Raw genomic sequence first — 43,427 nt, 5'->3', positions numbered from 1 at the left:
AGCCAGGCGAAGAAGTGCTCGAGGCTGGCGATGAAGGTCAGCCGCTCCACCATTCGCGCCTCGGCGGCCGCGGTGTTGCCGTCGCGGGGCCCGAGGGTGTTGCGGAAGACGAATTCCATCTGCCGCACATACGGCGCGGTGTCGATGCCGTGCGCGGCCAGCACACCGGCCAGCACCTTCTGGTGGGTCTCGGCGTGCATCGCCTCCTGGCCGATGAAGCCGAGCATGTCCTCGCGCAGCTTCGTGTCTTCGACGTACGACAGCGCCTCGCTGTAGGCCGCGCAGAACATCCGTTCCCCTTCGGGGAGCAGCAGATTCAGCGAATTGACGACATGGGAGGCCACCGGCTCGTCCGGCATCCACCGCAGCGCGGTGTCGGTCCAGTCGAACTGCGCATTGCGCGCGTGCAGCGCGACGTGGGCGGGCTGGGACCGGTGGCGGCGACGTACCTTCATCGGGACCCTCCGGCCGGTGTAATGACAGCGGCGGCACCGGCGCGCAGGAAACTGCCGGTGCCCCATGCGGTGCCGAGTCCGTCGGCGAACGCGCCGCGCTCGAACACCCGCTTGCCGCCGACGACGGTGGCGACGACGGCGTCGTCGTTGCGGTTGACCATCCGGTCGAGCCCGAACTCCGGCAGCGGCGCCTCGTGCAGTTCGTGCACCCTGGCGTCGAGCCCGGCCGGATCGAGGACGAGCAGGTCGGCGCGGTCGCCTTCGCGCAGATGGCCGGCGTCGATCTGGAACCAGTCGGCGAGCTCACCGGTGAGACGGTGGACGGCGCGTTCGACGCTCAGGAAGGGCTTGCCCGCCTCCTGGGCTCGCAGGACACGTTCCAGCAGGCGCAGGGGGTAGTTGTAGAAGGACATGTTGCGCAGGTGCGCGCCCGCGTCGCCGAAGCCCATCTGCACGCCGCTGCTGGCGGCGAGCTTGTTCAGGTAGTCGGGCCGGTCGTTGGCGATGGTGGTGCGCCAGCGCAGCGCGGCACCGTGCTCGACGACCAGATCGAGGTAGGCGTCGACCGGATGCAGACCCCGGTCCTTGCCGACCTGACCGATCGTCCTGCCGACCACCGCCGCGTCGGGGCAGGCCACGATCTCGGCGTCGAAGAAGTCACGGTGCCAGATGCGCGGGGTGAACTTGTTGTCGTACTGCTTGCGGAACCAGCGCCGGTAGGACTCGTCGCGCAGCAGTTCGTTGCGCTCGACTTGATCCTTCAGATGCAGTGCGGCCGCACCGGCGCCGAACTCTTCGAAGACGACCAGATCGATGCCGTCGGCGTACACCGTGAACGGCACCGGCAGGTGCTGCCAGCGGAAGTCGGTGCGCGCGAAGCGGTTCAGCAGGGGCGCCACCGTCAGCATGAACCACACCAGCGGCGGGTAGGCCTTGGAATCGGCGGCCGAGAGCAGCGAGGTGCGCAGCGGGCGGCGGCCGACCCCGGCGCTGGCCAGGAAGAACTTGGCGATGTTCGGGCGCAGGCTCACCGTCGGCGCGCTCTGCAGGACGCGGCGGTGGCGGCGCAGTACCCGGTTCAGCGCCCGCACCTCCTTGCCGCGCGCGTAGGTCGAGGGCAGCGAGCGCGAGCGGTACTCCTCGCCGTCGATCTTGTCGAGCGGGTTCGACATCGACGACAGGCCGAGAAAGCCCGCGGTGATCGCTTCGCCGAGCAGCTCCTGCATCCGCTCGATCTCGGCGGCGGTCGGCTTGGTGTCACGGGTGACCGCGCGTCCGAGGCCGAGCACATGGGTGCGCAGATCCGAATGACCGAGGAACGCCGCGATATTCGGGCCCAGCGGCAGCTCGTCGATCGCTTTCGCGTATTCGGCCGGACCCGACCAGGTGCGGGTGCGGTCGAGCGTCTCGTACACCGCATCGCGAGGCACGGCTTCGACCCGGCTGAAGATGTCGGCGCAATCGGTATTGGACGCCAGGACCGTCGACAGCGAGCAGTTGCCGATGACGACGGTGGTGACACCGTGGCGCAACGACTCCGACAGTTCCGGCTTGATCAGCACTTCGGCGTCGTAGTGGGTGTGCACGTCGACGAAGCCGGGCACGACCCACTTGCCGTCGGCGTCGATCACTTCGGTGTCCGGTCCGACGGGCAGTGGTTCGGCCGAAACACGGTGCACGACACCGTCGATGATGCCGAGATGACGCCGGGCGGCAGGCGCGCCGGTGCCGTCGAACCAGGTGCCGCCGGTGATGACGAGATCGAAATCGGTCATGAGGGAACTACTTTCCGCCGGCGGTCGGGTGTGCTGCGATGAACTTCTCCGCGTATCCGGCGATCGCGCCCGGGTCGGAGAAGGGCAGCCAGTGGCCGCGCGGCAGGTCGTGGCGGATCAGATCGTCTGCCCACTGTCCGTAGTCGTCGTAGCCGGCTGGGCGCACGGCGATGTCGCGGGTGCTGACGATCAACTGCACGGGCACCGCGGTGCGCCGGTCCCGCGGGCCGAGCATGCGGGGAAGGATGTTGGCCTTGTAGAAGCGCAGGCCGGAGATCATGTCGCGGCGCAGGGTGTCGGCGACGGTGACCTGGTCGGGCCGGATGCCCTCGACCAGGCGCAGGAACAGCCGCCACATCCGGGCCGAACCGGCCACCCGGAAGAACAGGCCGGGCAGCACCGGCAGCATGAAGAACCCGGTGTAGGCCGAGGACAGGCTCTGGGCGAGGGTGTTCCAGATCGCGCGCGGGGTCGGCCTGCGCAGCGGCGCCCGCAGGAACTTGCCGAGGTGATCGAGGTTGGGGCCCGAGATCGAGGTGAAGGACGCGACGAATTCCTCGGCGCCCTGCTCGCAGACCGCCTCCCAGACCTGGACCGATCCCCAGTCGTGCGCGACGACGTGCACCGGCTGCTCCGGGCTGAGCTGGTCGACGACGGCGAAGAAGTCGGTGGCCAGGCGATCGAGGCGGTACGCGGACACCGCGCGCGGAGCGCTGGACTCGCCGTACCCGCGGGTGTCGTAGGCCAGGACCCGGTACTTGTCCGACAGCAGCGCGATCACGCCGTCCCACAGGTGGTGGGTATCGGGCCAGCCGTGCACCAGTACCACGGGTACTCCATCGGGCTGCCCGTACTCGAAGACAGCGAGCTCGATCTCACCGTTGCCGACCCGGTGTTGTTGCCTCGGCACTGGCCGGACGCTGGGCTGATTGTCGAGGTGAACCGCCATGGAAATTCCTTCTGGACGCGTGCGCCACTGCACGTTGTACTCCGGGTTCGTTCTATAGTACCGCCGGTACCGGTTGTCGAGTTTCCCGGTACGCCGCCGCCCCTGTCAAGGGTCGACGCGTCCGCAGTCCGGGGATTCGGCGTCGGAACTGCCGGTATGCTGCCGAGACGGCTACGGCGACGCGGAAGAACAGGGAAATGTCGATGACATCGGGGCGTTCGGCCGCGCGGATCCTCTCGCGCGACGATGTCGTCCGGGGTGCGATCCGCGCCATCGGGCGCGACGGCGCGCAGGTGACGATGGGTGCGATCGCGGCCGAGGTCGGCGTCGCGAAACCACGGCTGTACCGCATGTTCGCGGACAAGTCCGATCTGGATCGGGCCGTCGCCGACTGGCTGGTCGACCAGATCTACCGCTCGGTGGCGCCGGATCTGTCGTTGATGATGCAGACCCGCCGTGCCACCGTTCACCAGTTCCTGACCGCGGCCACCGAGGTAGTGCTGACGTACCCGAACGTATTCCGGTACGTCGCGATCACCCAGAGCGTGCCGACCGGTGACAGCTCGGCGCGCCCCCTCGACGTGGGCAGGCGCCTGTCGGGTGATCTCGCCGAGCGGACGAGAACACTGTTCGCCGCGGTCGGCCTCGACACCGACGGTGTGGACCACCTCGCCCGCGGCATCGTCGGTTTCCTCGTCGCGGTCACCGATCTCTGGCTCGATGTGCCGGGCAAACCGGAACCCGCCGCGACCGAGGAATTCGTCGAGCGCAGTACCGATTCCGTCTGCCAACTGCTCGACGGTTTCCTTCGTGGGAAGGGTGTCGTCGTCGACCCGGACCAGCCGGTCGTCGAAACACTGGCCGCGATCTCCCAGGGGATCACCCCACCCTGACCACCGTCACCGTGGGGAGGCGAGGCGCGGAACGGCCGCCGATGTGGCGGCGCCACGTACGTGCGGGTTCCGCGGCCTCCCGGTGCTGAACGGCGATCGACTAGGCGATCCTGACCTGCGGAATCGTTTCCATCAGTCGCGCCCACTCGGGGTACACGGTGAGCTTGTGCTCGTGCAGTGCCTGCAGTTTCGCGGCCAGTTCGGGGTCCGGGTCGTCGGACGCGTCCGGTCCGATGACGAGCGTGTCGAGGTGGGGGATGATCTGCGGGTCGCCCGCGAGGTGAACCGGGTCGTGCATGTACCGCTCCACCGCGTCGAGGTCCGCGAGACCGACGCAGTACGCGTGCGTCAGGCCTTCGGCCGGATCACCCAGATGCCGGCCGACCATCGAGAAGGACACCGATTCCACCGACGCCGTGCGCCGCATGAGTGCCAGCACGGTCTCCCTGTGCTCCTCGGTGGCGTCCTCGCGGAACTTGAACCGTAGCTGGTGAACGATCATCTCTACCTCCTGATGACTACTAAATTGCACTGACGGGTGCAATTTAGTAGTCATGGAAGTGCGTTGGCAAGGGTTAGCCCGGAGGTATGAACACGTAGACGAGCGAATAGCATCGGCCCATGACGGCAGCAGCGACCGGGCGAGGTCGGATCGACAAGCGGCGCGCCATTCTCGATTCGGCGTTGACAGTGTTCGCGCACCGCGGCTACGCGCAGGCTTGCGTGCAGGAGATCGCCGATGCGGCCGGTGTTGCCAAACACACCGTCTACAACCACCTCAACGACAAGGAGACGCTGCTACGTCACGCGGTGGAAGCGGCAGCGGACACGGTCGGCGCCGAATGCCTGGACGCCATCGCGGGCTTGCGCGACACCGATCTCAATCCTGAAGCTGCACTACGCGATTGCGCGTTCCGCATGCTGAAGGTCTGTAACAGCGCCCGTGCTCGCGCCTTGCGCACTCTCACCTTCGCCCAGGTGGGAACCTTCCCGGACCTGGCCGACATCGTCCAGGACCGAACCTCCCGCATGCTCGCCGAGACACTGGCCGACCGCATGGCCCGGCTCACGCTGGCCGGCGACCTGCACACCCGCGAGCCGGCGATCGCCGCCGAGCAGTTCCTCGCCCTGCTCACCGGTCCGCTGGAAGCGCGGAGCCGCCTGGGTACCCGCACAACGTCGAACGCCGAACTGAAGGCCATCGCCGACGCGGCGGTGGATACGTTCCTCGCGGCATACGCTCCCCGCTAGCTCACCCGTACGCTCCAGCGAGAACCTCCTGGCATCCGGAGCCGCACGATGCTCTCGTACGGTGGACGACATGGGCGAACGCATGGTGGTCATCGGTGGGGATGCGACGGGGATGGCCGCGGCGTCGCAGGCGCGCAGGCTGCGCGGCGCCGACGAGCTCGAGATCGTGGTGTTCGAGAAGGGCAACCACGCCTCGTATTCGGCGTGCGGGATTCCGTACTGGGTGAGCGGGGACGTCGGCGACGCCGACGACCTGATCGCGCGCTCGCCCGCCGAGCACCGCGCTCGCGACATCGATCTGCGCCTGCGGACCGAGGTGATCGAGATCGATCCGGCAAAGCGGCAGGTGCTCTCGCGCGAGCTCGGCACCGGCGCGCAATCGTGGACGAGCTACGACAAGCTCGTCCTGGCTACCGGCGCGACGCCGGTCCGTCCGCCGCTGCCGGGTATCGATGCCGAGGGCGTGTACGGCGTGCAAACCCTCGACGACGGGCAGGCCGTCATCGACGGGCTCGCGGCGGCGACCGGGCGGGACGCGGTCGTCGTGGGCGCCGGGTACATCGGTGTCGAGATGGCCGAGGCGCTGGTGCGCCGCGGATTCCGGGTCACCATGGTCACCCGGGGCACCGAACCCATGTCCACGCTCGATCCCGATATGGGCGCGCTCGTCCGGGAAGCCATGGTGGGAATGGGAATCCGGGTCGTGACGGACGCCGAAGTCACCGGCATGCGGATCGGCTCGGGCGGACGCGTCCAGGCGGTGACGACCGCTGACGAAGAGTATCCGGCGGATGTGGTGATCCTCGGGATCGGCGTGCGCCCGGCCACCGACCTCGCGCGCCGCGCCGGGCTGCCACTGGGTGAGGAAGGCGGTCTGCTCACCGATCTCGCCCAGCGGGTGCGTGGATACGACGACATCTGGGCAGGCGGTGACTGTGTGGAGGTGCTGGACCTGGTGTCCGGCACGCTGCGCCACGTTGCGCTCGGTACCCACGCCAACAAGCACGGCCAAGTCATCGGATCGGGCGTCGGCGGCGGATACGCCACCTTCCCCGGTGTGGTCGGCACCGCGATCAGCAAAGTGTGTGATCTCGAGGTGGCCCGCACCGGCCTGGGGGAGGAGGACGCCCGGCGCGCCGGACTGCAGTTCCACTCCGTCACCATCGAATCCACCGGCCGGGCAGGCTATTTCCCCGGCGCCGAGCCCATGACGGTGAAGATGCTCGCCGAACGCCGCACCGGCCGGCTACTCGGCGTACAGATCGTCGGCCGCGACGGCGCCGCCAAACGCATCGACACCGCCGCGGTCGCCCTCACCGCGAGAATGACAGTGGAGCAGGTGATCTCGCTCGACCTCGGCTACGCGCCCCCGTTCTCGCCGGTCTGGGATCCGGTACTGGTCGCTGCCCGCGCAGCGGCCCGCGCGGTAGCCCGCGGCCACTGATTCAGTGGCGCCCGCTATGGAGCCGAGGCGGGCATCGAGAGCGGCCGAAGCACGCGCTGCACGGCCGCCGCTCAGATCAAGGCTGCGGCGAGCCGGTCGGTCGCGGATACCAGCCAGGCCGGATCACCGTTGGCTCGGCCCCACAGCGCTTCCTTGACCGCGCCCGCCTGAGTCCAGCGGCGGGCGCGGATCGGATCGATCTGCGCCGCCTCGCAATAGATGTCGAGGAGCCGCAGGATCGTCGTTTTCGGGTTCGCCGAGCGGAGCAGGTCGTCGAATCGGGGGCTGCGGATGACATTCAGCGCGTCAGATGCGGGGTCGCCGATGTAGCACTTGGGGTCGATCGCGAGCCACGGTTCTCGATCGGACGACAGGACATTGGCGTCGTGGAGGTCGCCATGGACGAGGGTGTTCGGCTGGTCGCGGCCGAGCTCGCGGAGGGTGTCGAGCGCCGCGTCGAGGACTCGGCGCGGCAACGGTTGGCCGAATTCGGCTGCCGTGGTGCGGATCTCGTGCTCCCAGTCGTCCATGTGATCGGCGAGCCGGGGGAGTCCGGCGGGGGCTTCCACGGCCAGCCTGCGCGTGAGGCCGCCCTGGATCGCGACGGCTCGTTCCGGGTCGGTCACGGTGGCCAGGGTGTTGTCGGCGCGTTCGAGCAGCATCGCGTAGCGGGCGTCGTCGCGTGCGTAGATGCGCACGGCGCCGCGGCCGTTCATCGAAGCTATCGCGAATTATCGCGGGCCCGATTCACGTCGTGGCTCCCGCGGTTGCGCAAATGTTCAGCTATGTTACTTTTCCTTCGGCGAGATCGCTGGGCAGCAGGCGGTCGCGTATGGGTCGGCTGCTGGGTCTAGGGAGTGTCGGATGGTGTCGAGTGGCCTGGCCGGGGCTCGTTCCGTCGTGGACCAGCGCAGGCCGTTCTCTGATCCACGATTCGATCGCTTCATGGCGCTGATCGATGGCCTGTCCGTCGAGTCGCACGAGATTCTGACCGGGTTCGCCGAGCGGCTGCGTGCCGTTGAGCGAATGCCTGGCGACTCGCTGGTCGACTAGTCGATTCTTTCGGGAGCTTGCTCTCTTCTGTCCATGTATCTGGGACGTATGCCTCACTAAATCTGTGCTGGTCAGCGCACCGAAAGCGGCCGCGCTCCCGTCCGTGTGTCCGAAATCGGTCCATGCCGAGGTATTGACCTGGACTCGGTGTCCAACCTAAATTGCAGGGACACCGTGTCCCACATAAACGGGACGCGCGGCACACAGGAGTGCGTACATGACACAGAAGGTGTTCGTCGTCGGCGTCGGGATGACGAAGTTCGAGAAGCCGGGCGAACTGGAATGGGACTACCCCGACATGGCCAGGGAGGCGGGCACCAAGGCGCTCGCGGACGCGGGCATCGACTACGACCGCGTCGAACAGGCCTACGTCGGCTATGTGTACGGCGAGTCCACCTCGGGTCAGCGCGCGGTCTACGAGCTCGGGCTGACCGGCATTCCGGTGGTGAACGTCAACAACAACTGCTCCACCGGATCGACCGCGCTCTACCTCGCGGCGCAGGCGATCCGCGGCGGCCTGGCCGAATGCACGCTGGCGCTGGGTTTCGAGAAGATGCAGAAGGGTTCGCTCGGTTCGACATTCGACGACCGTGAGCAGCCGATGATGCGCCACCTGCTCGCGCTGGCCGAACTGCAGGAATTCGCGATGCCGCCCGCGCCGTACATGTTCGGCGCCGCGGGCAAAGAGCACATGGAGCGCTACGGCACCACCGCCGAGCAGTTCGCCAAGATCGGCGTGAAGAACCACAGGCACTCGGTGAACAACCCGTACGCGCAGTTCCAGAAGGAATACAGCCTCGAGGAAGTGCTCGCCGCCAAGCAGATCTACGGCCCGCTCACCAAGCTGCAGTGCTCACCGACCTCCGACGGCTCCGGTGCGGTCATCCTCGCCGGTGAGGACTTCGTCGATCGGCACAACCTGGCCGATCGCGCGGTCGAGATGGTCGGGCAGGCGATGGTCACCGACCTCGAGTCCACCTTCTCGACCCAGAGCGCGATCAACCTCGTCGGCGCCGACATGTCGCGCACCGCGGCGCTGAAGGTCTACGAGCAGGCGGGCATCGCACCCGAGGACGTCGACGTCATCGAGCTGCACGACTGCTTCTCCACCAACGAACTGCTGACCTACGAGGCGCTCGGCCTGTGCGCACCCGGGGAGGGCGGTCGGCTCGTCGACGACAACGCCACCACCTACGGCGGCAAGTGGGTCGTCAACCCGTCCGGCGGCCTGATCTCCAAGGGGCACCCCCTCGGCGCCACCGGCCTGGCCCAGTGCAGCGAACTCACCTGGCAGCTGCGCGGCGATGCCGACGCCCGCCAGGTCGACAACGCGCGAATCGCCCTGCAGCACAACATCGGTCTGGGCGGCGCGGTCGTGGTGACCGCCTACCGCCCGGCCAACCGCTGACTTCCCCCACGAAACCCGAGGAGTAACCCCATGGCATCTGTGTCCGTTTCCACCGATCTTCCCGTCACCCCCGAGCAGGCGTGGGCCCGCCTGAGCGACCTCGCGAACTGGGAGGACTGGCTGACCATCCACCAGGGCTGGCGCAGCGAGCTCCCCACCGAGCTGACCGCGGGCTCGCGCTTCATCGAGGTGGTGTCGGTGATGAACATGGCCAACAAGATCGAGTGGACCGTGGCCGAGGTCGACCCGAACAGGTACCTGCGCATCACCGGCACCGGAATGGCAGGTGTCACTGTGGAATTCGCGCTCAAAGTAGAGCCGACCGAGTCCGGCTCCAGTGCCGCGTTCGACGCGAGCTTCAAGGGCACCATGATCGTCGGCCCGATCGGCAAGGCCGTCGCCAAGCACGCCGAAGCCGACCTGAAGGCCTCGATGGCCAAGTTCACCGAGCTCGTCGGATCGGCCGCATGACCACTTCGGAATCGGCCGGGGTCGTCTTCGACGGCTCCGGCCTGGGGGAGTGGACCGACGAGGAGCGGTTCTCGGTCACCGCGGAACGGATCGCGGAATACGCCGCGGCGACCAATGATCCGATCGACGCTCACCGCAGCGGCGAGATCGCTCCGCCGGTGTTCGCGGTCGTCCCGGTGTTCACCTCGATGGCACCGGCCGCCCTGTCGGTCGCGCCGGTGGAACTGCTGATGAAGCTCGTGCACGGTGAGCAGGACTTCCTGTTCCACCGGCCGATCCGGGCAGGCGACGAACTGGTGGTGCGCGCCAAGCCGATCGGCTACCTGGGCAAGCCGAACGGTTCGACCGTGGTCGTCTACGCCGAAACCCGGGACGCCGCAGGCGAACTCGTCAATGAGCAGTGGATGACGGCGTTCTTCCGCAAGGTCGACGCCGGTCCAGGCGTCGGGGAGCAGGCGCCCGGGCACCGGATCACCGACGCCGACCGGGCGAGCGAACCGGTCGCGCAGGTCACCGCGCACATCGACAGCGACCAGACCTTCCGCTACTCGCCCGCCTCCGGCGATCCGATGCCGATCCACCTCGACGACGAAATCGCCAGGATGGCAGGCCTTCCCGGCATCATCAACCACGGGCTGTGCACCATGGCGTTCACGTCGTGGGCCGCGCTGACCGAACTCGCCGGCGGTGACACCGCTCGCCTGCGCCGCCTCGCCGTGCGTTTCGCCAAGCCGGTGCTGCCGGGCCAGGACATCACCACGACCCTGTGGCGCACCGCCGCCGCACCGGGCGTCGCCGCCTACGCCTTCGAGACCGAAGCCGCGGGTCAGATCGCGATCACCGACGGCCGCGTCGAAATCAACGAGGAGAACTGAACTCATGGGAAAGCTTGACGGTCGCGTCGCAGTCGTCACCGGCGCCGGGCGCGGTATCGGCCGCGAACACGCGCTGCTGTTCGCCCGCGAGGGCGCGAAGGTCGTTGTCAACGATCTCGGCGGCGCCAACGACGGCTCCGGCAGCGATGCCGGACCCGCGCAGCAAGTGGTCGACGAGATCGTCGCCGCCGGTGGCCAGGCGGTCGCCAACACCGATAACATCGCCACCTGGGATGGCGCGAAAGCCCTTGTCGACCAGGCGATCAACGAGTACGGCACGCTCGATGTGCTGGTGAACAACGCGGGCATCCTGCGCGACGCGTTCATCGCGGGCATGGAGGAATCCCAGTGGGATGCCGTCATCGCCGTGCACCTCAAAGGCCACGCCGCGACCCTGCACCACGCCGCGGCGTACTGGAAGGCACAGACCAAGGCGGGTGTGCCCGTCAACGCGGCGGTGATCAACACCGCCTCGGCCTCGGGCACCTTCATGCCCAACGCGGGACAGGGCAACTACGGCGCCGCCAAGGCGGGCATCGCCGCACTGACCCTCGTCGCCGCCGACGAGCTCGAGCGCTACGGCGTGCGGGTCAACGCGATCGCCCCGATCGCGCGCACCCGCCTGACCCTGGCCACCCCCGGCATGGGCGCGCTGTTCGCCGCCGAGGTGCCCGAGGGCGAGTTCGACGCGTTCGCCCCGGCCAACATCTCGCCGCTGGTCGCGCACCTGGCCGAGGCCGACTGCCCGCTCACCGGCAAGGTGTTCGCCGTGCAGGGCGGCGCGATCGTCGAACTGGCCGGCTGGCACGACGTGCGCACGGTCGAGACCGACGGCCCGTGGACCATCGACGAGGTCGCCGCCAAGCTGAAGGAGACCAGCTAGCCATGGCCCGCAACAGCTATGAGCTCGGCGTCGGCGTCAGCGAGGACCACCTGGCCCTCGCCGACGCGGTGCACGGGTTCGTCGAACGCACCATCACCGCCGAGATCGTCCGCGCGGCAGTCGAAGCCGGCGAGCCGGGCAAGCAGCTGCCCTACTGGGACGCGCTGGTGGCGCAGGATCTGCTGAGCCTGCACGTCGCCGAGGACCTGGGCGGGCAGGGTGCGGGTCTGCTGACCATGGCCGTCGCGCTCGAGCCGCTCGGTCGTGGCCTGCACACCGGTCCGTTCGTGCCGACGGCACTGGCGAGCGCGGTGCTCGCCCAGGACGGTGGGGCATGGGCGCAGGCACAACTGCCCGGTCTGGCAGACGGGTCGCGCACCGGTGCGGTCGCGCTGTCGTCGAACCTGACCGGCGTGCTGCGTGACGGCGCGCTGGTCGTGGACGGCACCGCCGACGGCGTGGTCGGTGCGGTGTCGGCGGATGTGATCATCGCGCCGGTCACCGTCGTCGGCGAGCAGCGGTGGGTCGCGTTCGAGAACGCCGATCTGACCGTCGCCGCGCAGGACAATGTCGACGTGCTGCGCGCAGCGGCTCGGCTGCACGCGGATTCGGTCGAGGTGTCGGCGGCACGGGTGCTCACGGTCGCCTCGGCGCGGGTGCGCTCGGTCGCGGCGGTCGTGCTGGGCGCCGAGGCGGTGGGCGTGATGTCGTGGTGTGTCTCGACCGCGGCCGAATACGCCAAGACCCGCGTGCAGTTCGGCAGGCCGATCGGGCAGTTCCAGGGCGTCAAGCACAAGTGCGCGCACATGGGCATCGCGCTGGAGAAGGCGCGGGCGGTGCTGTGGGACGCGGCCTATGCCCTCGATCGTGACGACGAGACCGCCGACTACGCGGCCGCCGTCGCCGCGCTGATCATTCCCGACGCCGCGGTACAGGTCGCCCAGGATTGCATCCAGGTCCACGGCGGCATCGGCTTCACCTGGGAACACGACGCGCACCTGTACTACCGCCGCGCGCTCGCGCTGCGCGGTCAGCTGGGTGCGCGCGACGAACGCGCCGAGGCGGTCGCCGGCTACGCGCTGTCGGGGCTGACGCTGTCCAGTGAACTGGAGTTGCCCGCCGAGGCCGAGCGGATCCGGGCCGGTATCCGGGCAGAACTCGCCGCGATCGCGACGATCGACGACGAGGACGACCAGCTCGTCGCCCTCGGCGACGGCGGCTGGAACCTGCCGCATCTGCCCCGTCCGTACGGCCGCTCGGCCTCGCCGCTCGAGCAGGTGGTGATCTCGCAGGAGATCAAGGCTTCCGGTATCCCGATGCCGCAGCTGCTGATGGGTACCTGGGCGGTCGGCGCGATCGTCCCGCACGGCGACGAGCGGCAGAAACGGGAGCTGGTCGTGCCGACGCTGCGCGGCGAGGTCGTGTGGTGCCAGCTGTTCAGCGAACCGGGCGCGGGCTCGGACCTGGCGAGCCTGACCACCAAGGCGACCAAGGTCGACGGTGGCTGGCGGGTCACCGGGCAGAAGATCTGGACCACGGTCGCGCAGTTCGCGGAATGGGCGATGCTGATCGCGCGCACCAGCCCGGACAAACCCAAGCACGAGGGCATCACCTACTTCGTGCTCGACATGTCCAGCCCCGGCATCACGGTGCGGCCGCTGCGGGAGATGACCGGATCGGCGCTGTTCAACGAGGTGTTCCTCGACGACGTGTTCATCCCCGACGAGAACGTGGTCGGCGCGGTCGACGACGGCTGGCACGTGGCGCGCACGACACTGGCCGGTGAACGGGTGGCGCTGAGCCAGAAGATGGAGGCCTACGCCACCGACGCCGACCTGCTGCGGTTCGCGGTCGGGCGGGACCTGTCACCGGTGGCGCGCTACCACGTCGGCGAGCTCATGGCCGAGAGCCGGGCGGTGGACGTGATCGGTTCCCGGGTGGTGCTCAAGCAGCTGTCCGGCATCGATGTCTCGACCACTTCCAGTGTCGGCAAGCTGCTGGGTATGGCACTGGGACAGGCGATTTCGGAGTTCGTCGTCGCCGAACTCGGCATCGCCGGCGTCGTCTCGGTGCCGGGGGAGCGCAGTGATCACGCGATGGAACAGCTGATCGCCGGGCGCGCCACCACCATCTACGGTGGCACGACCGAGGTGCAGCTCAATGTCATCGGTGAACGCATGCTGGGGCTGCCCCGCGACGCGTCGGTGACCGCCTGAGGGTGCTCACGGCCGCCCGCCGACGGCGTCCCGGCGCGGCGACAGACAGGTGGTCGCGGCACGCACCCGCGACCACCTGCACACCGGCAGTTGATTCAGGGCACGCTGTGGGCGAAGACCAGAATCCCGCCGACCAGCAGGGCGACGACCTTCCCCACCTCGAGGGCGATGTAGGCGTGATGACTGTGCGACCGTGGCGCGTCGATGCCCGCGAGCACGGCATCGCTGCGGCGGGTCAATCGCGGGCGCACGGCGACGACCTGGACAGCGAAGGCCACCATGGCCACGGTGAGCGCCCGCGTGGCGGCGGTGCCGGGGGAGTCGACGAGGATCGCGACGAGAATCGTTGCGGCGAGGACGAGTTCGGCGATGTTGAGTGCGCGGAAGACCAACCGGCCGATGCCGAGCCCGATCGGCACGGTCACTCCGGGTGCCCGGAACTTCAGTGGCGCCTCCAGGAACGAGATGGCCAGCACCATGCCGAGCCAGCAGAACGTCGCCGCGGCGATCACAGCCCACGCGGTGGTCATGTCGATCAGGTCCTCTCCGTCGGTGTCGGTACCCGACCCGAACAGGATCGCCGATGGATCGTGATCTGTCCCGAGTCCGTGTCGGCAGGGCGCCGGACCCGGCTGGGATACTGTCCCCGCCGGATCGCGCCGATCCGGCGCCCGATGGGAGGAATGTGACCGCACAGCGCGCCGATGGCAGGGCCAGCCGATGGGACCGGCATCGCGCCGAGCGCCGGGACCGGATTCTCGCCGCTGCGCTCGAGGCTGTGCAGGCGCAGGGCGCCTCGGTGGGCGTGCAGGAGATCGCCGATCTCGCGGAGGTACCGAGGTCGGTGCTGTACCGGTTGTTCAAGGATCGCCAGGACCTCGACGAACAGTTGCGTGCCCGCATCGTCGACGACCTGATGGCGGTGCTCGCGCCGACCCTGAATCCCGAAGGCACCGTGGCCGAGGCCATCGCGCGGTCGGTCGATACCTATGTGGGGTGGATCGCCGCCAATCCCCGGCTGCACTACTTCCTCGGCGCCGGGTCCGAGGGCAAGCAGCGGCACAATTCACCGATCGTCTCCGGCACCAAGATCGCGATCGCCGGCACCGTGCGCGAGGTGTTCGAGAACGCGTTGCGCGCCCAGTCGGCCCCGGTGACGATCGCCGAGCCGATGGCCTTCGGCCTGGTCGGGTTCGTCGACGGCAGCGTGAACCGGTGGCTGAGCCGCTCGATGCAGCCGATGGACGCGGCCGAGCTGTCGTCCTACCTGCAGGGGGCGATCTGGGCGATCGTGGACAGCAGCCTGCGCAAGGTCGGGGTCATGCTCAATCCGCTGACGCCGATGGCCGATCTCGTGGCGCCGCCGAGCGATACCCTTGAGCAAGGGAGTCTTGATGGAAGGAGCTGACGTGGGGCAACCAGTCCGCATCGCGTGTAGCCGCCGCGTGATCGCCCGAGGCTGATCTCGAGCGACCGATGTCCGAGCAGCCGATCGACCTGGTCGATTCAGCCGAACGAACCCGCACCGCGCTCGCCAGTGCCGTGGCGCTGCTCTCGCAGGCTTGGGCGTCCGGTTCACCACCCGATCTTGCGGTCTTCCTGCCCGGGGAACCGGCGGCGCGGCGCACGATCCTGATCGAACTGATCAAGATCGACCTCGAATACCGCTGGCTTCGGTATCACTGTCCCAAACGACTGGCCGAATACCGCGCCGAATTCCCCGAGCTGCGCGATGGTCCCCTGCCCGCCGAGCTCGTCTACGAGGAATTCCATGCTGTGCGCCGCGGATCGTGGGCAACCGATGCGGCGGCCACCGCCGGTGCGGCGACCGCGGCGGCGACCGGCCCCGAGCCGACGAGCGACGACTACCAGAGCACGATCATCGCTCGTCCCGGCGCGCAGGCTCTGCTCGACACCATCGATGTCGGCGATCGCGTCGACGACTTCGACCTCCTGATGAGGATCGGCTCCGGCGCCTTCGCCCAGGTCTATCTCGCCCGGCAGCAATCGATGCAGCGACTCGTCGCGGTCAAGATCTCCCACAACCACGGCATCGAGCCGCAGACGCTCGCCCAGCTGGACCACGAGTACATCGTGCGCATCTTCGACCAGCGGCTCATCGCCGACGGCCAGCTGAAGCTGCTCTACATGCAGTACCTACCGGGCGGGACGCTGCTCGACGTGCTGCGGTTGCGGCGCTCGACGCCGCCCGAACGCCACGACGGGCAACTGCTGCTCGACGCCGTCGACGAGGTACTCGCCGAGAAGGGTGAGGTCAGGCCGACCGAATCGGCGATCCGAACCAGGACCGCGGCACTGACCTGGCCGGAGACCGTCGCCTGGCTGGGCCGCCGACTCGCGGACGCGCTGCAGCACGCGTCCGAACGCGGGGTGTTGCATCGCGATATCAAGCCAGCGAACGTGCTGCTCAGCGCCGAGGGCGTGCCGAAGCTGGCCGACTTCAACGTCAGCTTCAGCAAACGGATCAAGGGCACCAGTCCGCTGGCCTACTTCGGCGGATCCTTGGCGTACATGTCGCCCGAACAGCTCGAAGCCTGCCATCCCGAGCTGCCCGCGACCGCCCTCGACCTCGACACCCGCAGCGACATCTTCGCGCTGGCCGTCATGCTGTGGGAATTGCTCACCGGGCGGCGGCCCTTCCCGGACGAGTCGTCGGCGGGTGAGTCCGAGACGTCGCTGGCCCGCATGCTCGAATTGCGGCGCAGACCGGTCGAGTCGACATTCCTGTCGGAGCTTCCGCCGGATTGCCCCATGGCGCTGCGCCGCGTGCTGTTGAAATGTCTGTCGCCCGATCGCGAGGACCGGTATTCGTCCGGCTCGGAATTGGCCCAGCAGTTCGACCTGTGCCTCGAGAAAAGGGCCCGCGACCTCGTGTATCCGCCGCCGGACAGCTGGCGAACGCGGCTGTCGCGGTGGCCAACCCCCGTCCTCTGGTTGTCGTCGATGGTCGGTGTCGGCCTGGCGACGGTGTACTTGGCTGTGCACGCCCAGGAACTGATCAGACAGCGCCTGCCCGACGCCACGAACGCGCAGATCGACAAGGGCATCCTGGTGTGCATTCTCGGTGGCTTGCTGTTGGCCATCGTCATCTACATCTACATCTCGCGCGATCAGCTCGAGGTTCTTCGCGGCTTGCGCAAAGACAGACGCTACGGCGAGGCACGGCTCGCGCGAGTGCGGTCGCGGACACTGGTGTGGGGCGACCTGTGTGCGCTCAACACCCTGCTGTCCGCGCTGATCGCCACCGTGACGGCCGTGCTGCTGCTGCGCTGGTTCACCGACCTCCCGGTGCGGCTGCAGATCCACGCGGCGATGACTGTTCTGGTGGCGGGCACCATCTCGGTCGCCTACACCTTCTTCCTTTCCACGTTCTACCTCGTCCGCTGCGTCTATCCCCGCTACCTGCGCCACGGACGCACGACGGAGCGCGACGCCGCCGACCTGCGCTGGCTGCGCCGGCGAACCACGGTCTACCTCGCGGTGACGGCGTCGGTGCCGGTGGTCGGGGTGCTGGCCGGATTCAGCTTTCTCGAACCAGAGGAGCTGTGGCTCGTGCGCGACTCGGTGCTGGGGCTGTGCGCGGCCGCCGGGCTCGCCTTCGTCGCTGTGTACTGGTTGTTCCGCAAGCTGGACGCCGACCTGCGCGCGCTCAGCCGGGTGGTCTAGCGCTCGACGCGCCGGCCGCCGAATTCCGTGGGCTCCGTAGGGAGGTAATGGGCCTATGCTGAATTCAAGGCCGCCGAGCTCGGCGGTGGTGCCAACCAGCCGATGGAGGTTCCGCCATGGCCATGTCACCCACCGTGCACACGTGCCTACTGGATGCGGGTGTGGAGTATGAGACTGTGCGGCATCCGCACAGCCATAGCAGTACCGAGACCGCCGAAACAGCGTCCATCCCCGGCGACCGGCTCGCCAAGACGGTCCTCCTCGAAGACGACCAGGGCTACGTCGGCGCCGTGCTGCCATCCACTCATCACCTGCGGCTGCCGAAACTGTGGGACCAGACCGGGCGACGACTGTCGTTCGCTCACGAGTCGGACATGCGCGAAGTCTTCAAGGACTGCGAAGTCGGCGCGATCCCTCCCGTGTGCACCGCTTACGGCATGACAACACTGATGGACGAAAGCCTGAGCACTCAACCCGACATCTATTTCGAGGCCGGGGACCACGAGACGCTCATCCACATGCGCACCGAACAGTTCCTGCGCTTGATGGAACACGCGCAGAAGGGACGGTTCTCCTAGCCGGGCTCTTCGACGTGGACCTTCTGACCGAGCAGGAACGTCGTCACCGCTCCCACCACGCCAGTAGCGTCGCCGCGGCGCTGCACGACCGTGGAATCGTCGCGGTTGCCCTGACCTGGGTGGACACCAGCGGCATCACCCGGACCAAAGCCGTCCCGCTCGAACGGCTACCCCACGCCGCGGCGTGGGGCGTGGGAGCCTCCCCCGTATTCGACGCGTTTCTGCTCGACGACTCGATTCTGTCCGGGCATTTCGCCGGCGGGCCGACCGGCGACCTGCGGCTCCACCCCGACCTGGCACGCATCGCACCGCTCGCCGCTCTCCCCGGCTGGGCGATCGCCCCTGCCGACCGGTATAGCCAGGACGGCGCACCGCACCCACGCGACCCCCGGTTGCTGCTGCGCCGCATCGTCGACGAATTCGCCGCCGACGGGTTCGTGGTGCGCGCCGCGATCGAATTCGAATGGGTCGTCTCGCGGACCGACCCCGCCGACCCCGACGCGTTCCACCCGGCTTCCACCGCGCCCGCCTACGGTGCCGCCAAGCTCGTCGAGCTCGGCGGCTACCTGCGCGATCTCCTCACCGCGCTGCGAGACAGCGGCATCGCCGTCGAGCAGATCCATCCGGAATACGCGGTCAGCCAGTTCGAATTGTCCATTGCCGCCGCTGATCCGCTGGCCACCGCCGACACCGCGATCGTGGTCCGCGAGACCATTCGTGCGGCCGGCGCCGCACATGGCCTACGCGCATGCTTCGCACCGATGGTCGACGTCGACGGAGTGGGCAACGGCGGCCACATCCACCTCAGCCTGTGGGCCGACGGGCGCAACATGATGGCAGGTGGCTCTGGGCCGTTCGGTCTCACCGACCCGGGCCACCGCTTCGCCGCAGGCATCCTGAAACACCTGCCCGGGCTTCTCGCGATCGGCTGCCCGTCGATGGCCAGTTACCTGCGACTGCGCCCCAGTCACTGGGCCGGGATCTACGCGTGCTGGGGGCTGGAGAACCGTGAGGCCGCACTGCGTTTCATCACCGGGGCCGATGGCGAACGTGCGGACGCCGCCAACTTCGAGGTCAAGTGCTTCGATCCGGCGGCCAATCCTTATCTGGCGCTCGCCGGCCTGCTGATCGCAGGCCGGGCGGGCCTGGCCACCGACCTCGCGCTGCCGAAACCGGTCGCCGTCGATCCCGCCGGCCTCGATCAACACACCCGCGACGCCGAAGGGATCAGCACGCTGCCGAGAACCCTGCACGATGCGGTCGCCGCCTTCGAAGGAGACCCGGTGCTCTATGGCGCGTTCGGCGCCGAACTGGCCGACACGATCAGCAGCGTCCGCCGCGGCGAGATCGCACTCTTCGCCGACGCCACTCCCGCACAGATCGCCACCGCGACCCGGTGGCGGTTTTGACCTGCTGTGCCATCCAGCGGGATGATCCGGGTGAAATCCCGCGGCGACCGGGCATGCTCGGTGTCACTCTGATCGACAGTCCACCACAGTGGAGGTGCCGAATGGATGAGCCCGAGCCGACCGCTGACCTGATGCGGATCGTCGAGTACTTCGATCGCTTCGCCGAATCCGACGCCAATGCCGATACGGTGGTCCGCGCGGCCGCGGTCCTGGCCGAATGCCCGGCGGGCGCGCGCTGGCCGTCGGGCACCACCATTCGGTATGACGCGGCGGGCCGACTGCTTCCCGCCGCCGCACCACCGCCGGGAGCATTCGGCACGGAGCCCGCGGTGTGGCTGGAGCGGTCCGGCGCCCCGCACCCCCGGGACGGCGTGCTGGTCGGCCGGTTGCGGCACTGTCTGCTGGTGACATCGCGCCGGGGTGCGGCCGGGCCGACCGGGCTGGCCGACCCGGCCCTGCTCGAAGTGGTGCTGTCGGAGGAACAGCGGCGCGCGGATCGGGTCCGCGCGATGCGCCTGCTCGGCGTCGATCCCGGGCGGCCGATGTGCCTGCTGGCGGTATCCGGACCGGGCACGGCGGACGCGGTGCGCATCATCGCCGAGCATGTCCCGGTGGTCCGCTCGACGATCCTCGGCACGACCACCGCGGTGCTGATACAGGACGCAGGCACCTGCCGGGAGTTGTCGGATGTGTTGAATATGGCTGTCGTGCAGTCATTTCCGGCATCACGGCGAGGCGCCGACGGTCCCTGGGTCGGAATGGGCGAACGGCTGCCCGCGTTGGCGGCCGCCACCTCCTGGGAGCAGGCGCGGCGTGCGCTGCGATTCGCGTCGTCGACCTGGCACGGACGCCGGGTGATCGCCTTCGAACGGCTCGGGTCTCTTGCCCTGCTCGGGGAACTGCCGGTTTCCCGGCTCCTCGGCGCGCCGGATGTGGTGCGGCTCAACGACTTCGCCGCGACGGAAGCCGGCGGCCAGGCCGTCGACACACTGGAGGCATTCTGCGTGTTCGGATCACTGCGGCGCACCGCGGACGAACTGCACCTGCACCACAGCACTGTCGCGGCACGGATCGCCCAGGTCGAGACGGTGATGGGCTGGCATGTCGGTGAGGCGCTGGACCGGTTCATGGCTACCTTGGCGCTGACGATGCGCCGGATCGCCCTGTCGTCGGCGGAATTGTCCCCGGACCCGCCGACCGGACCCGACACGCGTCGGGCGGTTCGGAACCATCCACCGACGGATGTCGGGTGATCTGGATCACTGCTGTCGGCGACGATCGACGGGCACCGGGTAGGTGCAACCGGGAAACCCGGTGTACGAGAAGGAGTCTCCACCATGGCGGTCATCGATCCGAACAACACCTGGGCGCCGCTCGAACAGCGCCTGGCCGTCACCACGAACGAACGCCACCGCACGGTGCTCGGCATCGTCATCGAACACATGAAGGCCGAAGCCGCACCCGATCTCGACGGGCTCATGCGGACCCTGGTCCCCGAACCGGCCTACCACTTCTGGAACGAAGGCAATGACGTCGGCCCGAAGGGCCGCGACGTCGTGCACACCTACTACTCCGACTTCGTCGCCAGCCGCAGCAACGTGCTCGAGTACCAGCTGGACCGGCTGGTCGTCGACGACCACTGTGTGGTGACCGAGGGCTTCCTCAAACAGATCTACCCGGGTGCGTACGCCGCGCAGATCGGCATCCCCGTCGACGATCCGGCCGCCGACTACCTGGTCGTGTTCCGTCAGCTGCTGCTGTGGCCGATCGATGCCGAGGGCCGCATCGAAGGTGAGGATTCGTATCACTCCGGCCCCGCGGAGATCCGCAAGCTGACCTTCGACGAATTGCCGCGCGAATACGTCGAACTCGTGCACCCGGGCGCGTGACGATGACGGAACGAACGGACGCGATCCCGGGCGCGCACCGGGCCGATATCGCGAGCATGCTGCTCGACCGGCTCGGTGACCAGCGGCTCGGCCTGCGCACCCGCGACACCGACTGGACCTGGGACGCGGTCGTCCACGAGTCGGCCGCCCGCGCGGAACTGGCCCGCGCCCTGCGCCGCGACGGCCCGTTCCACATCGGCGTGCTGCTGGACAACGTGCCCGACTTCGTCTTCTGGCTCGGCGCGGCGGCGCTGGCGGGCGCGACGGTGGCGGGTCTCAATCCGACCAGGGGCACCACCCAGCTGGCCGCCGATGTGCGGTATGTCGACTGCCAGCTGATCGTCACCGACGCCGCGGGGATGGCTCGTCTGGGGCAGCTGGACCTCGGCCTCAGCGCAGATCGGTTCCTGCTGGTCGACGACCCCGGCTACGCCACCCGCATCGATGCCCACCGCGTGCCGCCCACGGCGGCGGGCGGGCCGGAGCAATTGCTGCTGCTGTTGTTCACCTCGGGTACCACCGGCACGTCGAAGGCGGTGCGGTGCACCCAGCGCCGCCTCGCCGTGGTCGCGCACGCCGCGGCGGCGAAGTTCGGGCACGTACGCGACGACGTGGACTACTGCTGTATGCCGCTGTTTCACGGCAATGCCATCATGGCGCTGTGGGCGCCTGCCCTGTCGGTCGGCGCGACGATCTGCCTGACCCCGAAATTCTCTGCGTCGCAGTTCCTTCCGGATGTGCGGCACTTCGGCGCGACCTACTTCACCTACGTCGGCAAAGCACTGGGATACCTGCTGGCCACGCCCGAAGCCGCGACGGATTCGGACAATACGCTGGTGCGGGGGTTCGGCACCGAGGCGTCGGTGGCCGATCAGGACGAGTTCCGCCGCCGCTTCGGCGCGGAACTGTTCGAGGGGTACGGCTCCAGCGAGGGCCCGAGCTTGGCGGCCTTGGATCCCGCCGCACCGCCCGCCGCCCTCGGCAGGCCGGCGCATCCCGGTGTGGCGGTGGTGAATCCGGACACCCTGCAGGAGTGCGCGCGGGCCGAACTCGACGAGCACGGCCGGGTCCGCAATCCCGACGAGGCCATCGGGGAAATGATCGACAAAGCGGGCGCGCTCGCCTTCGAGGGCTATTACAAGAACGAGGTCGCCGACGCCGACCGCATTCGCAACGGCTGGTACTGGACCGGGGATCTGGGCTACCTCGACACCGACGGATACCTGTACTTCGCCGGTCGCAAGGGTGACTGGATCCGTGTCGACGGCGAGAACACCTCGGCACTCATGATCGAACAGGTCCTGCGCCGTCACCCCGCGGTCATCGCCGCCGCCGTGTTCGGGGTGCCCGACCCCCGCTCGGGCGATCAGGTCATGGCCGCCGTCGAAGTCGCCGATCCGGCCTGCTTCGATGTCGCCGAGTTCACCGAATTCCTCCGCACCCAGGACGACCTCGGCAGCAAAGGTACACCCCGGTTCCTGCGCGTCTCGGCCGACCTCCCGGTGACCGGGTCGAACAAGGTGCTCAAGCGCGAACTCCAGGAGCAGGCCTGGCGCACCGATGAACCTATCCACCGGTGGGCAGGCCGGGGCGCACCGCACTACCGCCGCATGACCGAAGCGGACAAACAGGCGCTGGAGTCGGAATTCGCCGCGTACGGCAGGCAACGCATGCTGTAGCTGTCCGTGCGCCTGGTGGTGTCGCGCACCGTCGAACAGGTAGTCCGCGTCGTTCGGTGCCCGTCGCATCAGTCGGCGGTGCGCGGCAGGGCTCCAGGGCCGCACCGTCGGCAGGCCGTCGGCGTCGCGGTACCAGCTCTGGCAGCCGGTCGGGGCGAACGCGTCGTGCGCATCACAGTGTCCGGTCAGCCCTGTGGCATCGGCAGTGGAATGCTGACGCCCAGCGGCAGCGTGATCTGCGGGCCGGGTGTCGGGTCGGGTTCGGTCGGTGGCCGCTGCGTTCCCGTCGGCTGGTCACCGCACAGGATTCCGCACTCGATGGCGCCGATCACCGGCAGCGACACCAGGATCACCGGCTCGGGCGATGGAGTCGGGGCCGGTGCCATGGGTTCGAGCATCAGTGGGGCTTCGACTGCGGGGGAGGGAGTTTCGGGTGCGGTGTCGTCCAGGGGCAGGATGGGGGCGGACGGCACGGTGGCAAGGTCGACGTGGACCGGGGACCCGCCCGTGCGGTAACGCTCCGACCAGCCGAGTACGTCGGCGGTGTAACTCGCTGAATAGTTGTAGCGGAGCACCGCACGCTGCCGCGCGGCGGGATCGCGCAGATCGGTCCCGTCGGCGCACAGGTAGCGGGCCGCGGCCAGGCTGGCGTCGAAGACATTGTGCGGGTCGGCCGTGCCGTCGCCGTTTCCGTCGGTGGCGTATCGGCTCCAGGTGCTCGGCAGGAATTGCATCGGGCCGACCGCGCGCACGAATCCACCCTCGGCGGCGGGGATCACTTCGTTGCCCGGCAGCGTGCCGTCGAGCGCGGGCCCGAAGATCGGCCGCAGCGTCGTGCCCGCGGCGTCGGTGTTTCCCCGGTCGGCGTGGTCGGACTCGATCTTGCCGATCCCGGCCAGCAGATGCCAGCTCACACCGCAGCCTGGCGCCGAGAGTTGCAGGGACAGTTCGGCATTGCGGTAGGCGGCAAGGACGGTCTCGGGGATCCCGAGCCCGCCCGTGGCAGCGACCGGAGTGACCGCGACGGGCGGCGTCGGATCGATCGGCGGCGCCGCTGTGCGCAGCTTGCGCGGGACGGGCGGAGTGGGCGCCAGCAGACCGACGACCGTCGACTCCGCAGGCATCGACGCGACAGCGACAGGCGGAGTGGGCAATTCGCGCGCCGCCGGTGCGGTGGCACGCGCCGAACCGGAGACGAGCAGACCTGCCGCGAGGATCGTGGTCGCGGCGAGAGGGGTGGGGCGCATGGTGATGCCACCTTCTGTTGTCTTGTCCAGTCGTCTGCCCGGACGTTCCGGCGTGTGCGCGCCGGGGCTGGGTTCCGATACCCCGAGAATTATGTTACTGATGGTTCTGGCGAAATGGCATGCTAATCGGCGATATTCACGCAATACAAGTGATCTGACAATCAAGATAAGTGGATGATAATTCTCATCCAATCCGGTACCGTTCGAAGTGCCCGGCGACGACGTGGGCGGCGTATTTACCCCACGCCACACAGCGATCGCGCGTCGTGCCTCCCTCGCGCGCCCACGCGGCAGCCCGGCGAACTCACTGCCGCGGCGGACGGGCGATCGAGTAGTCGCGGCGTCCGGATTCGATGTGCAGGTCCGGACGCCGCGCACCGGGCACCGGGTGGCGCCTATCGCGACAGCGGCCGACCGAGGATGATGGTCTCGAGAAGTTGAATCACGGTGTCCTGCGGGCAGATTCCGTCGTCGCCGAAGGTGCGTCCCAGATCGACGACCAGGCTGAACGCGGCGTGCACCAGGACTCGCGCCTCGCTGATCGACAGTTCCGGCCTGGCCCCGACCACCAGCCGCGCCCACTCGGTGACGATCAACTGCTGGAGGTGGCGCAGGGTCACCTGATCGGTCTGCTCCACATGGCGGAACTCGGCGTAGTAGACGAAGGTCAGCGCGCGTTCGGCGAACGAGCCGGACACATACAGGCCGATCAGCGTGCCCAGTGCCCCGGCCGGGGTGTTGGCGGCGGCTGTCGCGGGCCTGATCGCCGCGGAGACCCTGTCCGCCGCCCGTCGGAAGGCCGCCACCAGCAGATCGCTCTTGCTGCGGTGGTAGCGGTAGACCGCCGACGCGGAGGACAGCTCGGCGGCCGCGGCGATGTCCTCCACACTGACGTTCGGATACCCGCGCTCGTGGAACAGCTCGACCGCCTTGTGCAGCACCAGTTCGTGCTTGAAGGGCTGAGCCCGCCCTGTGCTCCGGTGGGCCGCCGCACTGGCGTGCCGATCGGTCAGATCGGCGTCGACCAGCGTCCAGCTCGTCGAACGGAGCAGCGCGGCAAGAGCTTTCGCGGGGACGGTCGCATGGTGATCGCCGATGCTGCTGATCACGGCGAAGATCGACACCGCCCGCGCCGCGCGATCGTGGCCGTCCAACTCGGGCCTGACCTCGCCGATGCGTGCCCGCAGGCTCGCGATCGCCGCGGCGAACTGGTCGCTGAACTCCTGATGGTCGTCGGGTTCGAGGTAGCGGCGTTCCCAGCGAGCCAGCGCTGCGGTGGGCCGGTTGGCGATGGTCGCGGCGACGATGGCGCCCAGCACATGGTCCAGGCGCTGCCGCGGAGACCAGCCCGCCGCGTCCTCGGGCAGTTCGACGGCTCGCAGGGCGAGTCCGGACAGGCGCAGCAGTTCGGCGCGGAACAGCGCGTACTTGCTCGGAAAGTGCCGGTACAGCGCGGTCGAACTGATGTCGAGACGCCGGGCGATGTCGTCCATGCTCACGCCGTGATAGCCGTGTGCGCCGAACGCGGCCGCCGATTCCGCGGCGATCTGCGCCCGCCGGTTCTTCGGCCTGCGCCGGACCGCCCGCGCCGCGGAATCCGCGGTCGGTTCGTCGGCGTGCTTGCCCGACGTCCTGGCCTTCGCAGCGCGCGGGGAGCGGCCGGTGTGCCGGGGGGATAGCGCGCCGGGTTCGGTCACTGCGCGGGCGCCGTCGTCAGCGGGGAATTCACTTTCTCGACCAGCCACCGGCCGTCGTCGTTGCGCAGGCTGAGCACCATCGACAACTGGCCGGGCTTGGCCTTGTGCTCGGTGCCGAGGCTCGAGATGGTCGTTCCGATCACCACGATCGCCTCGGCGGAGGTCTCGTCGCCGGTGCGCAGTGCGCACTGGGTGTCGGTGGTCTTGGAGACGACTTCTCCCTGCGTGAGGGCATCGCGCAGTTCGGTGCTGGTCGACTCGAACTGCTTTTTCCAGTCACCGGTCGCCCCATCGAGAACGGCCTTGAAGTAGGTGTCGAGGCTCTTGCTGTCGTAGTCGGCCAGAATCGGGCCATAGTGGCAGGCGGCCTCGCGGGCCCGCTGCTGAGCGGCGAGGAGATCTTTGCTGTCCTTGTTCTCCAGGAACAGCACCAGCGAGGTCGCCACCGATGCGCCGAGCACGACCGCCGCGGCGCCGCGCAGGCCGAGCGTTTTCCGGTCGATCTCCCACCACCTGCCGGGCTCGGTCGTCTTCTGCTCGATCGTGGGCACCGCCGCAGCGGGCTCGTCGACTTCGGATGCCCTTGTGGTCGAGGTGTTTTCGTCGTTGCTCATCGGGACTCCTAACGGGGTGCTGGCACCGCGGGCTGGGACAGTTCGTTGCCGGTCACGCCGGGCGGCGGGCCCGCTCCGTTGTCAGGGCCCGCCGGTCGCGGCGCGTTGGCCGAACCGCGGATCTGCAGGGCGGGATTGTCGGTGACGCAGTAGTTGTAGAGCCGCACCCTGGTGTCGGTAGTGGGGGTGGTCGGCACGGTCGGGACGGTCTCGTAGTCACACGTCGGGCGCGGCCACGGATCGACGAGGGTGTAGTACGCGTTGTGATGGGCGGGGACGCCGACTGCTTCCGCGAAACGGCTCAGCGAGGGGAACAGCACCTCGATGGCGGGCTGGCGTAGCTTGGCCGCCCGGGTGATGGCCACCAAGTTGGTCACCAGATCGGTGATCGGGTTCTGGGTGCGCGAGATGAAACCGCCGAGGGTGGCGAGCTGTCCCGGACCCTGCTCGAGCAGATGGCGCAGTTCGGCGTCGGCGGCGGTGAACTGCTGGAACAGGGCGCTCCCCGCCTGGGTGACGGTGCCGAGGTCCGGTTGCGCGTGCGCGGTCGTGGCGGCGATGACCTCGAGGTTGCGCAGCAGGTGCTCGGTCTGGGGGAGCAGGTCGGTGAGTCCGGCCATCGCCCTGCTGATCCCGGAGATCATGTTGCGCAAGCCGTCGGGCCCGCCTGCCAGCGCCTTGTCGAGTTCGTCGACGATCACGGTGAGCCGTTCGGGATTCATACCGCCGACCAGGCCGCCCAGATTGCCGAGCACCGACTGCATCTGCACCGGCACCGCCGTCGAGGCACGGTCGATCACCGCGCCGTCGCGCAGGAAGGGACCGGATTCGGACACGGGCCGGAAATCCAGGTACTGCTCGCCTGCCGCGGACAACCGGGCGACCGCCACCGTGCCGCCGACCGGAATCCGGACGTCGTCGGAGATCTCGGCGACCGCGGCGATCCCGTCACCGGCGACCCGCACGTCCTCGACCCGGCCGACCCGGACGCCGCGGAAGGTCACATCGCTGCCGACGGTGAGCCCGCCGGAGGTCGCCAGGTGCACGGTGACCGCGAAGTCGGACCTGGTCGGGTCGATCCGCAGCACCGCACCGCCCAGATACAGGCTGCCCAGCACGAGCACCACGATCAGGCCGAGATTGGCGACCGCGACGCGGCGGCGCACCAGCCATTGCCACAACGGTGAATTCATCGGGGTCCCTCCTGCGCCGGGGGTTGTGGCGTGCTGTTGAGCCGGCCGGTGACCTTGGCGATCACCTCGGCGATGCTGCCGAGGAACATCGGCACGTCACCGGTCTCCGGCCAGCGGCTGCCGATCGGATCGCTCAACGCGCCGATGTCGAGGTAGGACAGGGTTCCGCCGACGGCCAGGTTCGGGCCGCGCAGGCTGTCCATCACGTGCGGATACATCTGATGGAATCCCTCGAGCGTGCCGGTGAGATCGTCTCCCATCTGCGAGAACCCCGACATCAGGTTCTGCACGCTCTGGAAAAGGCTCACGAATTGCGCTCCGTTGGAGGTGCTGAAATCGCCGAGCGCGTCGGTGGTCACCGCCAGCTTGTCGATCAGTTCGACGATGGCCTGATTGTTCTCGGCGAACAACCCGATCAACTGCGGGAAGCTGTCGGCGGCGGCGCCGAGTTCGGTTTTGCGCCTGGCCAGTTCGCCGGTCAGCACCGACAGTCCGGACAGGGTGGCGTCCAGATCGCCGGTGCGCGCGTTGAGCGCGGCGATGACCGCGGTCATCTCGCCGATCAGATGCTGCAACTGCGGGGCCTTGCCTGCGAAGATGGAGTTGAGTTCGGCGGTGGCCCTTGCCGCCTGGTTGAGCCCGCCGCCGTTGATGAGCATCGAGATCGACATCATCAGCTGCTCGACCGAGGCCGCCGAGGCAGTGTGCTCGGTGCCGATGGTCGCGCCCTCGCGCAACGGCGGTCCGGCCTGGTCGGCGCTGGGCAGTGTCATGGCGACGAAGATGTCGCCCAGCGGGGTCGCCTGGCGCAGTTCGACGGTGGTGCCCGCGGGCAACTGGATGTCCTCGCGGATCAGCATTTCGACATCGGCCAGGAACGAGGTGGTCGAAATCCCGGTGACCACACCGATATCGGTTCCGCCGATCTTCACATGCGCGCGATCGGGCAGGTTGAGCGCGTCGCGGAAGGTGGCGTGCACGGTGTAGCCTGGCCCGCCGATGCCGGGCTCGGGCATCGGCAGCTCGGCCACGGTCAGGCCGCACGCACTGGTGGAGGCCACGGCGACGGTGCACAGGACCGCCGCGGTGGTGGAGCGCAGGTTCATTTCGTCAGTCCCAGCAGCGCGGCGGTCAATCCGAAGTCGGGGCCCAGGTCGGAGATCTTGCCGGTTCGGCAACCGTCCAGACGCATCTGGACCCGCTCGCAGAACAGCGACAGCGCCTCGCCGTCGAGGATCACCTTGTCGAGCAGACCGTGCAGGCGCAGGGCCTGGTGTTCGCGGCTGATGGCATTGTCGAAGTTCTGGAACATCAGCGGACCGACGTCGATGACCTCCGTGAGATTGCGTGCGTTGGCGCGCATCTGGGCCGCGATCGCGACGAACTTGGTCACCGCGCCCGCCAGCTGGTCCTCGTTCTGACCGACCACCGAGGAGGTGTTGGTGATGAAGTCGTCGAGCTGGGCCAGCACCGCCTGCAGACCGGGGGACTGCTGACCGAACAGGGCGATCAGCTCGGTGAGGCGGCCGCTGAAATCGCGGACGGTCTGATCGTTCTCGGCGATGATCTGGGTGATCTCGCCGAGCTTCACGATGGTGTTGGAGATCTGATCCTTGTTGGCGAAGGTCAGCTCGAAGGCCGCCGAGAGTTCGTCGAGGGTCTGGCGCAGCCGGTCACCGTTGCCGTCGAGCAGCGGGTACAGCACCCGGCTGGCCATCGGCCCGGTCTGGTTGTCGCCCTTCAGCGCCTCGCCCAGCTGATCGAAATTCGCCAGGATCCGATCGAGTTCGACCGGTGTCCTGGTGCGGGTCAGCGGCAGATGCGCGCCGTCGGCGAGTTCGGGACCCGACCCGGTGTAGGCCGGTGCCAGCTCGACGTGCCGATTGGTGATCAACTGCGGTGACACCAGCGCCGCCATCGCGTCCGCGGGAATTCGCACCTCGCGGTCGACCGACATCACCACCTCGACGTAGCTGCCGCGCGGGGTCACCGAATCGACCACGCCGACCGGCACCCCGAGCACGGCTACTTCGTTGCCCGCGTACAGGCCTGCCACGTTCTCGAAGTCGGCGCTGATCCGCTTGCGCTCGCTCAGCACCTGATCGCCGAATCGGGTCACACTGTCGGGCAGCAGCGAGCAGCCCGATACCAGCGCGGCGGCCAGGCACACCGCCGCGAGCTTGTTTCTGCGAGTGAAAGTCATCAGTTGCACCCCTGCACGGCCTGCGCGAAGCACAGCCAGTTGTCCGGAAAGAGCCACGGCGCCCAGATATCGCCATAGGGTCCGTTGCCCAGCACGTTGTTGAACTGGCGCAAGGTCACCGGGGCGATCTCATAGATCCGGTCCAGGTTCTCCTTGTTCTTGGTCAGGCCGTCGGCCATGGTGTTCAGGTTCTGGATCAGCGGGGCGAGCTCACCGTTGTTCTCGATGCCCATCTCCTGCAGCAAGGCCGACATCGCCGCGACGTTGTCGAGCAGTTGGGTGAGCAGGGTCTGCCGTTGCTGCACCGCGGCGCCGATCGCCTCGCCCCTGGTCAGCAGCACGAGCACGCTGTTGCGGTTGTCGGAAACCAGGTGCGAGACCTGATCCATGCTCTTCAACAAGGTGTCGACCTCGTCGCGCCTGCTGTTGATCACCTGGGCCAGCGCGCCGATGCTGTCGAGCGCCTGGACCGCCATGGCGGGGGAGTCGCCCAGCTGCTGGGTGAGGACGTCGAGAGCGGTGCGCAGTTTCTGGGGGTCGATGCGTTCGATCCGCTCGAACGAGGAACTGTACTGCGGGTCCCGGATGACCTTGCTCAAGTTGTAGGGGACCGTGGTGTTCTCGATCCGAATACGGTTGTCCGGCAGTCCCTTTCCATCGCCTGGGTGCAGGTCGACGTGCAATCGGCCGAGAATGGTCGACATCTCGATCGATGCCTGGGCGTTGGGGCCGAGACGGATGTCGTCGCGGATGCGCAGGGCCACGTCGACCTTGTCGTCGACCAGCTTCACCTCCTGAACCTCGCCCACCTCGATCCCGGAGATGTCCACGGTCGCGCCGGGCCGCAGGCCGGCCGCCTGGGCGAATTCGGCGTGAACGGTCTTGTCACCCAGCTGGATCCGGGACAGCACGCTCGACCCGCCCAGCAACAGCACCACGGTGGACGCGGCGATCAGGCCGAGCCGCAGCTGGCGATTGCCACGCGGGAATCCTGGTATACGTGGCCGGATCATCGGCACACCCCCGAATGTGAATTGCCGCCGACCTGCGAGAACAGGCCTTCGGGGAGCAGGACGCCCCACAGGGAGACGTCGAGACCACAGAAGTAGGCGTTGCCGTAGGCGCCATAGCCGGTGAATCGGGCGACACCGTTGAGGAAGTCGGGAAGTTCGACCGCGCCGCGATCGAGGGCGGCGCCGTTGTAGAGCAGCATCATCACCCCGGTGGTCGCGTTGCGCTGGGCCTCGGCCACGCCGGGCTGAACCTGCCCGATGAGCGAGACCAGCGAGTTCGTCGCCCCGGACACCCGTTCGACCGAGCTCTTGAGCGACTCGCCCTCGGCGTAGAAGCCGTCCATCAGGCTGCGGGTCTGGGTGATCAGGGTTTCCAGCTCGTCGCTGCGGTTGGCCAGACCGGCCAGCACACTGCTGAGATTGGTGAGCACGTCGCCGAGGATCTGATCGCGCGCCCCGAAGGTACCGGCCAGCTCGGCGGCCTGGGTGATCAGCGCCGACAGCGACACCTCGTTGCCCTGCAGCGCCTGGATCAGCGTCTCGGACAGCGAATTGATCTGATCGGGCTGCAACACACTGAACAGCGGTTCGAAGCCCGACAGCAGGGCCGAGACGTCGAAGGACGGTTCGGTGTTCGCCAGCGGAATCTGGTAGCCGGCCGGCACCGTCGCGCCCGCTTCGGCGCCGGGCGCCAGCGCGATGTAGCGCTGGCCGATCAGATTCTGATACCGCACCAGCGCTTTGGTGGTGTCGGTGAGGTGCTGGCGTGACTGGATCCGGAAATCGACCCTGGCGGTGTAGTTGTCGTCGAAGTCGATCGCCTCGACCCGGCCCACCCGGACACCGGCCATCCGCACGTCATCGCCGACCCGCAGGCCGAGCACATCGGTGAAGACGGCGGAGTAGTCGTCGGTGTCGCCGGGGACGGTGCGTTGCAGGGTGGACCAGATCGTGTAGGTGAGCACCGTGGCGAGCACGACGAACAAGCTGAAACCGACTGCTGCCTTGGTGTATTTCACTGTTGGACACCACCTTCGGTAGCGGGGACGAGCGGCAGGTTGCCCAGGATCGACCCGAGCAGCAGCAGCTGGGTGAAGTTCGGCGCGCCGCCGACGATCGCGGACACCGCGGCGATCCCGGTGAGTGAGCGCGGCTGCGCCGCGGGCGTGCCTGCGGGGGCCGGATCGACGGCCGCCGCTGGCGCGGTGATGCCCGGAATGGCGGGCAGGCCGGGAATCATGGGAAGCCCGGGCAGCGTCGGCACGGTGACCTCGGGCAGCGTGGGCAGACCCGGGATCGGCAGGGTGGGCACCACCGGGGCGGGCCCGGCCGACTCCAGCCGCCGCGGAATCATGCTGTCCGCGTATTCCTGTGGCGGCGCCACCTCCGGCACCGTCGGACCGCCGCAGCGGGGACCGGTCATCTCGCCGTAGCGCGGGCAGTCCTGCGCGGTGTATTGCTGGAACGGCGTGAACGAGACATTCAGGCGCCAGGCCATCTGCCTGCGCGGACCGAAAGTGAATGTCTGCTGCAGTTTCTGGATCGAGGCATTGAGGTTGGCCGCCGTCGACTGCAGTGCGCCGGGATCCTTGGCGATGCCGCCGAACAGCCCGTCCAGACCAGCGACCAGCTCCTTGCCGGAATCGGGGTTCGCGGCGAAGAGCGCGTTCACCGAGTCGACCGCGGTGTTGCCCTGTACCAGCAGCTCCACCAACTGGGCCCGGTGTTCGTTGAGGGTGCGGGCCGAGGTGACCGAGTCCGCCAGCACGCCGACCAGTTCCGGCGCCGACTGGCTCAATGCCGTGGTGGCGCGGCCGAGGTTGCCCAGCAGGTCGCCGATCTCGGGAATCTGATGCACCGCGGTGAGCCACTGGTCGAGGCGCTCGATAGTGGAACCGGGTACCCGGGAATTCGGGTCGAGTGCCGCCGAGAGGGTGGCCAGTACCCGGCCGAGCTTCTCGGGCTGGATGTTGTCGAGCACATCGCGCAGGGTGTTGAGGGTGGACTGCAGCTGGATCGTCGCCTCGCTGGTGTCCTCCGCGATGGTGGCGCCCGCACGCAGGCCGGTGGCGGTGCCGCCGTTGTCGACGAGCTGGATGGAGGAGACGCCGAAGATGTTGTCGGGGACAACGCGCGCGGTCACCGTGTCCGGGATCGTCTCGGCCAGTCCGGGTTTCAATTCGAGGGTGGCGTGCTGGCGTTCGCCTTTGGCGACCATCTCCACGGAGGCGACGGCGCCGACGACCATGCCGCGGAATTTGACGTCGGCGCGCTGGGGTAGCCCGTCGCCGGTACTGGTGAGGTCGGCACCGACCACCACGGTGTCCTCGAACTCGCCGTTGTAGCGCAGTGCGAGCAGATACAGCGCGACCGCGAACGCGGTGATCACCGCCAGCCCCGCCAGCGTGAGCTGGACGGGTCTGGGGCCGCGCCCACTGGGATCGAGAATCATGCGACCTATCCCGAAATCCGGAATCCGGGGTCGATGCCCCAGATAGCAAGGGTGAGAAACAGATTGGTGAAGACCATCACGACGATGACCATCTTGATGGCCCGGCCGGCCGCGACCCCGACACCTTCGGGGCCGCCGGAGGCGACGAAACCGTAGTAGCACTGGATGAAGGCGGCGAGCAGGACGAACACCACCACCTTGAACAGCGAGAAGAACAGGTCCCCGCCGACCAGGAACTGGAAGAAGTAGTGGTCGTAGGTGCCCGCGGTGGTGCCGCCAAGGACCAGCACCGACAGCTTGGTGGCGAGGTAGGACACCGCCAGGCCCATCGTGTAGAGCGGCACGATGGTGACGGTGGCCGCGATCATCCGGGTGGTCACCAGGTAGGGCAGCGGCCGGATGGCGATCGATTCCAGCGCGTCGATCTCCTCGGAGATCCGCATCGAGCCGAGCTGGGCGGTGAACCGGCACCCGGACTGGATCGCGAAGGCCAGCGTCGCCAGGATCGGCGCGATCTCGCGGGTGGTGGCGAATCCCGAGATCGCGCCGGTGAGCGGACCCATCGTCAGCAGGTTGAGCGCGGAGTAGGACTCCATGCCGACCGTGATGCCGCCGAAGGCACACAGCACGACGACGACACCGACGGTGCCCCCGCCGACGATCACCGAGCCATTGCCCCAGCCGACGTCGGCGACCAGACGCGCGACCTCCTTGCGGTAGTGGCGCAGGGTGAACGGGATGGCGATCAGGGCCTGGAAGAAGACGATGGCCTGGTGGCCGATGCGCTGGTTCGCCTGGACCGGGATCTTGGCGGCCGCGCCGACGGCACGGACCGGACGCAGCGCGGGCGGAATGTATTCGGCAGCCACGTCACACCACCTTCGCGGGGAACAGCGTGTTGTAGAGCTGGGTGATGATGATGTTGGTGGCGAACAACATCAGCGCCGAGGTGACGACCGCCGAGTTGACCGCGTTCGCGACCCCGCCCGGGCCGCCCTTGGTGTGCAACCCGGTGTCGCAGGCGATGATCGCGGTGAGTACACCGAAGATCGCCGCCTTCACCAGCGCGACGAGCAGATCGTTGGCGACGGCGAAGGAGGCGAAGGAGCTGATGAACGAGCCGGGGGTGCCGCGCTGGGCGTAGACGTTGAACATGTACGCGGTCGCGAAACCGACGAACACGATGAACCCGCACAGCAGCATGCTCACCAGGACCGCCGCGGCCAGTCGCGGGGCGACCAGCCTGCGTACCGGATCGACGCCCATCACCTTCATGGCGTCGATCTCCTCCCGGATCGTGCGTGAGCCGAGGTCGGCGCAGATGGCCGAGCCGACCGCGCCGGCGATCATCAGCGAGGTCACCAGCGGCGCGCCCTGGCGGATGATGCCGAGCCCGGCGACGGCACCGATGAAGGTGGTGGCGCCGACTTGGTTGACCAGCGCGCCGACCTGGATGGACACGACGACCGCGACCGGAATCGCGACGAACGCGGTCGGCACGGCCGAGACATTGGCCATGAAGGCGCACTGGCGGACGAACTCCTGGAACGGGAAGCGTCGCTGCACGATCGACAGGAACAGCTGTACGATCGCGGCCCGGCCGAGCAGGACCTGCCTGCCCAGGGTTTCGACGGATTGCTGGGGGTGGCGTTGCCAGAGCCCGGAGACGCTGTCGGCGATCCGGCCGATTTCGGACGGTTCGGTGGCCGGTCCCGGCGGCGCGGTGCCCGCCGGTGGATGCTGGGTGGAGCTCACGCTGCACCGGTCCTTTCTTGCTGCGCGTGGAGTTCGCAGCTGCTCTACAGCGTGCTCAGCCAGCGTTCGAGGAGGATGACGAATCCGGCGACGCCGGCGATGCCGACGGCGACGACGCACAGCAGCGCGACCCACATGCCCACGCGCAGAACGGGATTGACCTGTGTCCGCCCGCCCAGGATCTTGACGACGGTCACCACGATGTCGATGACCCAGACCAGTGCCATCATCAGGTCATCGTCACATTCGCGAAGGTGAGCACCGGCCAGCAGACGATCGATCCGAGGAACGAGATGACCAGATCGACGCCGTGGAGATTGCGCAGGTGCGAGGTGTGGGTAAGCGTCCAGACGACACCGACGAGTCCGTACGGGATGCCGATGATGATCAGGGTGCCGAGGAACTCGGAGACCTTCATCTCGTAGCTCAGTAGCCTGTCGAGCCGTCGCAACATGGTGTACCGGTGTTCCTTTCCGCAGGACCGGTGGCATCGACGGCTGGTGGCCGACGTCGCTGACGGTCCGATGATGTTGCCAAGCATTCTGTCGCTGGCAGGTACCTCTATGGCGGATCCCCCAGTGAACGCACTGTTTATCCGCAGAGTTCACAGTGTTCCGCGTTGATCGCCATCGTTAAGTTACTATGGATTCTGGAAAATGTGAGCAAAATCGCCGGTTATGTTTTCGGGGTTCGGCGACCGCTCGGCCGGTGGCCGCATCGGCGCCGCGGCTGCGTTGCCCGGCGCCGATGCAACCTCCGCATCGCGTCCCCGACCCCAGTCGAACGATGCGGAATGGACAGTAACATGACCCACCGATTGCAATCTACTGCGCATGAAGCAGTCGAAACATCGATAAGAATCGACGGAATCATGATTAACTTATGGCCTTGAGGCCGCCGACGGTCGGCGGTTGCGCAGGAGGATCATGATGTCCGCGGTCATCGTCGATGTTGTCCGAACGCCGTCCGGACGGGGAAAGCCCGGCGGCGGCCTGTCGTCGGTCCACCCGGCGACCCTGCTGGCCGGAGTGCTGGCCGAACTGGTCGACCGGACCGGGATCGACCCCGCCCTGGTCGACGATGTGATCGGCGGGTGTGTCACCCAGAGTGGTGAGCAGTCGAGCAACATCACCCGCACGGCTGTGCTGGCGGCGGACTTCCCGGAGTCCGTGCCTGCCACCACGGTCGACCGGCAGTGCGGCTCCAGCCAGCAGGCCGTGCACTTCGCGGCTCAGGGCGTGCTCGCCGGCGCGTACGACGTGGCGATCGCCTGCGGCGTGGAGTCGATGAGCCGGGCGCCGATGTTCTCCAACGCGCAGGGCAAGGACGCGCTGCGCGGCCCGCTCGCGGTGCGCTACCCGGCCGGTCTGATCGGCCAGGGCATCGCCGCCGAAATCCTGGCCGCCCGATGGAAATTGGATCGCACCACACTCGACGAGTTCGCGGCCCGCTCGCACCGGCTGGCGGCGGCCACCGCCGCGGCGGGCGGTTTCGACGCGGAGCTGACCTCCGCCGGTGTCCTCGACGCCGACGAGACGATCCGGCCCGGCACCACCGTCGAGAGTCTGGCGAACCTGCGTCCGGCGTTCACCGATCCCGCTGCGCTGGAACGATTTCCGGAGATCTCCTGGTCGGTGACCCCGGGCAACTCCTCGCCGCTGACCGATGGCGCGTCGGCGGCGCTCATCATGAGCGAGCGGGCCGCGGCGAAGCTGGGGCTGACCCCGCGCGCGCGGTTCCATTCGTTCGCGGTGGCCGGCGACGACCCGACGCTCATGCTGACCGCGGTCGTCCCGGCGACCCGCAAGGCACTCGAGCGGGTCTCGCTCACGGTCGACGACATCGACTCCTTCGAGGTCAACGAGGCGTTCGCGCCGGTTCCGCTGGTGTGGCAGCACGAGCTCGGCGCCGATCCGGACCGGGTGAATCCTCGCGGCGGTGCGATCGCGCTGGGCCATCCGCTCGGCGGATCGGGCACCCGGCTGCTCGCCACCATGGTCAACCATCTCGAGCAGACCGGCGGTCGCTACGGGTTGCAGACGATGTGCGAGGCGGGCGGCATGGCCAACGCGACGATCATCGAAAGGCTGTGACGGCGATGAACACGGCAGCGAAGTCCGGCGAACCCGACTACGACGACCCGACCAGCGCGATGTACGTGGCCGAGGGTCGGGGCCACGTCCCCAGGCCGGGCACAAGCATTCTGTCCGAGCCGGATCCGGCGACGCACCCGCCGTTGACGCTCGCGCAGGTGCGGATCCCGCTGCCCGACAGCCACCGTTCGCCGCGCAAACGGCCCGCGCAACTGGCGGACGCGCTCGACTTCTGGGCGTTCGCGGGCGCGGCGGCGAATGTCGCGATGCAGTTCGCGCATCGCGGGGTCGCGGCGGGTGTGATGGAGAGCCCCGTCGAGTCGGGGGCGCTGATGGTGCATCCGTGGAAACGGTTGCGTACCACCGCGTCCTATCTGGCGGTCGCGGTGCTCGGCTCCGACGAGGAGAAGCGGGCGATGCGCGAGGCGGTGAACGTCGCCCACCGCCAGGTGCGATCGGGACCGAACTCGAAGGTGAAGTACAACGCCTTCGACCGCAACCTGCAGCTGTATGTGGCGGCGGCGATCTACATCGGCTACGAGGACACCCACCAGCTGCTGTGCGGCAAGATGACCGAGGCGGAGCTCGAGCAGTTCTATCAGGGCGCGGACACTTTCGGCACCACCTTGCAGGTCCATCCGGACATGTGGCCCAAGACCCACGCCGAGTTCGATGCGTATTGGGTCCAGGCGTGTCGAGAGGTGGTGTGCGACGACGATTTCCGGGCCTACATCGATGATCTGCTGCACCTGCGGATGATCCACTGGTCGCTGCGCCTGCTGCTGGGTGGGCTGCTCAGGTTCCTGACGGCGGGATTTTTGCCACCGCACTTCCAGGAGCAGATGGGCGTCGAGTGGAGTGCGTCGGATCAGCGGCGGTTCGAGAATCTGTTCCTCTTTGTCGGATTCGTCAACCGGTTCATCCCGCGGTTCATCCGGTTCTCCGGCACCAACGCGATGATGGCCGACGTGCGGCGCCGGATCCGTCAGCACAAGGCGATCATCTGACTCGCCAGGGGGAGGGGGCCGCCGGCTCGTCGAGCAGGCGGCCCCGGTCGTCGCACGGTCCGGGCACGGGTCACTGACTGGTCAGCCACTCCGGCAACCGCGTCTGCGCGAGGCTCGCGCCCGCGCTGGGCAGCAGCTCGCGGTCCGGCACCGCCCCGAAGTAGCGCGCCCGCGGATCGGTGATCACCTCGCGCGGATCGTGGCGTGCGGCAAGCACCGTACCGATCCATTGGTCGAGGCCGAACACCTCCGGTCCCGCGATCTCGACGGTGCCGTTCAGCGGGGCGCCCACCGCGGTCTTGCCGACGGCAGCGGCCACATCGTCGGCAGCCATCGGCTGCACAGCAGCGCCGGACAGCCGCACAGTGCCCGAGACGGTCGCGGAGTCGGCAATCCTGCCTGCGAATTCGAAGAACTGCGTGGCGCGCACGATCGAGTACGGCAGCCCCGAACCCTTGATCAGCTCCTCCTGCGCCACCTTCGCCCGGAGGTAGCCGGACTCGGGCAATCGCTCGGTACCCACGACCGACAACGCCACGTAGTGCCCGACCCCAGCCGCGCCGGCGGCGTCGAGCAGGTTCGTGGTGGAGGTCCGGAAGAACTCCATGACATCGTCGTCCTCGAACGACGGCGAATTGGAGACATCGACCACCACATTCGCATCCTGAAGCACCTCCTTCACTCCCTGGCCGGTGAGCGTGTTCACTCCCGTGCTCGGCGCGGCCGGAACCGCCTCGTGGCCGTGTTCACCGATCCGAACGACGAGCTTCGAGCCGATCAGCCCGGTGCCGCCGATGACGACGATCTTCATGCTCGTTCCTTCCATTCGAGTGTTCGCTGGTCGATGCGCTCGGATGTTCCAGCGGCGCCGAACCAGTCAGCAGCTGACGGATCACCGGCCCGGCCCAGCGGACGAGTTCGTCGTGGCCGAGGTTCGCCACGGCGGGGTTGGCCAGAACGTACCGCGTCGTGGCCAATCCGATGACGAACGCGCCCATCAATCCGGCCCGCTGTTCGGGGTGATCGGGCGTGACGGCAGCCAGCTTCGGCGCCACCTGCGAGGCGAAAACACGCCGCATGGTGTCGGCGGCCGCCGGACTGGTCATCGCCGCGCGCAACAACGCGACGAAGGTGGTGTCCTCCTCCCAGACCGCGAAGAATCTGGACAGCAATGCCTCTGCCACGTCATCGGATTTGATCTTGGTCAGGTCAGGCAGGTCGAGGGTGAACTCGGCCGCGGCGGCGAAGAGATCCTGTTTGCTGCCGAAGTACCGCACGACCAGGGCTGGGTCGATGCCGACATCGGCGGCGACCGCACGCAGGGTGGTGCGTTCGTAGCCGTCGGACCCGAAGCGCCGTCGAGCCGCCACCAGAATGTCGGCGCGTGTCTGCTGGGCGTTGCGCGCCCGCGGAGATGCCATGCGATGAGCGTAAGTCACCGACTGTTGACATGGCCAGCGTCGCCGCCTATCGTCTAAGTCACCACTTGTTGACATAGCGGCGAGGAGTGGGAGATGAACCACGATGTGCCTGTCCTGATCGTCGGAGCCGGACCGACCGGACTCACCGCCGCCGTGGAGCTGTCGCGGCTCGGTATCGGCGTCCGAATCATCGACCGGGCGCCCGAACGTTCACTGACATCCCGCGCACTCGGCGTCCAGGCCCGCACCATCGAACTGCTTCGCGGCCGCGGTGTCGGCGACGAGATGCTGAGGCTGGGCAACCGCGCGAGTGCAACCACGCTGTACTCCGGCGGCAAGAAGCTGGCTGCCATCGAATTGCACCGGATGCCGAGCGAATTCAATTTCGTGCTGCTGTTGGCGCAGTCGGAGACCGAACGACTGCTGACGCAGCAGCTTCGCCGGCAGGGGGTCGAGGTCGAACGCGGGATCGAGATGGTCTCGATGTCCCGGCGGACCGACTGCGTCGATGTGCAACTGGGCAGCGGCGCGGAGACCACCGATGCGGCCACGGCGTCGTATCTGATCGCCGCCGACGGCTCCCACAGCGCGATCCGCAAGCAGCTCGGATTGCCCTTCAAGGGTAGGTCACTGGCACAGAACTATGTATTGGGTGACCTTCGCCTGGCCGGTGACATCCCGGAGGACCAGCTGTCGGTCTTCTTGGCGCGCAGGGGATTTCTGGCAGTCTTTCCGATGGGCAATGGCCGGTTCCGGTTCATGGCCACCGATCCTGAGGGGGTCACCGGTGATGCCGCCGAGCCCTCGCTGGAGGACATCCAGTCTCTGTACGACCGCACCGTGCCCTTCCCCGCCCGCTTGTGCAACCTGAACTGGAGCTCCCGGTTCAGGATCAACAGCCGCCACATGACAACTCTGCGAGACGGCCGGGTGTTCTTCGGTGGCGACGCTGCCCATGTGCACTCTCCTGCGGGCGGTCAGGGCATGAACGCAGGCATACAGGACATGATCAATCTGTCGTGGAAGCTCGCGATGGTAGTCAAGGGCCAGGCCCGACCGGAGCTGCTCGACACCTACGAGTCCGACCGGCTGCCGGTGATCCACGATCTGGTGCGGATGACGGAACGGGCCACCAGGGTGTTCAACTCCACCAATCCGCTTGTGCACGCAGCCCTGACTCGGTTCGCTCCCGTCCTGCTCGGCAGGGCCCCTGTCCAGAACAAGACCGCGCCGAAACTGGGACAGCTCACCGCGGGATACCGTGGCTGCCCCATTGCCAAGGGCGGCGGACGGATTGGGCAGCTGCAGGCGGGCGACCGGATGCCGGACCTGCGCGTCGACGGGGCGCGCCTGGTCGACATGCTGGACCTGTCCACCCTGACCTTGTTCGTCACGCCGGGCGCAGGACGGATCTCCGACGCCTATCGCCCATGGCGGGACATACTCGCGGTGCGGCCGGTGTCGCTACCCGACGAGATGGCGGACGGGTGGCTGCTGGTGCGGCCGGACGGCTATCTCGCGGCGGCCGGAAGTTCGGGTGACGCGCGGAGGCTCGCCGGCTGGCTTGATAGGTGGCTCATTCGAACAGCTAGCTGAGCGCCGCGCGCGGCCGGATCGGCCTACCCTGCGGCCCCGGTCATCGCACGGTCCGGGCACGGGCCTGCGACACGTAGCGAATTCGCCTGGGCGCGATCGTGAATCCGGTGCGCGCGGTGAGCGCGACGGCGCGCAGTGCGGTGGTATCGGCCGGCGTGGGCCGGATATCGAACAGCGTGCGCGCCCGTGGATGCTGCATCGCCCGGGCGGCACCGGCGGGCAGGTGCCGGACGATCCAGGCATCGGGGCGCAGGACCTGATCGCGGAATTCGAGCGCGGCGGGGCTGATTCGCAGCTGGGTCGCGCAGGCGTCGGTGAAGTACTCGGTGAACTCGGGACGGGTCCGGGGGAGCAGCCGATCGCTGACACCGTAGGTCCGGTACCAGGCACGGGTCTCCCGGTAGAGCTGGTCGCGGTCGTCCGCGGCGAGCGCGGGACCGAACAGGTCGGCGGCGGTCATCAGCGTCTCGACGTAGGTGGCGTGCTGGAACAGGAACACGTCGGGATGGAGGGCGTGGTAGCGGTGTCCGCGGTCGTCGACGCCCTTGACGTGCTCGTGGGCGAAGCGGATCACCGAGTCCGCCGCCCGGCCCGTGTGCGCCAGATAGATCATCTGCGAGACGGTGCGCTTCTTGTGTTCCCACAGTCGATTCGGCGCGTGCTCGCGCAGCGCGGTCGCGATGACGGGGTGCAGTACCTGCAGTCCGACCGCGCGCGGCAGTGTCAACAGGAATCGCCGGTCGCCGAGGTGGCGCCGCAGTAGTGGTCCGGCCTGCTCGGTCATGGATGCCCCTCCGTTGTGATCCGAGCAGTAAGTTACTCTGCGTTCCGGCTATCTGACAGTAGTCCAACTGGGAAAACGCCATCTATGTGACATGCGATTCTCGGATGGCCTTGCGTGAGTGGCCAGGCGAATGAGAGTCTGAATGAGGAAATCTCTCACTCTCCTGGAGGTTGGTCGTGTCACAGCCCCGCGCGGCAGCGCAGCCGCAGCATCCCGTCGACGACAACGCCGAGCGCAGGCATCGCTACCTCACCGGCGCCGGTGCGATCCTCGGCGGACCCGCCAATGTCGTGATGCAGCTGAGCCTGTTTCCGGTCGGGCGGGGCGTGGTGGAGAGCACGGTCGAATCCGGGAGCTACGCGACGAATCCGGGCAAGCGCGCCAAGACGACGCTGACCTATCTCGCGGTGGCGATGCTCGGCACCGACGAGGACCGGGCCGTGTTCCGCGAGGCGGTCGGGACCTCGCATCGGCAGGTGCGCAACCGGCCCGGTGGGCCGGTGAAGTACAACGCCTTCGATCCACGCCTGCAGCTGTGGGTGGCCGCGTGCATCTACCGCGGTACCCGCGACAGTCTCGAGCTGCTGTTCGGCGAGCTGGACGAGACCTTCGCCGACGAGCTGTATCAGGACTCGGCGCGGTTCGGCACGACGCTGCAGATGCCCGCGGAGCTGTGGCCCGCCGACCGGGCGGCGTTCGACCGCTACTGGGACTCGATGCTCGATGAGCTCGCCCTCGATGCCGAGGTCCGCGGCTATCTGCTCGAGCATGTCGTGGATCTCGGGCCGCAGCCCTGGATCATCCGGATCGCCGGGCGGCGGATCAACCGGTTCTTCGTCACCGGATTTCTCCCGCAGCGGTTCCGTGACAGCCTCGGATTGGCCTGGAGTCCGCGTCGGCAGCGTGCGTTCGAGCTGGTCATGCGCGGTTTCGGGCGCGTGTTCACGGTGCTGCCGCCGGGTGCGCGTCATCAGCCGTTCCCGCGCCTGCTCGTCGATATGCGCAAGCGCCGGGCGGCGGGGAAATCGCTCGTCTAGCGAGATGGCAAGGTAGGTGTAACGCAAAGTAGCGCCAACTCTTGTATGGTACTGCCGGTACCACTAAACTGGAGGCAGCATCTACTGAGGAGACATCGATGACGCTGTCCACCGCCGCCAAGCGTCCGGGTGAGCCCGGATACCACGAGATTCTGCGCAGTCTGTCCGAGGGATCCGTGACCAAACACTTCGACCCGTATGTCGACATCGACTGGGATTCGCCGGAGTTCGCCGTGCATTCCGACGATCCGCGCTGGATCATGCCCGCCGAGGACCCGCTGGGCCGCCACCCCTGGTACAAGGCACAGCCGGTCGAGAAGCAGATCGCCATGGGCATGTGGCGCCAGGCCGGGATCGCCAAGGTCGGCCTGGATTTCGAGCAGCTGCTGATCCGTGGGCT

Annotated in this window: 42 protein-coding genes and 1 pseudogene; 21 read left to right on the top strand and 22 right to left on the bottom strand. The window is 68.0% G+C overall.

The genetic code is table 11. The features are described from left to right. From ACFWF2_RS20970 to ACFWF2_RS20960, 3 genes are all read right to left on the bottom strand, one after another. On the bottom strand, positions 1 to 455 hold a 455-nt coding region (locus ACFWF2_RS20970), incomplete at its 3' end, for a metal-dependent hydrolase (RefSeq protein ID WP_379309107.1). Further along, the gene (locus tag ACFWF2_RS20965) at positions 452 to 2,230 is read right to left on the bottom strand and encodes an amidohydrolase family protein (protein WP_379309106.1); all 1,779 of its coding nucleotides are present in this window, start codon (positions 2,228 to 2,230) and stop codon (positions 452 to 454) included. The genes ACFWF2_RS20965 and ACFWF2_RS20970, both read right to left, overlap by 4 nt. A gap of 7 nt (positions 2,231 to 2,237) precedes the next feature. Then, positions 2,238 to 3,179, bottom strand: coding sequence for an alpha/beta fold hydrolase (locus ACFWF2_RS20960; RefSeq protein ID WP_379309105.1), 942 nt, complete (start codon positions 3,177 to 3,179; stop codon positions 2,238 to 2,240). A gap of 203 nt (positions 3,180 to 3,382) precedes the next feature. On the opposite strand from ACFWF2_RS20960, the gene ACFWF2_RS20955 reads away from it, so the two are divergent. Continuing rightward, positions 3,383 to 4,072 (top strand): TetR/AcrR family transcriptional regulator, encoded by a 690-nt coding sequence (locus tag ACFWF2_RS20955; RefSeq protein WP_379309104.1) that lies wholly within the window; start codon positions 3,383 to 3,385, stop codon positions 4,070 to 4,072. Between the two features lie 100 nt (positions 4,073 to 4,172). Here ACFWF2_RS20955 and ACFWF2_RS20950 read toward each other — a convergent pair whose 3' ends face one another. Beyond that, complete coding sequence (locus tag ACFWF2_RS20950) at positions 4,173 to 4,574, bottom strand: Dabb family protein (protein WP_379309103.1); 402 nt, start codon at positions 4,572 to 4,574, stop codon at positions 4,173 to 4,175. A gap of 119 nt (positions 4,575 to 4,693) precedes the next feature. On the opposite strand from ACFWF2_RS20950, the gene ACFWF2_RS20945 reads away from it, so the two are divergent. Next, on the top strand, positions 4,694 to 5,323 hold the full coding sequence (locus ACFWF2_RS20945; protein WP_379309102.1) for a TetR/AcrR family transcriptional regulator C-terminal domain-containing protein: 630 nt from the start codon (positions 4,694 to 4,696) through the stop codon (positions 5,321 to 5,323). 70 nt (positions 5,324 to 5,393) lie between these two features. After that, positions 5,394 to 6,767 (top strand): FAD-dependent oxidoreductase, encoded by a 1,374-nt coding sequence (locus tag ACFWF2_RS20940; RefSeq protein ID WP_379309101.1) that lies wholly within the window; start codon positions 5,394 to 5,396, stop codon positions 6,765 to 6,767. A gap of 71 nt (positions 6,768 to 6,838) precedes the next feature. Here ACFWF2_RS20940 and ACFWF2_RS20935 read toward each other — a convergent pair whose 3' ends face one another. Then, a complete protein-coding gene (locus tag ACFWF2_RS20935; RefSeq protein WP_379309100.1) occupies positions 6,839 to 7,483 on the bottom strand; it encodes an aminoglycoside phosphotransferase family protein in 645 nt (214 codons plus the stop codon). 148 nt (positions 7,484 to 7,631) lie between these two features. Between ACFWF2_RS20935 and ACFWF2_RS20930 the strand changes: the two genes are divergently transcribed. The 6 genes from ACFWF2_RS20930 to ACFWF2_RS20905 all read left to right on the top strand — a co-directional run bounded on the left by ACFWF2_RS20930 (position 7,632) and on the right by ACFWF2_RS20905 (position 13,673). After that, positions 7,632 to 7,820, top strand: coding sequence for a hypothetical protein (locus tag ACFWF2_RS20930; protein ID WP_379309099.1), 189 nt, complete (start codon positions 7,632 to 7,634; stop codon positions 7,818 to 7,820). A 217-nt stretch (positions 7,821 to 8,037) separates the two neighbouring features. After that, positions 8,038 to 9,228, top strand: coding sequence for a lipid-transfer protein (locus tag ACFWF2_RS20925; RefSeq protein WP_379309098.1), 1,191 nt, complete (start codon positions 8,038 to 8,040; stop codon positions 9,226 to 9,228). Between the two features lie 30 nt (positions 9,229 to 9,258). Next, complete coding sequence (locus tag ACFWF2_RS20920; protein ID WP_379309097.1) at positions 9,259 to 9,699, top strand: SRPBCC family protein; 441 nt, start codon at positions 9,259 to 9,261, stop codon at positions 9,697 to 9,699. Further along, positions 9,696 to 10,574: a MaoC/PaaZ C-terminal domain-containing protein gene (locus ACFWF2_RS20915; RefSeq protein ID WP_379309096.1), complete on the top strand. Its 879-nt coding sequence runs from the start codon at positions 9,696 to 9,698 to the stop codon at positions 10,572 to 10,574. Before ACFWF2_RS20920 ends, ACFWF2_RS20915 begins: the two co-directional genes overlap by 4 nt. A gap of 4 nt (positions 10,575 to 10,578) precedes the next feature. Beyond that, a complete protein-coding gene (locus ACFWF2_RS20910) occupies positions 10,579 to 11,457 on the top strand; it encodes an SDR family oxidoreductase (RefSeq protein WP_379309095.1) in 879 nt (292 codons plus the stop codon). A gap of 2 nt (positions 11,458 to 11,459) precedes the next feature. Beyond that, positions 11,460 to 13,673 (top strand): acyl-CoA dehydrogenase, encoded by a 2,214-nt coding sequence (locus ACFWF2_RS20905; protein WP_379309094.1) that lies wholly within the window; start codon positions 11,460 to 11,462, stop codon positions 13,671 to 13,673. A gap of 95 nt (positions 13,674 to 13,768) precedes the next feature. On the opposite strand, the gene ACFWF2_RS20900 is transcribed toward ACFWF2_RS20905, so the two are convergent. After that, complete coding sequence (locus ACFWF2_RS20900; RefSeq protein ID WP_379309093.1) at positions 13,769 to 14,203, bottom strand: hypothetical protein; 435 nt, start codon at positions 14,201 to 14,203, stop codon at positions 13,769 to 13,771. Between the two features lie 155 nt (positions 14,204 to 14,358). Here ACFWF2_RS20900 and ACFWF2_RS20895 point away from each other — a divergent pair, with 155 nt between their 5' ends. The 7 genes from ACFWF2_RS20895 to ACFWF2_RS20865 all read left to right on the top strand — a co-directional run bounded on the left by ACFWF2_RS20895 (position 14,359) and on the right by ACFWF2_RS20865 (position 22,915). Beyond that, positions 14,359 to 15,081: a TetR/AcrR family transcriptional regulator gene (locus ACFWF2_RS20895; protein WP_379309092.1), complete on the top strand. Its 723-nt coding sequence runs from the start codon at positions 14,359 to 14,361 to the stop codon at positions 15,079 to 15,081. 68 nt (positions 15,082 to 15,149) lie between these two features. Continuing rightward, the gene (locus ACFWF2_RS20890) at positions 15,150 to 17,360 is read left to right on the top strand and encodes a serine/threonine-protein kinase (protein ID WP_379309091.1); all 2,211 of its coding nucleotides are present in this window, start codon (positions 15,150 to 15,152) and stop codon (positions 17,358 to 17,360) included. Positions 17,361 to 17,476: 116 nt separating this feature from the next. Next, positions 17,477 to 17,938 (top strand): aminoacyl-tRNA deacylase, encoded by a 462-nt coding sequence (locus ACFWF2_RS20885; RefSeq protein ID WP_379309090.1) that lies wholly within the window; start codon positions 17,477 to 17,479, stop codon positions 17,936 to 17,938. Positions 17,939 to 17,952: 14 nt separating this feature from the next. Continuing rightward, positions 17,953 to 19,347 carry a glutamine synthetase family protein gene (locus tag ACFWF2_RS20880; RefSeq protein WP_379309089.1) on the top strand — a complete coding sequence of 465 codons (1,395 nt, stop codon included), beginning with the start codon at positions 17,953 to 17,955 and terminating at the stop codon, positions 19,345 to 19,347. 101 nt (positions 19,348 to 19,448) lie between these two features. After that, positions 19,449 to 20,600 (top strand): helix-turn-helix domain-containing protein, encoded by a 1,152-nt coding sequence (locus tag ACFWF2_RS20875; protein WP_379309088.1) that lies wholly within the window; start codon positions 19,449 to 19,451, stop codon positions 20,598 to 20,600. Positions 20,601 to 20,684: 84 nt separating this feature from the next. Further along, complete coding sequence (locus tag ACFWF2_RS20870) at positions 20,685 to 21,236, top strand: nuclear transport factor 2 family protein (RefSeq protein ID WP_379309086.1); 552 nt, start codon at positions 20,685 to 20,687, stop codon at positions 21,234 to 21,236. A 2-nt stretch (positions 21,237 to 21,238) separates the two neighbouring features. After that, positions 21,239 to 22,915 carry an AMP-binding protein gene (locus tag ACFWF2_RS20865; protein ID WP_379309085.1) on the top strand — a complete coding sequence of 559 codons (1,677 nt, stop codon included), beginning with the start codon at positions 21,239 to 21,241 and terminating at the stop codon, positions 22,913 to 22,915. Positions 22,916 to 23,100: 185 nt separating this feature from the next. Here ACFWF2_RS20865 and ACFWF2_RS20860 read toward each other — a convergent pair whose 3' ends face one another. The 13 genes from ACFWF2_RS20860 to ACFWF2_RS20800 form a co-directional block, all read right to left on the bottom strand. Further along, complete coding sequence (locus ACFWF2_RS20860) at positions 23,101 to 24,162, bottom strand: lytic murein transglycosylase (protein ID WP_379309083.1); 1,062 nt, start codon at positions 24,160 to 24,162, stop codon at positions 23,101 to 23,103. Between the two features lie 395 nt (positions 24,163 to 24,557). Then, positions 24,558 to 25,859 (bottom strand): TetR/AcrR family transcriptional regulator, encoded by a 1,302-nt coding sequence (locus ACFWF2_RS20855; protein WP_379309082.1) that lies wholly within the window; start codon positions 25,857 to 25,859, stop codon positions 24,558 to 24,560. Beyond that, a complete protein-coding gene (locus ACFWF2_RS20850) occupies positions 25,856 to 26,473 on the bottom strand; it encodes a hypothetical protein (protein ID WP_379309081.1) in 618 nt (205 codons plus the stop codon). Before ACFWF2_RS20850 ends, ACFWF2_RS20855 begins: the two co-directional genes overlap by 4 nt. 8 nt (positions 26,474 to 26,481) lie before the next feature. Further along, a complete protein-coding gene (locus ACFWF2_RS20845) occupies positions 26,482 to 27,666 on the bottom strand; it encodes an MCE family protein (RefSeq protein ID WP_379309080.1) in 1,185 nt (394 codons plus the stop codon). Next, positions 27,663 to 28,772 (bottom strand): MCE family protein, encoded by a 1,110-nt coding sequence (locus ACFWF2_RS20840; protein ID WP_379309079.1) that lies wholly within the window; start codon positions 28,770 to 28,772, stop codon positions 27,663 to 27,665. The genes ACFWF2_RS20845 and ACFWF2_RS20840 overlap by 4 nt, the downstream gene beginning before the upstream one ends. Beyond that, entirely contained in the window at positions 28,769 to 29,869 is a 1,101-nt protein-coding gene (locus ACFWF2_RS20835; protein WP_379309078.1) for an MCE family protein, read from the bottom strand. Before ACFWF2_RS20835 ends, ACFWF2_RS20840 begins: the two co-directional genes overlap by 4 nt. Next, positions 29,869 to 30,882 (bottom strand): MCE family protein, encoded by a 1,014-nt coding sequence (locus tag ACFWF2_RS20830; RefSeq protein WP_379309077.1) that lies wholly within the window; start codon positions 30,880 to 30,882, stop codon positions 29,869 to 29,871. The genes ACFWF2_RS20835 and ACFWF2_RS20830 overlap by 1 nt, the downstream gene beginning before the upstream one ends. Further along, on the bottom strand, positions 30,879 to 31,901 hold the full coding sequence (locus ACFWF2_RS20825; protein ID WP_379309076.1) for an MCE family protein: 1,023 nt from the start codon (positions 31,899 to 31,901) through the stop codon (positions 30,879 to 30,881). Before ACFWF2_RS20825 ends, ACFWF2_RS20830 begins: the two co-directional genes overlap by 4 nt. Next, complete coding sequence (locus tag ACFWF2_RS20820; protein WP_379309075.1) at positions 31,898 to 33,334, bottom strand: MCE family protein; 1,437 nt, start codon at positions 33,332 to 33,334, stop codon at positions 31,898 to 31,900. Before ACFWF2_RS20820 ends, ACFWF2_RS20825 begins: the two co-directional genes overlap by 4 nt. Positions 33,335 to 33,339: 5 nt before the next feature. After that, the gene (locus ACFWF2_RS20815; protein WP_379309074.1) at positions 33,340 to 34,203 is read right to left on the bottom strand and encodes an ABC transporter permease; all 864 of its coding nucleotides are present in this window, start codon (positions 34,201 to 34,203) and stop codon (positions 33,340 to 33,342) included. Position 34,204: 1 nt separating this feature from the next. Beyond that, positions 34,205 to 35,089, bottom strand: a complete 885-nt coding sequence (locus tag ACFWF2_RS20810) for an MlaE family ABC transporter permease (protein WP_379309073.1) — start codon at positions 35,087 to 35,089, stop codon at positions 34,205 to 34,207. A gap of 44 nt (positions 35,090 to 35,133) precedes the next feature. Beyond that, the gene (locus ACFWF2_RS20805; RefSeq protein WP_189033405.1) at positions 35,134 to 35,319 is read right to left on the bottom strand and encodes a hypothetical protein; all 186 of its coding nucleotides are present in this window, start codon (positions 35,317 to 35,319) and stop codon (positions 35,134 to 35,136) included. Then, positions 35,319 to 35,543, bottom strand: coding sequence for a hypothetical protein (locus ACFWF2_RS20800; RefSeq protein WP_379309072.1), 225 nt, complete (start codon positions 35,541 to 35,543; stop codon positions 35,319 to 35,321). The genes ACFWF2_RS20805 and ACFWF2_RS20800 overlap by 1 nt, the downstream gene beginning before the upstream one ends. 472 nt (positions 35,544 to 36,015) lie before the next feature. Between ACFWF2_RS20800 and ACFWF2_RS20795 the strand changes: the two genes are divergently transcribed. Both ACFWF2_RS20795 and ACFWF2_RS20790 read left to right on the top strand, forming a co-directional pair. Further along, a complete protein-coding gene (locus ACFWF2_RS20795; RefSeq protein WP_379309071.1) occupies positions 36,016 to 37,182 on the top strand; it encodes a thiolase family protein in 1,167 nt (388 codons plus the stop codon). A gap of 5 nt (positions 37,183 to 37,187) precedes the next feature. Beyond that, positions 37,188 to 38,189: an oxygenase MpaB family protein gene (locus ACFWF2_RS20790; RefSeq protein ID WP_379309070.1), complete on the top strand. Its 1,002-nt coding sequence runs from the start codon at positions 37,188 to 37,190 to the stop codon at positions 38,187 to 38,189. A 70-nt stretch (positions 38,190 to 38,259) separates the two neighbouring features. Here the strand turns inward: ACFWF2_RS20790 and ACFWF2_RS20785 are convergent, their stop codons facing one another. Together ACFWF2_RS20785 and ACFWF2_RS20780 are read right to left on the bottom strand one after the other, a co-directional pair. Then, complete coding sequence (locus ACFWF2_RS20785; protein ID WP_379309069.1) at positions 38,260 to 39,000, bottom strand: SDR family oxidoreductase; 741 nt, start codon at positions 38,998 to 39,000, stop codon at positions 38,260 to 38,262. A 64-nt stretch (positions 39,001 to 39,064) separates the two neighbouring features. Further along, a pseudogene (locus tag ACFWF2_RS20780) lies at positions 39,065 to 39,610 on the bottom strand (TetR family transcriptional regulator); the annotation flags it as partial. A gap of 93 nt (positions 39,611 to 39,703) precedes the next feature. Here ACFWF2_RS20780 and ACFWF2_RS20775 point away from each other — a divergent pair. Further along, positions 39,704 to 41,206, top strand: a complete 1,503-nt coding sequence (locus tag ACFWF2_RS20775; protein WP_379309068.1) for an FAD-dependent monooxygenase — start codon at positions 39,704 to 39,706, stop codon at positions 41,204 to 41,206. Between the two features lie 40 nt (positions 41,207 to 41,246). Here ACFWF2_RS20775 and ACFWF2_RS20770 read toward each other — a convergent pair whose 3' ends face one another. Next, positions 41,247 to 41,990: an oxygenase MpaB family protein gene (locus tag ACFWF2_RS20770; protein ID WP_379309067.1), complete on the bottom strand. Its 744-nt coding sequence runs from the start codon at positions 41,988 to 41,990 to the stop codon at positions 41,247 to 41,249. A gap of 176 nt (positions 41,991 to 42,166) precedes the next feature. Here ACFWF2_RS20770 and ACFWF2_RS20765 point away from each other — a divergent pair, with 176 nt between their 5' ends. Together ACFWF2_RS20765 and ACFWF2_RS20760 are read left to right on the top strand one after the other, a co-directional pair. Beyond that, positions 42,167 to 43,027, top strand: coding sequence for an oxygenase MpaB family protein (locus ACFWF2_RS20765; RefSeq protein WP_379309066.1), 861 nt, complete (start codon positions 42,167 to 42,169; stop codon positions 43,025 to 43,027). Positions 43,028 to 43,125: 98 nt separating this feature from the next. Continuing rightward, positions 43,126 to 43,427: diiron oxygenase (locus tag ACFWF2_RS20760; protein WP_379309065.1), on the top strand; the 302-nt coding region annotated here is incomplete at its 3' end.

Origin of the sequence: Nocardia sp. NPDC060259, from assembly GCF_042728775.1 — a bacterium.
In the GTDB taxonomy this organism is placed as follows: domain Bacteria; phylum Actinomycetota; class Actinomycetes; order Mycobacteriales; family Mycobacteriaceae; genus Nocardia.
The sequence above is the reverse complement of the archived record's forward strand: the minus strand, read 5'-3'. Positions and strand labels throughout refer to the sequence as shown.

Excerpts from the sequence above, each read along its gene's own strand:
- ACFWF2_RS20910 (WP_379309095.1), top strand. The coding sequence starts at position 10,579 with ATGGGAAAGCTTGACGGTCGCGTCGCAGTCGTCACCGGCGCCGGGCGC.
- ACFWF2_RS20945 (WP_379309102.1), top strand. The coding sequence starts at position 4,694 with ATGACGGCAGCAGCGACCGGGCGAGGTCGGATCGACAAGCGGCGCGCC.
- ACFWF2_RS20865 (WP_379309085.1), top strand. The coding sequence starts at position 21,239 with ATGACGGAACGAACGGACGCGATCCCGGGCGCGCACCGGGCCGATATC.
- ACFWF2_RS20870 (WP_379309086.1), top strand. The coding sequence starts at position 20,685 with ATGGCGGTCATCGATCCGAACAACACCTGGGCGCCGCTCGAACAGCGC.
- ACFWF2_RS20905 (WP_379309094.1), top strand. The coding sequence starts at position 11,460 with ATGGCCCGCAACAGCTATGAGCTCGGCGTCGGCGTCAGCGAGGACCAC.
- ACFWF2_RS20845 (WP_379309080.1), bottom strand. The coding sequence starts at position 27,666 with ATGAATTCACCGTTGTGGCAATGGCTGGTGCGCCGCCGCGTCGCGGTC.
- ACFWF2_RS20885 (WP_379309090.1), top strand. The coding sequence starts at position 17,477 with ATGGCCATGTCACCCACCGTGCACACGTGCCTACTGGATGCGGGTGTG.
- ACFWF2_RS20915 (WP_379309096.1), top strand. The coding sequence starts at position 9,696 with ATGACCACTTCGGAATCGGCCGGGGTCGTCTTCGACGGCTCCGGCCTG.
- ACFWF2_RS20900 (WP_379309093.1), bottom strand. The coding sequence starts at position 14,203 with ATGACCACCGCGTGGGCTGTGATCGCCGCGGCGACGTTCTGCTGGCTC.
- ACFWF2_RS20935 (WP_379309100.1), bottom strand. The coding sequence starts at position 7,483 with ATGAACGGCCGCGGCGCCGTGCGCATCTACGCACGCGACGACGCCCGC.
- ACFWF2_RS20950 (WP_379309103.1), bottom strand. The coding sequence starts at position 4,574 with ATGATCGTTCACCAGCTACGGTTCAAGTTCCGCGAGGACGCCACCGAG.
- ACFWF2_RS20860 (WP_379309083.1), bottom strand. The coding sequence starts at position 24,162 with ATGCGCCCCACCCCTCTCGCCGCGACCACGATCCTCGCGGCAGGTCTG.
- ACFWF2_RS20965 (WP_379309106.1), bottom strand. The coding sequence starts at position 2,230 with ATGACCGATTTCGATCTCGTCATCACCGGCGGCACCTGGTTCGACGGC.
- ACFWF2_RS20840 (WP_379309079.1), bottom strand. The coding sequence starts at position 28,772 with ATGAACCTGCGCTCCACCACCGCGGCGGTCCTGTGCACCGTCGCCGTG.
- ACFWF2_RS20805 (WP_189033405.1), bottom strand. The coding sequence starts at position 35,319 with ATGATGGCACTGGTCTGGGTCATCGACATCGTGGTGACCGTCGTCAAG.
- ACFWF2_RS20925 (WP_379309098.1), top strand. The coding sequence starts at position 8,038 with ATGACACAGAAGGTGTTCGTCGTCGGCGTCGGGATGACGAAGTTCGAG.
- ACFWF2_RS20775 (WP_379309068.1), top strand. The coding sequence starts at position 39,704 with ATGAACCACGATGTGCCTGTCCTGATCGTCGGAGCCGGACCGACCGGA.
- ACFWF2_RS20790 (WP_379309070.1), top strand. The coding sequence starts at position 37,188 with ATGAACACGGCAGCGAAGTCCGGCGAACCCGACTACGACGACCCGACC.
- ACFWF2_RS20930 (WP_379309099.1), top strand. The coding sequence starts at position 7,632 with ATGGTGTCGAGTGGCCTGGCCGGGGCTCGTTCCGTCGTGGACCAGCGC.
- ACFWF2_RS20795 (WP_379309071.1), top strand. The coding sequence starts at position 36,016 with ATGATGTCCGCGGTCATCGTCGATGTTGTCCGAACGCCGTCCGGACGG.
- ACFWF2_RS20800 (WP_379309072.1), bottom strand. The coding sequence starts at position 35,543 with ATGTTGCGACGGCTCGACAGGCTACTGAGCTACGAGATGAAGGTCTCC.
- ACFWF2_RS20820 (WP_379309075.1), bottom strand. The coding sequence starts at position 33,334 with ATGATTCTCGATCCCAGTGGGCGCGGCCCCAGACCCGTCCAGCTCACG.
- ACFWF2_RS20785 (WP_379309069.1), bottom strand. The coding sequence starts at position 39,000 with ATGAAGATCGTCGTCATCGGCGGCACCGGGCTGATCGGCTCGAAGCTC.
- ACFWF2_RS20850 (WP_379309081.1), bottom strand. The coding sequence starts at position 26,473 with ATGAGCAACGACGAAAACACCTCGACCACAAGGGCATCCGAAGTCGAC.
- ACFWF2_RS20920 (WP_379309097.1), top strand. The coding sequence starts at position 9,259 with ATGGCATCTGTGTCCGTTTCCACCGATCTTCCCGTCACCCCCGAGCAG.
- ACFWF2_RS20830 (WP_379309077.1), bottom strand. The coding sequence starts at position 30,882 with ATGATCCGGCCACGTATACCAGGATTCCCGCGTGGCAATCGCCAGCTG.
- ACFWF2_RS20960 (WP_379309105.1), bottom strand. The coding sequence starts at position 3,179 with ATGGCGGTTCACCTCGACAATCAGCCCAGCGTCCGGCCAGTGCCGAGG.
- ACFWF2_RS20835 (WP_379309078.1), bottom strand. The coding sequence starts at position 29,869 with ATGACTTTCACTCGCAGAAACAAGCTCGCGGCGGTGTGCCTGGCCGCC.
- ACFWF2_RS20770 (WP_379309067.1), bottom strand. The coding sequence starts at position 41,990 with ATGACCGAGCAGGCCGGACCACTACTGCGGCGCCACCTCGGCGACCGG.
- ACFWF2_RS20875 (WP_379309088.1), top strand. The coding sequence starts at position 19,449 with ATGGATGAGCCCGAGCCGACCGCTGACCTGATGCGGATCGTCGAGTAC.
- ACFWF2_RS20940 (WP_379309101.1), top strand. The coding sequence starts at position 5,394 with ATGGGCGAACGCATGGTGGTCATCGGTGGGGATGCGACGGGGATGGCC.
- ACFWF2_RS20890 (WP_379309091.1), top strand. The coding sequence starts at position 15,150 with ATGTCCGAGCAGCCGATCGACCTGGTCGATTCAGCCGAACGAACCCGC.
- ACFWF2_RS20955 (WP_379309104.1), top strand. The coding sequence starts at position 3,383 with ATGACATCGGGGCGTTCGGCCGCGCGGATCCTCTCGCGCGACGATGTC.